This is a genomic window from Roseibium aggregatum (assembly GCF_014692675.1).
In the GTDB taxonomy this organism is placed as follows: domain Bacteria; phylum Pseudomonadota; class Alphaproteobacteria; order Rhizobiales; family Stappiaceae; genus Roseibium; species Roseibium aggregatum_C.
In genome coordinates this window covers 1-55,311 of the sequence record NZ_JABFCZ010000014.1, presented here as the reverse complement: position 1 = coordinate 55,311, position 55,311 = coordinate 1, and the positions used below count along the sequence as shown (strand labels likewise).

57 protein-coding genes and 1 other RNA gene (1 of these 58 only partly in view) are annotated in these 55,311 nt (G+C 62.2%); 29 read left to right on the top strand and 29 right to left on the bottom strand.

Annotated features, from left to right (window positions below; genetic code table 11):
- The 4 genes in view from ruvB to ruvC are tightly spaced (each overlapping or abutting the next) and all read right to left on the bottom strand, a layout consistent with a single transcriptional unit that may run on beyond the window.
- Nucleotides 1-505, bottom strand: partial view of a Holliday junction branch migration DNA helicase RuvB gene (ruvB, locus tag HK439_RS13695; RefSeq protein WP_190292076.1) — the 5' end (the start) only. 542 nt of this gene lie to the left of the window's left edge; only the first 505 of its 1,047 coding nucleotides appear in the window; it begins with the start codon at nt 503-505; its stop codon lies beyond the left edge, outside the window.
- A complete protein-coding gene (locus tag HK439_RS13690) occupies nt 498-740 on the bottom strand; it encodes an endonuclease (protein WP_190292075.1) in 243 nt (80 codons plus the stop codon). The genes ruvB and HK439_RS13690 overlap by 8 nt, the downstream gene beginning before the upstream one ends.
- On the bottom strand, nt 737-1,354 hold the full coding sequence (gene ruvA, locus HK439_RS13685; RefSeq protein WP_190292074.1) for a Holliday junction branch migration protein RuvA: 618 nt from the start codon (nt 1,352-1,354) through the stop codon (nt 737-739). The genes HK439_RS13690 and ruvA overlap by 4 nt, the downstream gene beginning before the upstream one ends.
- Nucleotides 1,351-1,866: a crossover junction endodeoxyribonuclease RuvC gene (ruvC, locus tag HK439_RS13680; protein WP_190292073.1), complete on the bottom strand. Its 516-nt coding sequence runs from the start codon at nt 1,864-1,866 to the stop codon at nt 1,351-1,353. Before ruvC ends, ruvA begins: the two co-directional genes overlap by 4 nt.
- A gap of 103 nt (nt 1,867-1,969) precedes the next feature.
- Here ruvC and HK439_RS13675 point away from each other — a divergent pair, with 103 nt between their 5' ends.
- The gene (locus HK439_RS13675) at nt 1,970-2,731 is read left to right on the top strand and encodes a sulfite exporter TauE/SafE family protein (RefSeq protein ID WP_190292072.1); all 762 of its coding nucleotides are present in this window, start codon (nt 1,970-1,972) and stop codon (nt 2,729-2,731) included.
- A gap of 55 nt (nt 2,732-2,786) precedes the next feature.
- Here HK439_RS13675 and HK439_RS13670 read toward each other — a convergent pair whose 3' ends face one another.
- The 6 genes from HK439_RS13670 to HK439_RS13645 form a co-directional block, all read right to left on the bottom strand.
- A complete protein-coding gene (locus HK439_RS13670) occupies nt 2,787-3,530 on the bottom strand; it encodes a YebC/PmpR family DNA-binding transcriptional regulator (RefSeq protein WP_190292071.1) in 744 nt (247 codons plus the stop codon).
- A gap of 110 nt (nt 3,531-3,640) precedes the next feature.
- Nucleotides 3,641-4,465, bottom strand: coding sequence for a TIGR00282 family metallophosphoesterase (locus HK439_RS13665; RefSeq protein ID WP_190292070.1), 825 nt, complete (start codon nt 4,463-4,465; stop codon nt 3,641-3,643).
- A 19-nt stretch (nt 4,466-4,484) separates the two neighbouring features.
- Nucleotides 4,485-5,078: a 5-formyltetrahydrofolate cyclo-ligase gene (locus tag HK439_RS13660; RefSeq protein ID WP_190292069.1), complete on the bottom strand. Its 594-nt coding sequence runs from the start codon at nt 5,076-5,078 to the stop codon at nt 4,485-4,487.
- A 39-nt stretch (nt 5,079-5,117) separates the two neighbouring features.
- A non-coding RNA gene (gene ssrS, locus HK439_RS13655) (6S RNA) lies at nt 5,118-5,275 on the bottom strand.
- Between the two features lie 96 nt (nt 5,276-5,371).
- Nucleotides 5,372-5,743 carry a cell division protein ZapA gene (locus HK439_RS13650; protein WP_190292068.1) on the bottom strand — a complete coding sequence of 124 codons (372 nt, stop codon included), beginning with the start codon at nt 5,741-5,743 and terminating at the stop codon, nt 5,372-5,374.
- Between the two features lie 6 nt (nt 5,744-5,749).
- Nucleotides 5,750-6,046 (bottom strand): DUF4164 domain-containing protein, encoded by a 297-nt coding sequence (locus HK439_RS13645; RefSeq protein ID WP_190292067.1) that lies wholly within the window; start codon nt 6,044-6,046, stop codon nt 5,750-5,752.
- Nucleotides 6,047-6,502: 456 nt separating this feature from the next.
- On the opposite strand from HK439_RS13645, the gene tkt reads away from it, so the two are divergent.
- The 11 genes from tkt (at nt 6,503) to HK439_RS13590 (ending at nt 18,538) form a co-directional block, all read left to right on the top strand.
- Entirely contained in the window at nt 6,503-8,494 is a 1,992-nt protein-coding gene (gene tkt / locus HK439_RS13640) for a transketolase (protein ID WP_190292066.1), read from the top strand.
- Nucleotides 8,495-8,641: 147 nt separating this feature from the next.
- A complete protein-coding gene (gene gap / locus HK439_RS13635; RefSeq protein ID WP_190292065.1) occupies nt 8,642-9,652 on the top strand; it encodes a type I glyceraldehyde-3-phosphate dehydrogenase in 1,011 nt (336 codons plus the stop codon).
- 264 nt (nt 9,653-9,916) lie between these two features.
- The gene (locus tag HK439_RS13630; protein ID WP_190292064.1) at nt 9,917-11,110 is read left to right on the top strand and encodes a phosphoglycerate kinase; all 1,194 of its coding nucleotides are present in this window, start codon (nt 9,917-9,919) and stop codon (nt 11,108-11,110) included.
- A gap of 256 nt (nt 11,111-11,366) precedes the next feature.
- Nucleotides 11,367-12,434 (top strand): class II fructose-bisphosphate aldolase, encoded by a 1,068-nt coding sequence (fba, locus tag HK439_RS13625; protein ID WP_190292063.1) that lies wholly within the window; start codon nt 11,367-11,369, stop codon nt 12,432-12,434.
- A gap of 141 nt (nt 12,435-12,575) precedes the next feature.
- Entirely contained in the window at nt 12,576-13,217 is a 642-nt protein-coding gene (locus tag HK439_RS13620) for a thiamine phosphate synthase (RefSeq protein WP_209011802.1), read from the top strand.
- A gap of 17 nt (nt 13,218-13,234) precedes the next feature.
- Nucleotides 13,235-14,392 (top strand): tetratricopeptide repeat protein, encoded by a 1,158-nt coding sequence (locus HK439_RS13615; protein ID WP_209011801.1) that lies wholly within the window; start codon nt 13,235-13,237, stop codon nt 14,390-14,392.
- Nucleotides 14,393-14,535: 143 nt separating this feature from the next.
- Nucleotides 14,536-15,099, top strand: coding sequence for an elongation factor P (gene efp / locus HK439_RS13610; RefSeq protein ID WP_190292061.1), 564 nt, complete (start codon nt 14,536-14,538; stop codon nt 15,097-15,099).
- A 69-nt stretch (nt 15,100-15,168) separates the two neighbouring features.
- Complete coding sequence (locus HK439_RS13605) at nt 15,169-15,960, top strand: inositol monophosphatase family protein (protein ID WP_190292060.1); 792 nt, start codon at nt 15,169-15,171, stop codon at nt 15,958-15,960.
- A gap of 232 nt (nt 15,961-16,192) precedes the next feature.
- Nucleotides 16,193-17,182 (top strand): flagellar motor protein MotA, encoded by a 990-nt coding sequence (locus tag HK439_RS13600; RefSeq protein ID WP_190292059.1) that lies wholly within the window; start codon nt 16,193-16,195, stop codon nt 17,180-17,182.
- Between the two features lie 3 nt (nt 17,183-17,185).
- Entirely contained in the window at nt 17,186-18,217 is a 1,032-nt protein-coding gene (locus tag HK439_RS13595) for a peptidoglycan -binding protein (protein ID WP_190292058.1), read from the top strand.
- Nucleotides 18,218-18,289: 72 nt separating this feature from the next.
- Nucleotides 18,290-18,538 (top strand): DUF1272 domain-containing protein, encoded by a 249-nt coding sequence (locus tag HK439_RS13590; protein WP_190292057.1) that lies wholly within the window; start codon nt 18,290-18,292, stop codon nt 18,536-18,538.
- A 78-nt stretch (nt 18,539-18,616) separates the two neighbouring features.
- Here the strand turns inward: HK439_RS13590 and HK439_RS13585 are convergent, their stop codons facing one another.
- On the bottom strand, nt 18,617-19,393 hold the full coding sequence (locus HK439_RS13585) for a DUF1013 domain-containing protein (RefSeq protein WP_209011799.1): 777 nt from the start codon (nt 19,391-19,393) through the stop codon (nt 18,617-18,619).
- A gap of 257 nt (nt 19,394-19,650) precedes the next feature.
- On the opposite strand from HK439_RS13585, the gene HK439_RS13580 reads away from it, so the two are divergent.
- Complete coding sequence (locus HK439_RS13580; protein WP_190292056.1) at nt 19,651-20,397, top strand: SDR family NAD(P)-dependent oxidoreductase; 747 nt, start codon at nt 19,651-19,653, stop codon at nt 20,395-20,397.
- A gap of 15 nt (nt 20,398-20,412) precedes the next feature.
- Here HK439_RS13580 and HK439_RS13575 read toward each other — a convergent pair whose 3' ends face one another.
- Entirely contained in the window at nt 20,413-21,414 is a 1,002-nt protein-coding gene (locus HK439_RS13575) for an NAD(P)H-quinone oxidoreductase (protein WP_190292055.1), read from the bottom strand.
- Nucleotides 21,415-21,552: 138 nt separating this feature from the next.
- Here HK439_RS13575 and HK439_RS13570 point away from each other — a divergent pair, with 138 nt between their 5' ends.
- Together HK439_RS13570 and HK439_RS13565 are read left to right on the top strand one after the other, a co-directional pair.
- Nucleotides 21,553-21,759, top strand: a complete 207-nt coding sequence (locus HK439_RS13570) for a DUF1192 domain-containing protein (protein WP_190292054.1) — start codon at nt 21,553-21,555, stop codon at nt 21,757-21,759.
- 412 nt (nt 21,760-22,171) lie between these two features.
- Entirely contained in the window at nt 22,172-22,711 is a 540-nt protein-coding gene (locus tag HK439_RS13565; RefSeq protein ID WP_190292053.1) for a DUF1465 family protein, read from the top strand.
- 209 nt (nt 22,712-22,920) lie between these two features.
- Here the strand turns inward: HK439_RS13565 and rpmE are convergent, their stop codons facing one another.
- Nucleotides 22,921-23,145, bottom strand: coding sequence for a 50S ribosomal protein L31 (rpmE, locus tag HK439_RS13560; protein ID WP_190292052.1), 225 nt, complete (start codon nt 23,143-23,145; stop codon nt 22,921-22,923).
- Nucleotides 23,146-23,396: 251 nt separating this feature from the next.
- Here rpmE and HK439_RS13555 point away from each other — a divergent pair, with 251 nt between their 5' ends.
- Complete coding sequence (locus HK439_RS13555; RefSeq protein ID WP_328804161.1) at nt 23,397-25,211, top strand: ABC transporter transmembrane domain-containing protein; 1,815 nt, start codon at nt 23,397-23,399, stop codon at nt 25,209-25,211.
- Between the two features lie 303 nt (nt 25,212-25,514).
- Here HK439_RS13555 and HK439_RS13550 read toward each other — a convergent pair whose 3' ends face one another.
- On the bottom strand, nt 25,515-26,306 hold the full coding sequence (locus HK439_RS13550; protein ID WP_190292051.1) for an SDR family NAD(P)-dependent oxidoreductase: 792 nt from the start codon (nt 26,304-26,306) through the stop codon (nt 25,515-25,517).
- A 120-nt stretch (nt 26,307-26,426) separates the two neighbouring features.
- The gene (locus HK439_RS13545; RefSeq protein ID WP_190292050.1) at nt 26,427-28,340 is read right to left on the bottom strand and encodes a propionyl-CoA synthetase; all 1,914 of its coding nucleotides are present in this window, start codon (nt 28,338-28,340) and stop codon (nt 26,427-26,429) included.
- A gap of 202 nt (nt 28,341-28,542) precedes the next feature.
- Here HK439_RS13545 and HK439_RS13540 point away from each other — a divergent pair, with 202 nt between their 5' ends.
- The 3 genes from HK439_RS13540 to HK439_RS13530 all read left to right on the top strand — a co-directional run bounded on the left by HK439_RS13540 (nt 28,543) and on the right by HK439_RS13530 (nt 31,817).
- On the top strand, nt 28,543-29,307 hold the full coding sequence (locus tag HK439_RS13540) for a sulfite exporter TauE/SafE family protein (RefSeq protein ID WP_190292049.1): 765 nt from the start codon (nt 28,543-28,545) through the stop codon (nt 29,305-29,307).
- 114 nt (nt 29,308-29,421) lie between these two features.
- Entirely contained in the window at nt 29,422-31,056 is a 1,635-nt protein-coding gene (locus tag HK439_RS13535) for an acyl-CoA synthetase (RefSeq protein ID WP_190292048.1), read from the top strand.
- Between the two features lie 146 nt (nt 31,057-31,202).
- Nucleotides 31,203-31,817, top strand: a complete 615-nt coding sequence (locus HK439_RS13530) for a hypothetical protein (RefSeq protein WP_190292047.1) — start codon at nt 31,203-31,205, stop codon at nt 31,815-31,817.
- A 45-nt stretch (nt 31,818-31,862) separates the two neighbouring features.
- Here HK439_RS13530 and HK439_RS13525 read toward each other — a convergent pair whose 3' ends face one another.
- Nucleotides 31,863-32,042 (bottom strand): YdcH family protein, encoded by a 180-nt coding sequence (locus HK439_RS13525; RefSeq protein ID WP_190292046.1) that lies wholly within the window; start codon nt 32,040-32,042, stop codon nt 31,863-31,865.
- A gap of 329 nt (nt 32,043-32,371) precedes the next feature.
- Here HK439_RS13525 and HK439_RS13520 point away from each other — a divergent pair, with 329 nt between their 5' ends.
- The 3 genes from HK439_RS13520 (at nt 32,372) to HK439_RS13510 (ending at nt 34,281) form a co-directional block, all read left to right on the top strand.
- A complete protein-coding gene (locus HK439_RS13520; protein ID WP_190292045.1) occupies nt 32,372-32,578 on the top strand; it encodes a YdcH family protein in 207 nt (68 codons plus the stop codon).
- Nucleotides 32,579-32,684: 106 nt separating this feature from the next.
- Nucleotides 32,685-33,173 carry a 5-(carboxyamino)imidazole ribonucleotide mutase gene (gene purE, locus HK439_RS13515; protein WP_190292044.1) on the top strand — a complete coding sequence of 163 codons (489 nt, stop codon included), beginning with the start codon at nt 32,685-32,687 and terminating at the stop codon, nt 33,171-33,173.
- Between the two features lie 10 nt (nt 33,174-33,183).
- A complete protein-coding gene (locus HK439_RS13510; RefSeq protein WP_190292043.1) occupies nt 33,184-34,281 on the top strand; it encodes a 5-(carboxyamino)imidazole ribonucleotide synthase in 1,098 nt (365 codons plus the stop codon).
- A 12-nt stretch (nt 34,282-34,293) separates the two neighbouring features.
- On the opposite strand, the gene HK439_RS13505 is transcribed toward HK439_RS13510, so the two are convergent.
- Nucleotides 34,294-35,688, bottom strand: a complete 1,395-nt coding sequence (locus HK439_RS13505) for an MATE family efflux transporter (protein ID WP_190292042.1) — start codon at nt 35,686-35,688, stop codon at nt 34,294-34,296.
- 374 nt (nt 35,689-36,062) lie between these two features.
- Between HK439_RS13505 and rpsU the strand changes: the two genes are divergently transcribed.
- The 3 genes from rpsU (at nt 36,063) to HK439_RS13490 (ending at nt 38,021) form a co-directional block, all read left to right on the top strand.
- Entirely contained in the window at nt 36,063-36,290 is a 228-nt protein-coding gene (rpsU, locus tag HK439_RS13500; protein WP_190292160.1) for a 30S ribosomal protein S21, read from the top strand.
- Between the two features lie 183 nt (nt 36,291-36,473).
- Nucleotides 36,474-37,316, top strand: coding sequence for a tetratricopeptide repeat protein (locus HK439_RS13495; RefSeq protein ID WP_190292041.1), 843 nt, complete (start codon nt 36,474-36,476; stop codon nt 37,314-37,316).
- 111 nt (nt 37,317-37,427) lie between these two features.
- Complete coding sequence (locus tag HK439_RS13490) at nt 37,428-38,021, top strand: NAD(P)H-dependent oxidoreductase (RefSeq protein WP_190292040.1); 594 nt, start codon at nt 37,428-37,430, stop codon at nt 38,019-38,021.
- A gap of 6 nt (nt 38,022-38,027) precedes the next feature.
- On the opposite strand, the gene rluA is transcribed toward HK439_RS13490, so the two are convergent.
- The 8 genes from rluA to HK439_RS13450 all read right to left on the bottom strand — a co-directional run bounded on the left by rluA (nt 38,028) and on the right by HK439_RS13450 (nt 46,534).
- Nucleotides 38,028-38,693 (bottom strand): bifunctional tRNA pseudouridine(32) synthase/23S rRNA pseudouridine(746) synthase RluA, encoded by a 666-nt coding sequence (gene rluA, locus HK439_RS13485; RefSeq protein WP_190292039.1) that lies wholly within the window; start codon nt 38,691-38,693, stop codon nt 38,028-38,030.
- A 100-nt stretch (nt 38,694-38,793) separates the two neighbouring features.
- Nucleotides 38,794-40,188: an NAD(P)(+) transhydrogenase (Re/Si-specific) subunit beta gene (locus HK439_RS13480; protein ID WP_190292038.1), complete on the bottom strand. Its 1,395-nt coding sequence runs from the start codon at nt 40,186-40,188 to the stop codon at nt 38,794-38,796.
- A gap of 12 nt (nt 40,189-40,200) precedes the next feature.
- On the bottom strand, nt 40,201-40,674 hold the full coding sequence (locus HK439_RS13475; protein WP_190292037.1) for a proton-translocating transhydrogenase family protein: 474 nt from the start codon (nt 40,672-40,674) through the stop codon (nt 40,201-40,203).
- 11 nt (nt 40,675-40,685) lie between these two features.
- Nucleotides 40,686-41,825, bottom strand: coding sequence for a Re/Si-specific NAD(P)(+) transhydrogenase subunit alpha (locus HK439_RS13470; protein ID WP_190292036.1), 1,140 nt, complete (start codon nt 41,823-41,825; stop codon nt 40,686-40,688).
- A gap of 65 nt (nt 41,826-41,890) precedes the next feature.
- Complete coding sequence (locus tag HK439_RS13465; RefSeq protein ID WP_190292035.1) at nt 41,891-42,172, bottom strand: aa3-type cytochrome c oxidase subunit IV; 282 nt, start codon at nt 42,170-42,172, stop codon at nt 41,891-41,893.
- 120 nt (nt 42,173-42,292) lie between these two features.
- Nucleotides 42,293-43,672: an ABC1 kinase family protein gene (locus HK439_RS13460; protein ID WP_190292034.1), complete on the bottom strand. Its 1,380-nt coding sequence runs from the start codon at nt 43,670-43,672 to the stop codon at nt 42,293-42,295.
- A 97-nt stretch (nt 43,673-43,769) separates the two neighbouring features.
- On the bottom strand, nt 43,770-44,678 hold the full coding sequence (locus tag HK439_RS13455; RefSeq protein ID WP_190292033.1) for a heme-dependent oxidative N-demethylase family protein: 909 nt from the start codon (nt 44,676-44,678) through the stop codon (nt 43,770-43,772).
- Between the two features lie 29 nt (nt 44,679-44,707).
- On the bottom strand, nt 44,708-46,534 hold the full coding sequence (locus HK439_RS13450) for a M3 family oligoendopeptidase (protein WP_190292032.1): 1,827 nt from the start codon (nt 46,532-46,534) through the stop codon (nt 44,708-44,710).
- A gap of 204 nt (nt 46,535-46,738) precedes the next feature.
- Here HK439_RS13450 and HK439_RS13445 point away from each other — a divergent pair, with 204 nt between their 5' ends.
- A complete protein-coding gene (locus HK439_RS13445; protein WP_190292031.1) occupies nt 46,739-48,295 on the top strand; it encodes a sigma-54-dependent transcriptional regulator in 1,557 nt (518 codons plus the stop codon).
- A gap of 302 nt (nt 48,296-48,597) precedes the next feature.
- Nucleotides 48,598-50,337 carry a DUF882 domain-containing protein gene (locus HK439_RS13440; protein WP_419247589.1) on the top strand — a complete coding sequence of 580 codons (1,740 nt, stop codon included), beginning with the start codon at nt 48,598-48,600 and terminating at the stop codon, nt 50,335-50,337.
- Between the two features lie 90 nt (nt 50,338-50,427).
- Here the strand turns inward: HK439_RS13440 and HK439_RS13435 are convergent, their stop codons facing one another.
- The 3 genes from HK439_RS13435 to HK439_RS13425 all read right to left on the bottom strand — a co-directional run bounded on the left by HK439_RS13435 (nt 50,428) and on the right by HK439_RS13425 (nt 51,978).
- Nucleotides 50,428-50,688 (bottom strand): DUF2312 domain-containing protein, encoded by a 261-nt coding sequence (locus HK439_RS13435; protein WP_190292029.1) that lies wholly within the window; start codon nt 50,686-50,688, stop codon nt 50,428-50,430.
- Nucleotides 50,689-50,838: 150 nt separating this feature from the next.
- On the bottom strand, nt 50,839-51,135 hold the full coding sequence (locus HK439_RS13430; protein ID WP_190292028.1) for a DUF1244 domain-containing protein: 297 nt from the start codon (nt 51,133-51,135) through the stop codon (nt 50,839-50,841).
- A gap of 24 nt (nt 51,136-51,159) precedes the next feature.
- Nucleotides 51,160-51,978: an N-formylglutamate amidohydrolase gene (locus tag HK439_RS13425; protein ID WP_190292027.1), complete on the bottom strand. Its 819-nt coding sequence runs from the start codon at nt 51,976-51,978 to the stop codon at nt 51,160-51,162.
- Nucleotides 51,979-52,545: 567 nt separating this feature from the next.
- Between HK439_RS13425 and HK439_RS13420 the strand changes: the two genes are divergently transcribed.
- Together HK439_RS13420 and pyk are read left to right on the top strand one after the other, a co-directional pair.
- A complete protein-coding gene (locus HK439_RS13420; protein WP_190292159.1) occupies nt 52,546-52,947 on the top strand; it encodes a DUF1036 domain-containing protein in 402 nt (133 codons plus the stop codon).
- Complete coding sequence (gene pyk / locus HK439_RS13415; protein ID WP_190292026.1) at nt 52,944-54,380, top strand: pyruvate kinase; 1,437 nt, start codon at nt 52,944-52,946, stop codon at nt 54,378-54,380. The genes HK439_RS13420 and pyk overlap by 4 nt, the downstream gene beginning before the upstream one ends.
- A gap of 87 nt (nt 54,381-54,467) precedes the next feature.
- On the opposite strand, the gene HK439_RS13410 is transcribed toward pyk, so the two are convergent.
- Nucleotides 54,468-55,127 carry a tetratricopeptide repeat protein gene (locus HK439_RS13410; RefSeq protein WP_190292025.1) on the bottom strand — a complete coding sequence of 220 codons (660 nt, stop codon included), beginning with the start codon at nt 55,125-55,127 and terminating at the stop codon, nt 54,468-54,470.
- Between the last annotated feature and the right edge of the window lie 184 nt (nt 55,128-55,311).

Here is a 55,311-nt window from a genome sequence, read left to right as displayed (position 1 = left end):
GCGGGGTCGTCAAAAGCCCCAGCCGCGTGGTCGCGGCCACAAGGGTAAATTTCGCCAGATCGATCTTGACCGACCGGGCCGCCGGCCCCTCGCCGATGATCAGGTCGAGCTGGTAATCCTCCATCGCCGGATAGAGCACTTCCTCGACCGCCGGGTTGAGCCGGTGGATTTCATCGATGAAGAGCACATCGCGCTCTTCCAGATTGGTCAGCAGTGCGGCCAGGTCGCCGGCCTTGGCGATCACAGGACCGGACGTGGCGCGGAAATTGACACCGAGTTCACGCGCCATGATCTGCGCCAGAGTGGTCTTGCCGAGCCCGGGAGGACCGACGAAAAGCACGTGGTCCAGCGCCTCGCTGCGCGCCTTTGCGGCTCCGATGAAGACCTTCAGGTTCGCCCGCGCCTGGGCCTGGCCGACGAAATCGTCGAGCACCTGCGGACGCATGGTGGCGTCGATTTCATCACCGCGGATCTCCGGCGTGACGATGCGGCTGTCCTCAGACATTGGCGGTCACCAGGATCAGCAGCGCCAACAGGAAGACCGAATAGGCGACCCTGAGGGCAAAGAATTTCCGGAACTGCCTGCGCACATAAGGGTCATCGGACTTAAGCTTCCGACCCTCGATCGCGTAGTCCCGGCCATCGACCGAAAGCGCAAACTTGTGATCGATGTACATCATCCCGCCAAGGCCGAGAATAAAGAACACAACGGCTATGACCGCGAAGATGGCAACGTTCATCCGGCAAGCTCCTTCAGTCCGAGACGGATCAGCGTCTCGGTGGTGGCATCCTCGCCGGCGGACTTCATCGCCCGGGCGACCGCGGCACTCGCCTGCGGCTGGCCATAGCCGAGATTGGTCAGGGCGGAAACGGCTTCCGCCACCGGCCGCGCGGCGACGTTTTCGGCAACCGTCTGCGACACCGCGATTGTATCCGCGTCCACGCTGGCAAAGCCCGGCGCCTTGTCCTTGAGTTCGGCCAGGATCCGCTCCGCCACCCGCTTGCCGACGCCGGGCGCGCGCGAAATGGTCGCCTTGTCGCCAAGCGCGATCGCATTGGCGATCTCACCGGCCTTCAATATCCCGAGAATGGCGAGCGCAACCTTGGCGCCCACGCCTTGCACCGTCATCAGCAGGCGGAACCACTCGCGCTCCCCGTCCTGGGAAAAGCCGTAAAGACGGATCATGTCCTCACGCACCAGGGTTTCGATGGCAAGGACGGCCGCTTCTCCGGGCCGCGGCAGGGTCTGCAGGATCCGCGAGGGACAGTGTACCTGGTAACCGACCCCGTGAACGTCGAGAATGACATAGTCCTCGCCGTAGCTGTCGATCATGCCCTTCAGCTTTCCGATCATGCCGCCCCCATCTGCGCCAGCCGCGCCGCCGGTGCGCCCCTGTGATGCGCATGGCAAATCGCAATCGCCAGGGCATCGGCCGCATCGTCCGTATCGAAGACAGCCCTGGGCATCAGCACCTTGACCATCGCCCGGATCTGTTCCTTTTCCGCGTGCCCCGTTCCGACCACGGTCTTCTTCACCAGGTTCGGCGCATATTCGGCGACACTGATGCCTGCAAGGGCCGGCACCAGCAGGGCGATCCCGCGCGCCTGGCCAAGCTTCAGCGTCGCCCCCGCATCCTTGTTGACGAACGTGTGTTCCACGGCCGCCTCGGCAGGGTTCTGCAGTTCCACGATCCGGGCGAGCCCGTCATGAAGCTGCACCAGCCGCTCTGCGAGGCCCTTTTTGTTGTCGGAGGTCACCGTGCCGGAAGCAACGAAGGTCAGCCGGTTGCCGAGCGCCTCGATCACGCCCCAGCCGGTTCGCCGCAAACCCGGGTCGATGCCGAGAACTCGAATCGGATGTGTCATGGAACAAAGCGGTAACAAAACTTCTGCGTTGACGCCAGTCAAAGCGGTCTTTAGGCAATGAACTCCGCTCGCTTTTCAACTTCCTTCGACCATCTGGGCAATCATGCAGGACATTTTGGGATCGTTCACGCCGGGGCTGCTGGCCTTCCTCGCCTGCGTGCTTTTCATCGCCGGCGCGGTCCGCGGCTTTTCCGGCTTCGGTGCCGCGATGATCTTCATGCCCGTCGCCACCAGCGTGGTCTATCCGCCGACCGCCGCCGCCAGCTTTCTCTTTCTGGACTTCTTCATCGGGCTGCCGCTGGTCTTCCGTGCGCTTCGCTTGTGCGACTGGCACACGGTCCTGCCAGCGGTCATCGCCTCCGTCATTTTCGTGCATGTCGGCGCCTGGTTCCTCGCCAACACCGACGTCCTCCTGCTGCGCTGGCTGATCTTCGCCATCGTCACCGGGGTTCTCGTGTTGCTGATCTCCGGCTGGCGCTATCACGGCAGGCCAAGCCTGCCGGTCTCCTTCGGAATCGGCGCAACGTCGGGCATTCTCGGCGGCGTCAGCCAGGTCTCGGGCCCGCCGGTCGTCGCCTTCTGGCTGTCGAGCGCCAAGGAACCGGCAATCGTCAGGGCCAACCTGATCGTGTATTTCACGCTCGCCAGCATCGGCACGATTTTCGCCTTTGCCCTGAACGGTTTCTTCACTGCGGAAGTCGGGCGTCTGATCATCGCCGGCATCCCGACCTATGCTCTCGGAATCTTCCTGGGGTCGCGCGGCTTCGGCAAGGCCGACCCGAAATATTACCGGGTCACCGCCTATGCCCTGATCGCCCTGGCGGCGATCACCAGCATGCCGTTGCTCGACGGCTTCCTGCGCTGAAAATGAAAAAGCAGGGCCGAAGCCCTGCTTTCAAATCCATCTGCCTTGATCCGGCTCAGGCCAGAGCGGCCATCGTCTCGTCGTCGATGTCGAAGTTCGAATAGACGTTCTGTACATCGTCGTCGTCTTCGAGCATGTCGATCAGCTTCATCAGCGTCTGGGCCTTGTCCGCGTCGACCGGCGTCAGGTTCTGCGGCTTCCAGATGATCTTGACCGAATCGGCCTCACCGAGGCTGCCTTCCAGCGCCGCAGACACATCGTTCAGATCTTCGAAGGCGGTGTAGATCGTGTGGCCTGTCTCGTCGGACTGGACGTCTTCCGCACCCGCATCGATCGCGGCTTCCAGAACCGCGTCCGCCTCGCCGGCTTCCGGCTTGTAGACGATCTCGCCGACCCGGTCGAACATGAAGGAGACCGAACCGGTTTCACCCAGCGACCCGCCGCATTTGGTGAAATAGGAGCGGATGTTGGATGCGGACCGGTTGCGGTTGTCGGTCAGCGCCTCGACCACGACGGCAACGCCCGCCGGGCCGTAGCCTTCGTAGCGGATCTCTTCATAGTTCTCGCTGTCGCCGGCCTGGGACTTGTTGATCGCCCGCTGGATATTGTCCTTGGGCATGGACTGGGCTTTGGCGTTCTGGACCGCCAGACGCAGGCGCGGGTTCGCATCCGGATCGGGATCGCCCATCTTTGCTGCGACGGTGATTTCCTTGGACAGCTTGGAAAACATCTTGGAGCGCACCGCATCCTGGCGGCCCTTGCGATGCATGATGTTCTTGAATTTTGAATGTCCTGCCATGGCTCTTCTCGGCTTCGTGCGGGTATCTTTTCGGAAAAATCTGGCACGCTTATAGGCAAAGCCGCCGGCAAAATCCAGCGAACGCATCATACAGGCCGGTTCAGACCAGTTCAGCCTTGCCAGAACGGCGGCAAAACCGGCTCCAGACGACCGCCCATCCGAACCGGTGCGACGGCCGTTGCCAGTCCGGTGGCATCGTCTGTTTCGACCGCGACGCCGCAGATCGTCGTCTCACCCGACGCAGGGGTGAACCGGCCACCGGGGATCTTGCGCAGGAACCGGTTGACCGGTTCTTCCTTGTCCATGCCGAGCACGCTGTCATAGGCGCCGCACATGCCCGCATCGGAAAGATAGGCGGTGCCGCCCTCCAGGATCTGGTGATCCGCGGTTGGCACGTGGGTATGGGTGCCGACGACGAGGCTGACCCGACCGTCGAGAAAATGGCCCATGGCCTGTTTCTCGCTGGTCGCTTCGGCGTGGACATCGACAATGATCGCATCCGCGACGTCGCCGAGGGGACAATCGTTCACCACCCGGTCGATCGCGTTGAACGGATCGTCCAGCGCATCCATGTAAATCCGGCCCATGACGTTTGCGACCATCACCCGGGCGCCGTTGCGCGCGGTATAAAGATGTGCGCCGCGCCCGGGCGTGCCGGACGGATAATTCACCGGCCTGAGCAGCCGGTCCTGCCGCTCGATATAAACAAGCGTATCGCGCTGGTCCCAGACATGATTTCCGGTCGTCACCACGTCGGCGCCGGCATCCAGGACATCCTGGAGGATCGCCTCGGTAATCCCGAAGCCGGACGCGGAGTTCTCGCCGTTGACCACGACGAAATCGAGACGGTGGTCCTCGACCATGCCGGGAAGCTGCTCGATTACGGCGGTTCGCCCGGTTCGGCCGACAAGATCGCCGAGAAATAAAAGCCTCATTCTGCCTCGCTGAGGGGTTTCAGGACCTGGGACAAGAAAAAGGCCGATAGCCGTTCTCGGTCAGGATGCCATCCAGGGGTTTGTCATGGGGTTCGGCCGGGACATGGTCGACTTCCTGCGTCTGAAACGCAAGTCCGATGCAGGTCACCGGTCCGTTCTTTTCCAGCGCGGCGATCGCTGTGTCGTAGTGCCCCTTGCCGTAGCCGATCCGGTTTCCGGCCTTGTCGAAGGCCGCAAGCGGCATCAGGAGGACATCGGGACGAAGTTCCGGCGAGGCGGCATCCGGCACCGTGGTTCCGAACCCGGCCGGCACCAGAACCGTCTCCCAGGTCAACTCGCGGAAGATCAGATGCGGCTTGGTGACCACGGGCAGACACAGGCGATGGCCCCTGGCCCGCAGCCGGTCGAGCAGCGGCCGCGGATCGATCTCGTCCCGGATCGGCCAGAAGCCGGAGACGACCGCACCCTCGGGGATCGGCAGGCTTTCCAAAGCGTCGACCAGGGCAAGCGACAGCTCGATCCGGCGCACCGGCTCCATTGCCGCACGCCGGGCAAGCGCTTGCCTGCGCAGGACGTCTTTCGCGGCGGCCAGGGAGGTGTCGGTCTGCGTCATGAAACTTGCACGGAAGATTGCAGGCTGCGGTGAAATAAGGGCGTAGCCGCGCGATCGTTGGAATATGCAATCCCGGAGAACCTACAGAGTAGGTGGGCGCCGTGATGCCACAGTCCACGGACCGAAGCAGTGACAGCTCCCGAAGGAATGCGTAAGGCCCCGGGGATAGTGTTTCCTGACGGATCGTGCAGCCACGCCTTCTCCATATAGCGGCGGCAACCGGACAATACCAGTCCGGTGAAGGATCGGATTTCAAATTGGATAGAAAAGGATCGCGCCGGTATGGGGCTCGCCTAATCGGCCTTCAGGCTCTTGGTCAGGCTCTCGGCCAGAACCTCGATCTTTTCCGCAGCCGTTGCGATCGCGGAAGCGGTTTCGCTTTCGCGCCGGTTGAGGGCATCGCGCGCAGCGCTGCCTGCGTCCTTTGCGGTGGCCAGTTCGGCCTCGAGGGCGGCCACCTTCTTTTCAAGTTCCACGAGTTGGTCCGTGGCCATGATCCCGGCCATGACGGTCAGGCGCTGATCGCCGATTTCGCCGAAGGCGCCGCGCAATTCGTTGATCCAGCCGTCGAACCGTTCCGCAAGACCGAGGAGCCGCTCCTCCTCGCCGTCGTCGCAGGCCATGCGGAACGAGCGGCCGTTGATGGTCACATTGATTTGCGCCATCCCCGGTCAGCCTCCATGTGCATCGAGCACGGTCCGGATCGATTCCATGGCCGAGACGAGACGACGCGAGACGTCCCGGTTTGCGTCTTCCAGGCGTGCGGCCCGGGCTTCCGCCTTGTCCAAACCGGCAGCGAGATGGGAACGATCCTCCCCCAGTCTTTGCAGATCTTCCTGCAGGGCATTGAGCGACCGGTCCGCGTCGATCCGGCGCTGAATGGAGACTTCAAGCCCGCCCAGCGCCTTTTCAAGACGCTTCAGGGCGGAATCGATCGTTCCACCAGCCTGTGATCCCGTGTCCGGCATTTCAATCTCTCTCACATGCGCCCGCAATTCACCGGCGCGGCATCATGCATCCACAATGAAAGAGTTATGGTCGAAATTAAGGCCGCATCCATAACACTCAATGGTTCAAGTTTCTTGCGAGCAAGCACGCACAATACTCTGAGACCATTGGAAACGGTCTCGTCACGCCCGATCCCGGTCAGAAGATTAGGCACCCGGCAACAACCCAGTCAATGCCGCCGGTGTCAGAATCCTCAATTCCCTTTGCAAACCGCTCCGCGGCAATCTGCCGTTTATTCGCGCCCGCCGTTTATTGACTCGTGCAGGGTTCCTGATATTTGTCGGGCGCCTTTCGATCCGGCGGCCCGAAAAACCCTGCAGCGCCCCGCCAGCAGGACCTGTTGCGGCGCCCGGAGCGAATCCGAAAAGGACCCTAGAATTCATCCGGCACGCGCCGTTGCAAGCTACGGAAACAAAATGACCGACCTTGAAAAACATCAGCGAATGGCAAACGCGATCCGCTTTCTTGCCATTGACGCCGTTGAAAAGGCGAAATCCGGCCACCCGGGCCTGCCGATGGGCGCAGCGGATATCGCGACCGTCCTTTTCACCGAGTTTTTGAAGTTCGATCCGACCGCTCCGAAATGGGCGGATCGTGACCGCTTCGTGCTGTCGGCCGGCCACGGCTCGATGCTGCTTTACAGCCTGCTTTACCTGCTCGGCTATGAAGACTTCACCCTGGACGAGTTGAAGAACTTCCGCCAGCTGGGCGCCCTGACGGCCGGTCATCCGGAATACGGTCACGGCGCAGGCATCGAGACGACCACCGGTCCGCTGGGCCAGGGCGTCGGCAATGCGGTCGGCATGGCCATCGCCGAACGGCTTCAGCAGGCCCGTTACGGTGACGACGTCGTCGATCATTACACCTACGTTCTCGCCGGCGACGGCTGTCTCATGGAAGGCATCAGCCAGGAAGCCCTCTCGCTTGCCGGCCACCTGAAGCTGAACAAGCTGATCCTGATCTGGGACAACAACGGCATCTCCATCGACGGCAGCGTTTCCCTGACCGACAGCACCGACCAGCTGGCGCGCTTTGCCGCTTCCGGCTGGAACACGCTGAGCGTCGACGGTCATGATCCGGCGGCCATTTCCGCGGTCCTGCGCCAGGCGCAGGCGAGCGACCGGCCGACGCTGATTGCCGCCAAGACCACGATCGGCTTCGGCGCTCCCAACAAGAGCGGCACCTCCGGCGTTCACGGATCTCCGCTCGGCGCCGACGAAATCGCGGCGACCCGCGAGGCGCTGAACTGGCCCTATGAGCCGTTCGAAGTCCCCAGCGACATTCTCGACGCCTGGCGGATTGCCGGGCTGCGCTCCCGCCAGGCGCACAAGGACTGGGAAAAGCGCTTTGCTGCACTGGATGCCGACACCCGCGCCGAGTTCGAACGGCGCAACCGCGGCGACCTGCCCGCCGCCTATGCCGCGGCCGTTCAGGACTACAAGAAGCAGATCGCCGAAGACCAGCCGACCATGGCGACCCGCAAGGCGTCCGAGGCCGTGCTTACCGTGCTGAACGAAGTCATTCCGGAAACCATCGGCGGATCCGCCGACCTGACCGGTTCCAACAACACCAAGACGCCGCAGACGGTGCCGATCACCCCGGACGACTTTACCGGCCGCTACATCCACTGGGGCGTGCGCGAACACGGCATGGCTGCGGCGATGAACGGTATGGCGCTGCACGGCGGACTGATTCCCTACTCCGGCGGTTTCCTGGTCTTTTCCGATTATTGCCGTCCTTCCTTGCGCCTGGCTGCCCTGATGAAGCAGCGCGTCATCCACGTCATGACCCATGATTCCATCGGGCTTGGCGAAGACGGGCCGACCCACCAGCCGGTGGAACACTATGCAGCCCTGCGCGCCATTCCGAACCTCTACTTCTTCCGCCCGGCGGACGTCACCGAGACGCTGGAATGCTGGCAGCTGGCGCTTGAAACCAGGGATGCTCCGTCGATCCTGGCCCTGACCCGCCAGAACCTTCCCGCACAGCGCAAGACCTACGAGGAAGCCAACCGCTGCGCCCGCGGCGCCTACGTGCTGATCGAGAGCGAGGAAGACGCCGCGGTCACGATTTTCGCTTCCGGTTCGGAAGTGGAAATCGCCACGGCCGCGCACGCGGCCCTGGCCGCAGAAGGCATCGCGGCCCGCGTCGTCTCGGTGCCGTGCTTCGAACTGTTCGAAGCCCAGTCGGACGACTACAAGGCGAACATCATCGGCACCAGCCCGGTCAAGATTGCCGTCGAAGCCGGCATCCGCATGGGATGGGACCGCTTCATCGGCATCGACGGCGACTTCATCGGCATGTCGAGCTTCGGCGCGAGCGCGCCCTACCAGGTTCTCTACGAGCACTTCGGCATCACCAGCGATGCCGTGGTGGCTGCGGCGAAAGGTAAACTCGCCGGGGCGTAAAGGAACACGCTAAAAGAAGGCTGCATGCCCTTCCCGCATGCAGCCGTTTGAGGCCCCGACCCCCAGGGCCTGGAATCAGGGAATGCCGCTGAAGGCGTTCAATCAGTCTGTGCAGAGGGGATGCACGACATTATCTGGGAGTGAAGTATGGTCACCAAGGTAGCAATCAACGGATTTGGCCGCATCGGCCGGAATGTTCTGCGGGGCATCGTGGAATCGGGCCGCACCGATATCGAAGTCGTCGGCATCAACGACCTGGGTCCGGTCGAAACCAACGCCCACCTGCTGCGCTACGATTCCGTGCATGGCCGTTTCCCCGCCGAAGTGACCGTTGACGGTGACACCATTTCGGTCGGCGGCGGCAATCCGATCAAGGTCACCGCGATCCGCGACCCGAAGGACCTGCCCTGGGGCGAGCTTGGTGTCGACGTCGCCATGGAATGCACCGGCATCTTCACCGCCCGCGACCAGGCCGCCATGCACCTCGACGCCGGCGCCAAGCGCGTTCTGGTGTCCGCACCGGCCTCCGGCGCCGACAAGACCATCGTCTTCGGCGTCAACCACGACACGCTGACCAAGGACGATCTCGTCGTCTCCAATGCGTCGTGCACCACCAACTGCCTGTCCCCGGTCGCCAAGGTCCTGCATGAGGCCATCGGCATCGAAAAGGGCATGATGACGACGATCCACTCCTACACCGGTGACCAGCCGACGCTGGACACCATGCACAAGGATCTCTACCGCGCCCGCGCTGCCGCCATGTCGATGATCCCGACCTCGACCGGCGCCGCAAAGGCCGTCGGCCTGGTCCTGCCGGAACTGAACGGCAAGCTCGACGGTTTCGCCATGCGCGTGCCGACGCCGAATGTCTCCGTCGTCGACCTGAAGTTCATCGCCAAGCGCGCAACCTCCGTCGATGAAATCAACGCCGCCATCAAGGCGGCCGCTGACGGCCCGCTGAAGGGCGTGCTCGGCTACACCGACGACAAGAACGTATCGATCGACTTCAACCACGATCCGCACTCGTCGATCTTCCACACCGACCAGACCAAGGTCATGGACGGCACCCTCGTTTCGGTGCTGTCCTGGTACGACAACGAATGGGGCTTCTCCAACCGCATGGCCGACACGGCCGTCGCAATGGCGAAGCTCATCTGATGCAGCGGACCGGATTGACATCCGATCTGTGAAAATCGAAGCGGATGCAGCCCGGCTGCATCCGCTTTTTCATGTTCCCGTGCTTGAACGTGTCGCAGTTATTTTGCGCTCCGCCTCCGCTATGATTTCCGCGGGAGCAGGCTTCCCGGCCGCATCACGATCACGCTATCCGGTATGGGGCCGGTATCGGGCCGGTATCGGGCCGGTATCGGGATTGCCCTGACGACACATTCTTCACGTCCTTGATTGGGGGGTTCAAGACATATGGCATTCAAGACACTCGATGATCTGACAGACATTTCCGGCAAGCGCGTCCTTATCCGCGTCGACCTCAACGTGCCCATGAAAGACGGCATGGTGACCGACACCACCCGGATCGAGCGTATCCTGCCGACCATCCGGGCGATCACCGCAAAGGGCGGCAAGGCGATCCTGCTGGCCCATTTCGGCCGTCCGAAGGGCGAACGGGTCGCCGACATGTCCCTGAAACCGGTCGCACGTCCGCTCGCCGAACTCCTCGGCCAGGCGGTCGACTTTGCCGACGACTGCATCGGCGCACCGGCTTCAGAAGCCGTCGGCAAGATGGTCGAGGGCGGTATCCTGCTTCTGGAAAACACCCGCTATCACAAGGGCGAGGAAAAGAACGATCCGGACTTCGCAAAGGCGCTGGCCGCCAATGGCGACATCTATGTCAACGACGCGTTTTCCGCCGCCCACCGGGCCCACGCCTCCACCGAAGGCCTTGCCCGCCTGTTGCCTGCCTATGCAGGCCTGACCATGCAGGCGGAGCTGGATGCGCTCGGCTCCGCGCTCGGCGACCCCAAGCGTCCGGTCCTTGCGGTAGTCGGCGGCGCCAAGGTGTCGTCCAAGATCGACCTTCTGGAAAACCTCGTTTCCAAAGTCGACATGCTGGTGATCGGCGGCGGCATGGCCAATACGTTCCTTGCGGCAAAGGGCATCGATGTCGGCAAGTCGCTGTGCGAACACGATCTGGCGGACACGGCCCGCACGATCATGGCCACCGCCGAAAAGGCCGGCTGCGAGATCGTCCTGCCCGTAGACGCGGTCGTCGCGAAGGAGTTCAAGGCCGGCGCCGACAACGACACCGTCACCCTCGACGCGATTCCCGCCGACGGCATGATCCTCGACGTGGGGCCTGCCTCGATCGCCAAGGTCAACGAAAAGATCGATCAGGCCTCCACTCTTGTCTGGAACGGTCCGCTCGGCGCCTTTGAAATCGCGCCCTTCGACAAGGCGACGGTGGCTGCCGCACAGCATGCCGCCGAACGCACCAAACAGGGCAAGCTCAATTCCGTCGCAGGCGGCGGCGATACGGTGGCAGCCCTGAACCATGCCAAGGTCGGGTCCGACTTCTCCTATGTTTCCACGGCAGGCGGCGCCTTCCTGGAATGGCTGGAAGGCAAGGAGCTTCCCGGTGTGAAGGCGCTCGAAGCCTGATCATCGGCTTTACAGTAAAAACGCGCGGCGGGAAGGCTGCGCGTTTTCTTCTTTCAAGATTTATTTCGGATACTAAATTAAAGCTGTCCCAAAGTTCTGGCCTTTGCTGACAATTTAAACGATTTAATCGTCTTTCGGCGACTTCCAAAACCGGCAGTTTTTGCTAGAACCGCGTCAACTTGATGCATCGCGCCAACAAATGGCCGCGACCATATCGGATAATTACGATTTAAACGCCGGATTACGGGAGACTTTCATGGCTCGCATTACCCTTCGCCAACTGCTGGATCACGCTGCTGAGCATGATTACGGGGTTCCTGCGTTCAACATCAACAACATGGAACAGGCGCTCGCCATCATGGCGGCGGCCGACAAGACGTCCGCTCCCGTCATCATCCAGGCGTCCCGCGGTGCCCGCGCCTATGCCAACGACGTCATGCTGAAGTACATGATGGACGCCGTCTGCGAAATCTACCCGCACATTCCGGTGTGCGTGCACCTCGACCACGGCAACGAGCCGGGAACCTGCATGACCGCGATCCAGGCAGGCTTCACCTCCGTCATGATGGACGGTTCTCTGGAAGCCGACGGCAAGACCCCGGCCGACTGGGACTACAACGTCGGTGTCACCGGCAAGGTGACCGACATGGCCCATCTCGGCGGCATCTCCGTGGAAGGCGAACTCGGCGTCCTCGGTTCCCTTGAAACCGGCATGGGCGACAAGGAAGACGGTCATGGCGCCGAAGGAAAGCTCTCCCACGACCAGCTCCTGACCGATCCGGAAGAAGCGGTGAAATTCGTGCAGGCGACCAAGGTCGATGCCCTTGCCATCGCCATGGGCACCTCCCACGGCGCCTACAAGTTCACCCGCAAGCCGGACGGCGACATCCTCGCCATGCATGTGATCGAGGAAATTCACCGCCGCCTGCCGGACACCCACCTGGTGATGCACGGCTCGTCCTCCGTGCCGCAGGACCTTCAGGACATCATCAACCAGTTTGGCGGCGAGATGCCCCAGACCTGGGGCGTGCCGGTCGAGGAAATCCAGCGCGGCATCAAGAACGGCGTGCGCAAGATCAACATCGACACGGACAACCGCATGGCCATGACCGGCCAGATCCGCAAGGTGCTGGCCGAAAACCCGGGCGAATTCGATCCGCGCAAGTATCTGAAGCCGGCCCGCGACGCGATGGAAAAGCTCTGCATCGCCCGCCTGGAGGCCTTCAACACCGCCGGTCAGGCCCCCAAGATCGGCCGCATCGCAACGCTTGCCGAAATGGCCGCCCGCTACAAGGACGGCAGCCTGGATCCGAAGATCGGCTGACGGAAACGCTTTTTCCGGCTTAAATTGAAGACACATTTCTTGAAAGAGGGGCCTTGCGTCCCTCTTTCGCCGTCTTTAGGGACAAGAAACCGGACAGGCGCATGATGCGCCGTCGTTTGATTTGCAAGAATGGATTTCATCTTGAATCGCCCCCGCCTTTTTCTTGTCACGCCACCGGCGTTCGATCCCGCCAGGCTCGCCAAAGACCTTGCGGACGCCTTCAAGGGCGGCGACATCGCCTGCGTCCTGATCTACATGCCCGATGCTGACGGCAAGGCGCTTCAGGAAGCAGCACAGGTTTTGGTTCCCGTCGTCCAGGCAGGCGGCGCGGCAGCGCTTGTCTACCGCGACACCCAGGTTGCCGGGCGCAGCGGCGCGGACGGCGTTCATATCGATACGTCGCTGGAAGACGTCAAACTCGCGGTCGAAAGCCTCCAGCCTGCGAAGATCGTCGGCGCAGGCGGCACCAAACTGAAACACGAAGACATGGAATGGGCCGAGACCGGGATCGACTACCTGTTCTTCGGCCGCCTGGATCTGGAGGAAAAGCCGGAACCCCATGCCAAGACGCTGGCCAAGGCGGAATGGTGGTCGGAACTGTTCGAAACGCCCTGCGTCGCTCTCGGCGGCAACACCATCGCCTCGGTCGAGGCGGCGGCGGCGACCGGCGCGGATTTCGTCGCATTGAAGGACGCGGTCTGGCAGAATCCGGGCGGACCGGCTGCCGCCGTGGCCGGGGCCAATGCCATCCTGGAAAGCCACCCCTTTGAGGACACCGACTGAGGAACGAGGTCGACCCCATGGAAGTGATCCGCAAAAACCTGCGCAAGTGGCTGGCCGGGGCACTCTCCTCCCTCATTCCGGCCACCCTCATTCTGGCCGGAGCCTGCCAGATCGGTATGGTTTCCCGGTCCCTTGCCCAGACCAAGCCGCAATCCGCACCCGTTCCCGCGCCGCCCGCCGCCCCCCTGCCCCAGGCTGTGCCCGAGGGGGCCGGGACGGTTGACCAGACGCTCGAGACGGAGAAACCGGCAGCACTTGTCAGCACCATTGACGTGCAACCTCCCCTGCCGGCGGAAGGAACCAGTATCACGCAGGACTATGTCTACAGCCTGTTCCAGCGCGGCTGGTATCTGTCGACGCTCGCCGCGGCGACACCCTTGGCCGAAGAGGGCAACACGGCGGCTCAGACCCTGATCGGCGTTCTGTTCGAAACCGGGCTCGGCATCCCCCAGGACAAGGAGAAGGCAGCCCAGTGGTACGAACTGGCCGCCGCCAAGAACGACCCGCACGCGGCCTACAGGCTTGCGCAGCTCTATCTGCTCGGCACCGGCGTCAGCCAAGACAAGAAGCGGGCGGCCGATCTGTTCGAGATCGCCGCCAAGGCCGGCAACCCGGAAGCCAAGTACAATCTCGCCCTGATCTACCAGGAAGGAGAGGGACGGCCGCACGACGAGGACAAGGCGCGCGCGCTCCTCAAGGAAGCGGCCGAGCTCAATGACCCGCAGGCCCAATACGTGCTCGGCCTGTCCTATCTGGAAGGGACCGGCGGCCTCAGCGATCCGCGCCAGGGCGCCTTCTGGCTTGGCCGGGCGGCACGGCGCGGCAACACCTCGGCCCAAGTCTACTACGGCATCCTGCGGTTTCAGGGCAAAGGCGTCGAGCCGGACGAAAAGGAAGCCGCCGACTGGTTCGAGCGCGCAGCGAAGGCCGGCAACCCGGTCGCCATGAACAGGCTGGCCCGCGTCTATGCCTATGGCAGGGGCCGGCAACAGGACCCGGTCGCCGCCGCCGCATGGCACTATGCTGCGCGCGCGCTCGGGGTCTCGGACCTGAAGCTGGACGGCTTTGTCGCCACCTTGAACAGCGACCTTTTGGCGGAGGCGAAGAAACGGGCCGAGCAGTATACGGCGACCGTTTTTGCCCCTTCCGAGGACCCGTCGCGCACATCGCCCTGAGTGCGGTAACACTTTTCGGCTTTTTTCCTTGAATCTGCGCCGCATTTGTGGTCGACAGGCGCCACATCGGGTTCGCGCATGGGGAAAGTCTTCCCGTCCCTGCACCCGCTTTGTCTCAAACAGTCAATTCAATCGGTCGTTCCATGAAAATCAACGGTAACGAAATCAAGCCTGGCAACGTTCTCCAGCATCAGGACACGCTCTGGGCGGTCGTGAAGGTCGATCACGTCAAGCCGGGCAAGGGCGGCGCCTTTGCCCAGGTCGAGATGAAAAACCTTATCGACGGACGCAAGCTCAACGAACGCTTCCGCTCCGAAGACAAGGTCGAGCGTGTTCGCCTGGAGCAGAAGGACTTCCAGTACCTGTACACCCAGGAAGACATGCTGATCTTCATGGACACCGAAACCTACGAGCAGCTTGAACTCCAGGCGGATTTCGTCGGCGACCGCGCAGCCTTCCTCCAGGACGGCATGATGGTGACCGTGGAAATGCACGAGGAACGCCCGATCGGCATCACCCTGCCCCAGCATGTCACCCTCGAGATCGCCGAGGCCGACGCCGTGGTCAAGGGACAGACCCAGTCCTCGTCCTACAAGCCGGCCATCATGGAAAACGGCGTCCGCGTCATGGTTCCCCCGTTCATCACGGCGGGTGAAAAGATCATCGTCGACACCGGCACGCTGGAATACGTCCGCCGCGCCGACTAAACTTCCCCAATCAGCACTCCGGCGCGCCTGTCATCCGGGCGCGCCTCATAACAAGCGACAAAAAAGAAAATGGCTCGCACCGCCCTCCTCAACGTAATGGTTCAGGCCGCCATGAAGGCAGGCCGCGGCCTTGTTCGCGATTTCGGCGAAGTGGAAAATCTCCAGGTGTCCCGGAAAGGTCCGGGAGATTTCGTCTCCGCTGCCGACCGCCGGGCGGAAGAGATCATCCGCTCCGAACTCACGAAAGCCCGCCCGGCCTTCGGTCTGGTGATGGAGGAAAGCGGCGAGGTCGAGGGCACCGACGGCCAGCACCGCTGGCATGTGGATCCCCTGGACGGCACCACGAACTTTCTCCACGGGATTCCGATTTTCGCCACTTCGATTGCGCTGGAACGCCAGGGCCAGATCGTCGCCGGCGTGATCTACAATCCGGTCATGGACGAGCTCTACACCGCCGAACGCGGCCGGGGCGCCTTCCTGAACGACCGCCGCCTGCGGGTCGCCGGCCGCATGGAGCTGCCCGACATGGTGTTCGCCACCGGCCTGCCCTTCATCGGCAAGGGCGACCATGGCCGCACCCTGAAGGAACTGCGCTACATCATGCCGGAAGTCGCCGGCATCCGCCGCTGCGGCGCCGCCGCTCTCGACCTGGCCTGGACGGCGTCCGGCCGTTTCGACGGCTATTGGGAACGCAATCTCAATTCCTGGGACATTGCCGCCGGCATTCTCATGGTGAAGGAAGCGGGCGGTTACGTCTCCGACCTGTCCGGCAAGGACAAGATGCTGGACACCGGCGATGTGGTCGCGGGCAACGAATATGCCCAGAAACATCTTCTGCGGCTGTTGAAGAACGTCGACTGACCGGGCTTTCGCCCGCATCTCAGGCTTTTAAAGTACCGAAACTTCCCCGTTCCCCTGCGGCGGTGGAGCGTTTTGCCGTGGCGCAAACGACCTGTGGCAGACGTTGCCTCAGAAGGGGCACAATCAGGCGTGAATGGTAATAAGCGTTGCCCGCGAACGATTAACGGTTTTCAATCCCCGGGAAATCACGTTATCAATCGTTTACCAATAACAGGCGGCTATTCAGCGACCGATGGCAAGAGACTTCGATCCCTACAGTCTGTCCAGTCCCCGGGCATACCTGTCATTCATGATCATCTTCCTGGTGATCGTTGCGTTCATAGGTTTCATTCTCCACCGGCAAATCACGGTTGCATTCATGAGCAACCCCGGCCTGAACGGCCTGATTGTCCTGGTGGGCCTGTTCGGCATCCTGCTCCTGTTCGGCAGGGTGATCCGGCTGTTTCCCGAAATTTCCTGGGTGAACAGCTTCCGCGTCGGCGATCCCGGCCTAGATACCAGGGCGCCCGTCCTGCTGGCGCCCATGGCGACGCTTCTGGGCAACAAGGTCGGCGAAATGGCGCTGACCCCGATGACCGCCCGCTCGATCCTGGATTCCATCGGCATGCGCCTGGAGGAATCGCGCGAGATTTCCCGCTACCTGACCGGCCTGCTGGTCTTCCTCGGCCTGCTCGGCACCTTCTGGGGCCTGTTGCAGACCGTCAGCGCGGTGGGCGCGACCATCCAGTCGCTCGATGTCGGCTCCGGCGATGCCAATGTGATCTTCGAGGATCTGAAGGCCGGGCTTGAAGCGCCGCTTTCAGGCATGGGCACGGCCTTTTCCTCATCCCTTTTCGGCCTGACCGGGTCTCTGGTTCTGGGCTTTCTCGATCTGCAGGCAGGACAGGCGCAGAACCGGTTCTACAACGAGCTGGAAGACTGGCTGTCGACCGTGACCGACATCGAACCGGAAGATTCCTCGATCCTCGTCGCCCCCAGCGACAACACCGAGCGCATCCAGGCCTCCATCGCCCAGTTGCAGAAGACGGTCGAGGAAGGGGGCAGCAAGAAAGCTTCCCAGGCCATGGCCAACCTCGCCGAGGGCATCCAGGGCCTGGTCAAGCACGTGCGCTCCGAGCAGCAGATGATGCGCGACTGGGCGGAGAACCAGGGCGAGCAGCAAAAGCGGATCGAAGCGCTTCTGTCCTCGATTTCGGCGGCCTTCGACCGCGCGAAGGACTAAGCCATGGCAAGCCTGCGTGCCAGACGCCGCGCCTCGGGGACAGATTACTGGCCCGGCTTCGTCGATGCGATGGCAACGCTCCTGCTCGTCATCATCTTCCTCTTGTCGATCTTCATGCTGGCGCAGTTTTTCCTGAGCCAGCAGCTGTCCGGACGCGACACGGTGCTGAACCGGCTGAACGCGCAGATCAGCGAACTGACCGAACTGCTTGCCCTTGAACGGGCAAACAGCAGCGAACTGAACGATACGATTACCGGCCTGCGCGCCAACCTCGGCGACGCGAATGCGGAAAAGGACCGGCTGCTCGGCCTGCTGAACAGCTCGTCCGGCGAGGCGGAAGCCGCCGGCGGCCGCGCGGCACACCTTGAGACCATGCTCGACGAGGAAAAGCAGGTCAGCCAGCGGGCGCTGGCCCAGGTCGAGCTCCTCAACCAGCAGATTTCCGCCCTGCGCCGACAGATCGCGGCTGCGAACGCCGCCCTCGATGCGGCGGAAGCCAAGGAAAGCGAAAGCCAGGCGAAGATCGCAAGCCTCGGCCGGCGCCTGAACGCCGCCCTGGTCCAGAGGGTCCAGGAACTGTCCCGCTACCGCTCCGACTTCTTCGGCCGCCTGCGCGAGATCCTGTCGCAACGCTCCGATATCCGGGTCGTCGGCGACCGCTTCGTCTTCCAGTCGGAAGTCCTGTTTTCCTCCGGGTCGGATGAGATCAATCCGGACGGCAAGGGCGAACTCGACAAGCTCGCCGAGGCGATCCAGGAACTCAGCCTGCAGATCCCAGACGAGATCAACTGGGTGCTGCGGGTCGACGGCCATACCGATTCCCGCCCGCTCTCGGGAACGGGGCGGTTCCGCAACAACTGGGAACTGTCGGCCGCCCGCGCGATTTCCGTGGTCCGCTACCTGATCGAACGCGGCGTCGATCCCAAGCGCCTGGTGGCGGCCGGTTTTGGCGAATACCAGCCGCTGGAGGAAGGCGACAGCCCGGAAACGCTCGCCCGCAACCGGCGCATCGAACTCAAGCTGACCGAACGCTGAGCCGGTACGCCCGTTTGCGTCTTCTCTTCACCGGGTTACAATTTCTCAGATGATCAACCGGGAGAGCCAGCCATGCTAGACCTGCGCCCGAATTGCGAATGCTGTGACAGGGACCTGCCGCCGGAGGCCCCGGACGCCATGATCTGTACGTTCGAATGCACCTTCTGCCGGACTTGCGCGGAACAGGTACTGAAGGGCCGGTGCCCGAACTGCGGCGGCAACCTGGTTGCCCGGCCAATCCGGCCGGCCGAAAAACTGCTGCGCTATCCGGCCTCCACAAAACGGGTTCTGAAACCGGAAGGCTGCGCGGCGGCGGGCTGACGGGCAAATAAAAAAGGCCGCCGCAGGAAGCGGCAGCCCGTTTTCGTCACGACAAGCGGAAAGACAAGAGCCAGCTGATCAGGCCTTGCCGTCGTCCTCATCATCGTCTTCATTGCCGGTGTCGTCGTTGCCCGCGTCGCCTTTGCCCGCGTCGTCGCCCTTGAGCGAATTCAGCTTCGCAAAGACGGCATCCGCATCGAATTCCTCTTCCTCTTCGCGTTCAACCGGCTTGCGGGTATCCATGGAGAAGGCAGCTGCGAGCGCTTCTTCGCTGGTGGATTCTTCCACCGGCATCAGCGTCTCGACAACTTCGCCTTCCGGACGCGGCGGCGCGTTCTTGGCGGCCTTTTCCACTTCCATGTCGAGTTCAAGCTGGCTGCACAGGCCAAGGGTGACCGGATCGGAGGGAACCAGGTTGGCCGAGTTCCAGTGTGTCCGGTCGCGGATGGCCGCGATCGTCGGCTTGGTGGTGCCGACCAGGCGCATGATCTGGGCGTCCTTGAGTTCGGGATGATTGCGCACCAGCCACAGGATCGCGTTCGGGCGGTCCTGGCGGCGGGACACCGGCGTGTAGCGCGGTCCCTTGCGCTTGGCTTCCGGCACGACGACCTTCGAGCCCTGCAGCTTCAGCTGATGGTTCGGATCGTTCTGTGCCTTTTCCACTTCTTCCCGGGTCAGCTGCCCGGTCAGGATCGGGTCGAGACCCTTGATGCCCTGTGCGGCCTCGCCGTCGGCAATGGCCTTCACCTCGAGCGGGTGCAGTTTGCAGAAATTCGCAATCTGGGTGAAGCTCAAGGATGTGTTGTCGACGAGCCAGACGGCGGTTGCCTTCGGCATCAGCGGCGTGTTCGCCATCGGTAAATTCCTCCTGTCGGCTCCCTCGCCCGGCGGGGCGAAAAAGCAGTGGTCCATTTGAATTGAATGGGAATTGGCCGTGAATATAAGGCGACCGGAGGTTAAAAGCAAATCCGTCATGAGCCGGATGAAAGATCCATAAAAAGCAGGACGTTATTGCGGATTTTCGACCTTGAATGCCGATACGGCGGCCGTACGATGGCCGCAGGAATAACGGGTTGCGGCCATCGCACGGCAACCGGATCGGGAGGATCACAATGAAAACAGCGCTTGTTACGGGCGCCGCGCGCGGTATCGGACTGGCCACGACACAGCTCCTTATGGACAAGGGCTGGCAGGTCGTCATGGTGGACATCGACGGCGAGGAACTGATGAAGGCCGCCGCGCCGCTTGAAAACGTCCAGGCCATCGTGATGGACGTCTCCGATCCGGAACAGGTCGAGCGCTGTTTTAGCGACGTGACGAAAACCTACGGCCGGCTCGAAGGACTGGTAAACAACGCCGGCGTCGCCGACTTCGGCCCGATCAGGGAGACCACCTTCGACCGCTGGCGCACGGTCATGAAGACCAACCTAGACGGCGTGTTCCTGATGACCCAGGCGGCAACGGACCTGCTGATTGCCGGCAAGGGCGCAATCGTGAACATCGCCTCGATCTCGGGCCTGCGCGCCAGCACCCTGCGCGTCGCCTATGGCACCTCGAAGGCCGCGGTCATACAGCTCACCCTGCAGCAGGCCGCGGAACTCGGCGAATTCGGCATTCGCGCCAACGTCGTGGCGCCCGGACCGGTGAACACCAAGCTGGCGCTTGCCGTGCACACCCAGGAAATCCGGGAAGCCTATCACGACGCCATTCCCCTCAACCGCTACGGCACGGAGAAGGAAATCGGCAACGCCATCGTGTTCCTCCTGTCGGAGGAGGCGAGCTACATCACCGGCCAGTTGCTGTGCGCGGACGGCGGCTTCGAGGCCACCGGTATCGGCCTGCCCGCGCTCAGACGATGACTGCCCGCGGCTGGATCATTTCACCTCGAGCATGATCTTGCCGATATGGCCGGAGCTTTCCATCCGCCGGTGGGCTTCGGCCGCCTCAAGCAGCGGGAAGGTGGAATCCATCACCGGACCGATCTTTCCGGCCTCGATCAGCGGCCAGACTTTCTCTTTCAGGTTCTGCGCGATCGCGGCCTTGAAGGCATTGTCGCGCGGACGCAGGGTCGAGCCGGTGTGGACGAGCCGCTTCATCATCAGCCGGCCGAAATTCACGTTCTCGGAAATCCCGCCCAAAGTGGCGATCTGGCAGATACGGCCTTCCACGGCGGCCACGATCCAGTTTTTCTCCACATAGTCGCCGCCGACCATGTCCAGGATGACATGGACGCCGTCGCCTCCGGTCAGGTCCTTGATGACCTCGACGAAATCTTCGGCTTTGTAGTTGATGACGTGATCGGCGCCGAGCGCCCGGACGGCTTCCGCCTTTGTCTCAGAGCCGACGGTGGTGAACACTTCCGATCCGAACGCCTTGGCAAGCTGAATGGCCGTCGTGCCGATCCCCGACGTGCCGCCGTGAACCAGAAACCGCTCGCCGGGTTTCAGGCCGACCCGGTCGAACACGTTGCTCCAGACCGTGAAATAGGTCTCCGGCAGAGCGGCCGCTTGCAGCATCGACAATCCGTTCGGTACGGGAAGGGCATGGGCTTCGGGCACCTTGCAGAATTGTGCGTAACCGCCGCCGGGCGCGAGCGCCGTCACCTTGTCACCGATCTCGTGCATCGCGGCGCCCTCGCCCCGCGCCACGACCGTCCCGGCCACTTCCAGGCCCGGAAGGTCCGATGCCCCCTTGGGCGGCGGATAGGCGCCCTTGCGCTGCTGCACGTCGGGACGGTTCACACCCGCCGCTTCCACCTTGATCAGGATTTCCCCTTCAGCCGGTTCCGGCAGCGGACGTTCTTCGGGCACCAGAACGTCCGGACCGCCCGGTTCGGAAATCGCCATGGCGGTCATTTTTACCGGTAGATCGGTCATGCTCAATCTCCTTGGATCACGGTCTCATAAACGTCCTTTGGGGTTTATCCCGCCCGGCCAAAGCTGACAATGTCGGTTTTGGAAGATAAAATTCTTCTCTTCCAACGATGGCCGCAGCCGGCGGAAAGGAGCAGCAGCATGAGCCTTTTTGACGACGACACCCCGAAGAAACCGCAGGGAACCCAGATCATTGTGGGGCAGGACCTCAGCACTTTATCGGAATCGGAGCTGGCCGAGCGGATTAGCGAACTGGAACAGGAAATAATTCGGACAAAAGAGACTTTGTCCAACCGTAGTAATATTCGCAATGAGGCGGAGTCTTTATTCGGAAAACCAAGTACGTAATTATTATGAGAATTTTCTCTTTAATACAAAACAGTCCTACTTTGGGTCACTTGAATAGGTAAAAATTTAGTCGTTTACTCCTTATTAATCTTTCCAAAGTATAAACAGTGTTATCCAGTCATCTGGATCTTGAGTGGCTCCTGTCCACTCTGTTTGACGCCTCCCTGTTAAAGACTCAGAGCCGCTCTGCTGCGGCTCTTTTTTTTGGTCAAGCCACAGGCTATCATCGTCGTTAACTGCTGCCTGCAGGTTTGGGGGGGCCGTTTGGCATGGGTGTTGCAACGATTTCCGGCAGAAGCCCGAATCGTCTCGAAGTGAAACAGTTCCGCTTTGAGACGCTTCTTTCCGGAAAGTCGTTTCCCGAAAGGGCACACGGGCAGGCGAAGTAGAAGTAACAAAGGCGTACCGATCGATGACGGATGAGACCCCCACCCGCAACACCGCGCCCGAAATGGTGCATATTGCCAACCGGCTCGCATCTTCCGACAATTTCCAAAGCCTGTTTGAAGAAGGCATGTCCCTGGTCGAGGAAACCGCGCTCTACCTGGATGGCGACGGCCGCGCCGAGGCAAAGCTGCTGCCGCGCCCCGCATCGCTCGCCTATGCAACCGAATCCATGCGGCTGACCACGCGCCTGATGCAGCTGGCATCGTGGCTGCTCCTGCAGCGCGCCGTCAACGAGGGCGAAATGTCCCGCGAGCAGGCCGGCAGCGACAAGAACCGGGTTCGCCTGGAAAAGCTCAGCAGCCCGGTCGACAGCCCGTCATGGGCCGACATGCCGGAAACCCTGAGGGATCTCGTCAGCCGCTCCGTCCGGCTCCAGGAACGCATCGTCCATCTCGATCAGATGCTGTACCGCAAAAGCGATCAGAACGACGCGGACGAAACCCCGTCCAACCCGGTCGAGGCCCATTTGAACAAGCTGCACGCCGCCTTCGGAAAAATGGGCTGAGGGCGCGCAACCGGCCAGGGGCCATATCACATCCAGTGGCCCCCAATGGCCTGTCGGCTTTGACAGCTTCAAAAACTTTTCAGCCGCCTGCCAAGATCGTTTTGGGGGCGGCTTTTTTTTGCGCGGGAGCAGCGAGCACCGACAGCAAACAAACAAAAAACCCGGCGCAAGGCCGGGTTTTCGAAAAAGTCCGCGATGATGTTCCGGGATTACGAACCCAGGAAGCCTGCGTACTTGTTCTTGAAGCGGGACACGCGGCCGCCGCGGTCCATCAACTGACGGTCGCCACCGGTCCAGGCCGGATGGGACTGCGGGTCGATGTCGAGCTGCAGGGTGTCGCCTTCCGCACCGTAGGTGGAGCGGGTGGTGAATTCGGTACCATCGGTCATGACGACCTTGATGGTGTGGTAATCGGGATGGATATCCGCTTTCATGACCGGTCCTTTCAAGCACCCGGAACCGGCATTTCTCATCCAACGCCATACCCGGATACAAACGAAACAAAAAGGCCGCCGATCCCCAACGGATGCAGCCTTCCATAAACATGAGGCGGGGATATAACCCATGCTGCCGCCCGAAACAAGAGGGTTACGGGTAATCCTGAGTCAATTTAAGCCTTGGCTTTTGAGATGCGATCCCCCAAGTCTACGAGCAAACGGATCAGCCGGCCAGCGAGGGAAAAGCCGTGAGCAGTGACAATAACGAAAAGACCGCCCGCAGCCGCAGATCCCTCCGCCCGCTTGCCCGCCTCCTGCCCTATCTCAAACGGCACCGCCGGATGACGGTTGCGGCCCTTGTCGCCCTTGTCTCCGCCGCCGCCATTACCCTTGTTCTCCCCACGGCGATCCGGCGCGTGATCGACTTCGGCTTCGGCGGCGACAATCCCTCCCTGATCAACGCCTATTTCTTCGTGCTGTTCGGCGTCGTGGCGGCCCTCGCGGTCGCCAGCGGGGTGCGCTACTTCCTCGTCATGTGGATCGGCGAGCGGATCGTCGCCGAAGTCCGCGCCGATGTCTTCGAACACATGACCGTCCTCAGTCCCGGCTTCTACGACCAGGCCAAATCGGGCGAGATCCTGTCGCGCCTGACCGCAGACACCACCCAGATCAAGTCCGCCTTCGGCGCAAGCGCCTCTCTTGCCATGCGCAACACGCTGATGTTCATCGGCGCGTCGATCATGATGGTGGTCACCAGTCCGCGTCTGTCCGTCATCGTTCTGGTTGCCATCCCCGTTATCCTGATTCCGCTGTTGGGTTTCGGCCGCTCGATCCGCAAACGCTCCCGCTCCGCGCAGGACATGCTCGCCGCCGCCTCCGCCTATGCCGCCGAAATGCTGGGCGCGGTCCGCACCCTGCAGGCCTTCACCCACGAAACCTACGCGGCTGCGAAGTTTCGCAATGCCGCTGAGAACGCTTTCCGCGCCGCTCGCCTGGCAACCGGCGCCCGAGCGGTCCTGACCGGCTTTGCGATCTTCGTGATCGGCGCCAGCGTGGTCGCGGTCCTGTGGATCGGCGCCAGCGATGTGCTCGCGGGCCGCATGACCGGCGGCACATTGAGCCAGTTCCTGCTCTATTCCATCCTGGCCGCCGGGTCGCTGGCAAGCCTGTCGGAAGTCTGGGGCGAACTGTCCCAGGCGGCAGGGGCCGCGGAACGGCTCAGTGAGCTTCTCGACATCGAACCGGAAATCGCAGCGCCCGACAATCCCGTTGCCCTGCCCGCCAGGCCGAAAGGCGCGCTCGCCTTCAACGGTGTCTCCTTTGCCTACGACGGGGCAAAGGACATGCCGGTCCTCAACGGCGTGGACCTGACGATCGAACCGGGCGAAACCCTCGCCGTCGTCGGACCGTCGGGCGCGGGCAAGTCGACGCTGTTTCATCTGCTGATGCGGTTTTACGATCCGAAATCGGGGCAGATTACCCTCGACGGGCTCGATCTGCGTTCGCTCGATCCGAAGGATCTGAGACGCGCCATCGCCTTGGTCCCCCAGGACACCGCGGTTTTCGGCACCAGCATTGCCGAAAACATCGCCTACGGTCGGCCCGACGCCTCCAGAAACGAGATCGTCGCGGCCGCCGCGGCGGCCCATGCCGACACCTTTATCACCAATCTGCCCGACGGCTATGAAACCGCCGTGGGCGAACGCGGCATCACTCTCTCCGGCGGACAGCGCCAGCGGATCGCCATTGCGCGCGCCATCCTGAAGGACGCGCCGGTCCTCCTGCTCGACGAGGCGACCAGCGCGCTGGATGCGGAAAGCGAGAAGCTGGTTCAGGATGCCCTGGACGGCCTGATGCAGGGCCGCACCACACTGGTGATCGCCCATCGTCTGGCGACGGTGCTGAAGGCCGACCGGATTATCGTCATGGAGGCGGGCCGGATCGTGGAAACCGGCACCCATGCCGAACTCTCCGCTCAAGGCGGGCTCTACGCCAAGCTGGCGCGTCTGCAGTTCAACACGGACACCCCGGAAACGACCGCGCCCGCGTCTCAGGCGGGCTAGAGCATCGGGCGATAACTTTGAAGCATTTGATCTCTGAAAGCAGTTCACTCGGCCAGGCGCGTCGCGAAGCGCGATGCGGTGCATCGTGCAAGCGGCGCAACACAGCCGATGGGCTGCTTTCAGACACCCGAAGGGCCGGGCTCTTTTGCCCGCTGACTGCGTTGGCTCGCGCTTGTGGTGGGAAACACCACGGCACGCGACCCGCCTTGTCAGCAGACAAAAGCGCACCGGTCAAATGGTTCAAAGTTATCGTCCGATGCTCTAAACGCGGGCACGGCAATATCTTTTACGTTATAGCGGATCTCAATCCTCGTCGGGCACCGCAACCGTGTAGTTGAGCGGCAGGCGCCCGCCGTCGGCATAGATCGTCTGGCCGGTGACGTAGCTTGCATCCGAAGACGCCAGGAACGCCGCGACGCTCGCGATCTCCGACGGATCGCCGATGCGCAGCATCGGCGTGCGCGACAGGATCCGGTTCCGTGCGGCCGGGTCGTCATTCACCGATGCCAGCATGTCCGTCATGATCGAGCCCGGACCGATCGCGTTGACCCGGATGCCATGGGGGGCAAGCGCCAGCGACGTTGCCTTGGTCAGCTGGTTGATGCCGCCCTTGGAGACGCAATAGGGGATCTGGTTGGGGATCGCGACGACGGAATTGATCGACGACATGTTGATGATCGCCCCCGGTGCGCCGCCGCTCTGGACCTTTTCCACCATGTGCCGGGCCACCGCCTGGGAACACAGGAAGGCGCCCTTCAGGTTGATCGACAGCACCCGGTCGAAGTCGTCTTCCTCAAGATCCAGGAAGTCCGATCCGACGACGATGCCGGCATTGTTCACCAGAACATCGATGTCGCCGAACGCATTGAGCGTCTCGGCCACCAGATTACGCACATCCAGGCGTTCGGCCACATTGCAATGCAGGTAGATCACATCGCCGAAGCCCGACAGGTCCTCGACCGCGCTCTGTCCGGCCTCATCGTCGACATCCGCGATGACGACCTTCGCTCCATCCATGACGAAACGCTTGGCGACGGCATAGCCAATCCCGCGGGCTGCGCCCGTGACGATGGCAACCTTGTTCTCAAGGGACACTGAAAACCTCTTGGCATTTATTGAACGGGCCGTCGAAACGGCGACCCGAACATAAGAGTCTCATGTCCGCATGTCGATGGCTTCTTTGCCTCCGTTTTGCCACGGCCCGGTTTGCGCGCGTCAGCTGGAGCCGGCGAGACCGCGCTCCTTCATCGCCCCGAAGATTTCATCGAGGATAGCCGGATCGTCGATGGTCGCCGGCATCTTGTAGCTCTCGCCGTCGGCGATCTGGCGCATGGTTCCGCGCAGGATCTTGCCGGAGCGCGTCTTCGGGAGACGCTCGACAGTGATCGCCAGCTTGAACGCCGCGACCGGGCCGATCTGGTTGCGGACCAGCTTGACCAATTCGGCCTCGATCTCCTCATGCGGCCGATTGACGCCCGCCTTCAGGACGACGAAGCCGCAGGGCAGTTGCCCCTTCAACTGGTCGGCAATACCGATCACCGCGCATTCGGCGACCGCCGGATGGGTGGCGAGCACCTCTTCCATGGCGCCGGTGGACAGCCTGTGGCCCGCCACGTTGATGATGTCGTCCGTGCGCGACATGATCGACAGATAGCCGTCGTCGTCGATGACACCGGCATCTGAGGTTTTGTAGTAGCCGGGGAATTCCGCAAGATAGGCGTCGTGGAACCGCTTTTCCGCGTTCCACAGCGTCGGCAGGCATCCCGGAGGCAGCGGCAGCTTGATCACGATGTTGCCGAGCGTGTTCGCCGGCAGCGGATGGCCCGCATCGTCCAGGATCTGCACATCGTAGCCCGGCATGGGAACGGTCGGCGATCCGGGCTTGACCGGCAACTGGCCGAGACCGAGCGGATTGCCGACGATGCACCAGCCGGTTTCCGTCTGCCACCAGTGGTCGATGATCGGCACCTGAAGCTGGTCCGCCGCCCAGTTCACCGTATCCGGATCGGCGCGCTCGCCGGCCAGGAACAGGGCGCGGAAATTCGACAGGTCGTATTGCGCCATCAGCTTGCCGTCGGGGTCTTCCTTGCGGATCGCCCGGAACGCGGTCGGCGCGGTGAAGAGCGACGCCACGTTGTGTTCGGAAATAACCCGCCAGAAGACGCCCGCGTCGGGCGTGCCGACCGGCTTGCCTTCGAACACGATTGTCGTGCAGCCGTGCAGCAGCGGGGCGTAGACAATGTAGGAATGACCCACCACCCAGCCAACATCGGACGCAGCCCAGAAGACCTCGCCCGGCTTGATGTCGTAGAGATTGCTCATCGACCACTTCAGCGCGACCATGTGACCGCCGTTGTCGCGCACCACACCCTTGGGCTGGCCGGTCGTGCCGGAGGTGTAGAGGATATAGAGCGGATCGGTCGCCTTCACCGTGGCGCAATCGACGGTCCGGCCTGCCGAAAAGGCCGCTTCCATCAGCAGCCCGAGATCGTGATCCCGCCCTTCGACAAGGTCTGCCACCTGCTGCGGCCGCTGCACGACAAAACAGGCGTCCGGCTTGTGGGAGGACTGGTCGATCGCCGCATCGATCAGCGGCTTGTAGGCAATGACCCGTCCGGGTTCGATACCGCAGGAGGCGGCAATGATCGCCTTGGGAGCGGCATCATCGATCCGGGTGGCAAGCTCATGGGCGGCGAAACCGCCGAAGACGACGGAATGGATCGCGCCGAGCCGCGCGCAGGCGAGCATCGCCATCGCCGCTTCGGGGATCATCGGCATGTAGATGATGACCCGGTCGCCCCGTCCGATGCCGTTATCGGCAAGGACGGCCGCCATGGCCTGAACCCGGTCCAGCAGGTCCTTGTAGCTGTAGGTCGCGGCCGTGCCGGTGATCGGGCTGTCGTAGATCAGGGCCGGCTGATCCGCACGGCCGCCTTCCACATGGCGATCAAGGCAGTTGTAGCAGGTGTTGCATTCCCAGTCGGGAAACCAGCGGCCGTACTGGCCGGAACTGCCGTCGAACGCCTCGTCCCCGCTCTTGACCCAGTCGATCTCTTCGGCCGCCTCTTTCCAGAACCTGTGAGGCGCGTTCTTCCAGGACTGATAGGTTTCAGCATACCGGCTTGCCATTTTTCCCGTTCCTCCCAAGAAACATCCGTCCCCGACACGCGGCATCGATATCCGGCGCGGAGACTTTTGAGAACAGTGCGCGACAGCATCCATACTTGCAAGGCTCCGGCCAATACGACATTAGAAGGGATCGGGGCTTTACGTAGATACTCTCTGCGTGCTTCTCTCGCTCACCTCTCTTAGACCCGATCCGACACCTTCGATGCATCCCATTTCCGACCCGCTGTTTTATGCCGCTGCCATTCCCGCTGTCTTTCTGGTCGGCATGTCGAAGGGCGGCTTCGGAGGAACGCTCGCCATGCTCGGCGTTCCGCTGATGGCGCTGGTGATTTCGCCGATCCAGGGAGCCGGCATCATGCTGCCCATCCTGATCGTCATGGATGCGGTGGCGCTTTTCGCCTACCGGGGAACGTTCGATCGCCAGAGCCTGATCATCCTCATGCCCGCCGGCATTCTCGGGATCGGCATCGGCTGGGCCACCGCCGCTTATGTCCACGAGGATTTCATCACCCTGATGGTCGGCGTGATCGCCCTGCTTTTCGTGGCCAATTACCTGTACAAGGGGAAGCAGGCGCATGTCCCGGCACAGCACAACAGGCTGAAGGGCTATTTCTGGGGAACCGTTTCCGGCTTCACCAGCTTCGTCAGCCATACCGGCGGCCCGCCCTACCAGCTCTACATGGTGCCGCTCAGACTGGTTCCCACGCTTTTTACCGGAACCGGAGCGATCTATTTCGCCACCCTGAACTTCCTGAAGCTGATCCCCTATTTCATGCTCGGACAGTTCGACACGACCAATCTGGAGACCTCGGCCGTCCTGCTGCCGATCGCGCCGATCGCCACGCTGACCGGGGTCTGGCTGGTCCGGGTCGTCGACCCCGGCTTCTTCTACCGGATCATCTACATTCTGATGGGCGTCATCGGCGTGAAGCTGGTTTATGACGGGCTCAGCATGTACCTCTCCTGAGCGATTGGATTTTGCACCGCACAACTAGTCGGATTGCTAGTCTTCAGAACCGTTGCAAAAACCGGGCGATAGAGATTTGATGGCTCCAAGAACGATCTTCGGGAGGATCCGGCCATGGACGCCACAACCAGCCCTTTCTCGACTGGGCTCGACAAGAATGCCGCCAATTACGCACCGCTGAGCCCGCTGAGCTTTCTGAACCGGGCCGCGGATGTCTTTCCGGACCACATCGCTGTCGTCCATGGTTCCCAGCGCCTGGATTACAGGACCCTTTATAGCCGCTGCCGCCAACTCGGATCGGCGTTGAGCCGGCTTGGCATCGGCAAGGACGATACGGTCACCGTCATGCTGTCCAACGTGCCGCCGATGATCGAGGTGCACTACGGCGTGCCCATGACCAAGGCCGTGCTGCATTCGCTCAACACCCGTCTCGATGCCGCCATCATCGCGTTCCAGCTCGACCATGCGAACACGAAGGTCCTGATCACGGACCGGGAATATGCCCCGGTGATGAAGGAAGCATTGGCCCTTGCAAAAGTGAAGCCGGTGGTGATCGACTATTCCGACCCCGTTTTCCCCCAGGACGGCGAGCGGCTCGGCACGCTCGATTACGACGAATTCGTCGCAAGCGGAGATCCGGACTACGCCTGGTCCCTGCCCGATGACGAATGGGACGCCATTTCCCTGAATTACACCTCCGGCACGACCGGCAATCCGAAGGGCGTCGTCTACCATCACCGCGGCGCCTATCTGCTGGCCCAGGCCAACGTCCTCACCGCCTCCATGGCCAAGCACCCGGTCTATCTCTGGACCCTGCCGATGTTTCACTGCAACGGCTGGTGTTTCCCGTGGTCGCTTTCGGTCGTCGCCGGCACCCATGTCTGCCTGCGCTGGGTCCGGCCCAAGGCCATGTGGGACCTGATCGCCGACGAGGGCGTGACCCATCTCTGCGGTGCGCCGATCATCATGTCGACGCTTCTGAACGCTTCCTCCGCCGACAAGCGCGAGGTTGACCGGGTAATCGAATTCTTCACCGCCGCCGCCCCGCCGCCGGAAAGCGTGCTTGCGGCCATGAAGGACGCCGGCTTCAACGTCACCCACCTCTACGGCCTGACGGAAGTCTACGGACCCGCCGTCGTCAACGAGTGGAAGGGCGAATGGGATGCCCTGCCCGCCGCCGAGCAGGCGTCCAGGAAGGCGCGCCAGGGCGTCCGCTACGTCGCGCTTGAAGGCCTGACCGTCCTCGATCCGAACACCATGGAACCGGTGCCGGCCGACGGCCGGACGATCGGCGAGGTCATGTTCAGGGGCAATGTGGTCATGAAAGGGTATCTGAAGAACCCGGAAGCAACCGAAGAAGCCTTCGCCGGCGGCTGGTTCCATTCCGGCGACCTCGGCGTGCTGCACCCGGATGGCTATATCCAGCTCAAGGACCGCTCCAAGGACATCATCATTTCCGGCGGGGAGAACATCTCCTCCATCGAGGTGGAGGACGTGCTTTACAAGCACCCGGCGATCCAGGCCGCGGCGGTGGTTGCCCGACCCGACGAGAAATGGGGCGAAACCCCTTGCGCCTTCGTCGAACTGCGCGAAGGCGCGACCGTCACCGAAGAGGATATCATCGCCTTTGCCCGCGAACATCTCGCCGGCTTCAAGGCGCCCAGGACCATCGTTTTCTGCGAACTGCCCAAGACCTCGACCGGCAAGATCCAGAAATTCGCCCTGCGGGAGCAGGCGAAGGCGCTGTAAACCGTTAACCTCCCGGAAACCACAATTTCAATCGCATGGCTGAATCCCTGTCAGATGTGACAGGGATCACGCCGCGCGCAAGCCAGGGAAACTATCGAAACACGCAATTCGATCTAACATTCGGGAACGGTTGAAGGTCCGCCGCAATGAACCGCTTGCGTGTTTTGACATTTTTTCTGGCGCTGCTTGCCGCGACGCCCTCTTCGACAGGGGGCGCGCTGGCCTTCACCGGCCTGAAACCGCTCGTGATCCTGATGCCCGGTGCCGGTGGCCCCGTTGCCAGCGATTTCGTCATGCGAAACCGGGAACAGTTCCGGCAGGCGGGGTTCGATACAAAGGTGATTACGGTTCCGCGCGCAGTAGCGAACGCGGCAAATGTCCATAGCGACAGGCGCAAGGTCTTCCTCGTCGGCGTGGACCGCGGCGCAAGCCATGTTGCCGCGGCCGTGGCACTGGGCGCACAGGTCGATGCGGCGGTGATGGTTTCCGGCAACTACAAGGAGGCCATGCAGACCCTGATTTCGCCCGTGGTCCTGCCTGAAGTCCTCATCGTCCATCACCGCGGCGACCGGTGCAGCCAGTCCCCACCGGCCCACGCCCCCGCGTTTGTGAACTGGTCGCGCGGCAAGGCCAGCATTGCCTGGATGTCCATGCCGGGAAAGCCGGACCGCAATCCCTGCGGTCCGTTCGGGGCGCACGGGTTCTACTTCAACGACGCCGAACCGGTGTCCGAGATCATCCGTTTTCTGAAGACCCAATGAAAAACGCCGCGGAATTCCACGGCGTTTTCGAAACCGACAGCTTCGTCAGTGAAGCGTTTCGTCCTTGCGTATTCGCTCGATCTCGTCCTTGATCTTGAGCTTTTGTCGTTTCATATCGGTCAATTCCAGCGAGTCCGTACTCGGATGAAGGAGAGCACTTTCGATCTTGCGTTCCAGCGCTGCGTGACGGCGCTCAAGTTCTGCTAGATGCGACTGCATGGACATGGAATTGCCTCCTGTCTGTTGGCCTCAAACCAGAATATGGTGCCACGGCTTCCGGGCCTTGTCGATTGCAGTTTACGTTCCGGCAGAAAGATTTGCCGTCGAACGTGTAAATCCTGGGTACAAGGCTAGGAAAACCTTAATCCTGAGGCCGATTTGAAGCTTCCTATTGCGACAATTCGCATCAGCTGATTCTGCAATCTGCTATGAATAGGAGGCGCAGAATGTGGCGTCACACTGCCTTATTTTCACCTGGAGCGGAACGAGACGCTTGTCGAAACGGGATTTTATGCAATAGGAAACACCGGCGTACCGTTTGTCGGGGGAGTGCAATGTCGGAAGCGGATGAAAAGGCACTGAGAATTGAGCTGGCGCAGCTTCGCCAGGAACACCGCGACCTCGACGTGGCCGTGGAAGCGCTGGCCGCCACCGCCAACTGCGATGCGCTCCAGCTTCAGCGGCTGAAAAAGAAGAAACTGATGATCAAGGACCGGATCAGCTCTCTCGAGGATCAGCTCTTCCCCGACATCATCGCCTAGGCCTCTTGTCGCCTGTCCCGGGTTTCCTTCAAAACAGCCTTGCATCGGCAAAGCCGCTGCCTATACTCCGCGCCTTTCCAGGCACCATCAAGTCAGGACACACGCTATGGCCGCTGCCGACGTTGCAATTATCATGGGAAGCCAGTCCGATTGGCCGACCATGAAACATGCGGCCGAGACCCTTGATCAGCTTGGGATATCCTACGACGCGCGCATCGTGTCCGCCCATCGCACACCGGACCGGATGTACGACTTCGCGAAAGGCGCGAAGGCCGAGGGCTTCAAGGTGATCATCGCGGGCGCCGGCGGGGCCGCCCATCTGCCGGGAATGACCGCGGCTCTCACCCCCCTGCCCGTGTTCGGCGTTCCGGTTGAAAGCAAGAGCCTGTCCGGCGAGGACAGCCTTCTGTCCATCGTGCAGATGCCGGGCGGTATTCCCGTCGGCACCCTGGCGATCGGCAAGGCCGGAGCGACCAATGCGGCCCTCCTCACCGCCGCCGTTCTCGCCCTGAGCAATCCGGACATCGAAAAAGCCCTGGAGGCCTACCGGGCCCAACGCACCGCGGACGTCGCCGAACGGCCGTCCGACGACTGAGATTTAAGCCATGAACGAGAACACCCGTCTTTCTCCCGGCGATACGATCGGCATTCTGGGCGGCGGCCAGCTCGGCCGCATGCTCGCGCTGTCGGCGGCAAGCCTTGGACTGAAGGCCCACATCTTCTGCCCCGATCCGGAAAGTCCGGCCTTCGACGTCTGTTCCGCCTACACGATCGCGCCCTATGAGGATATCGGGGCGCTGGACGCCTTCGCGTCCGCCTGTTCGGCGGTCACCTATGAATTCGAGAACGTGCCCGCCCTGACGGCAGCCCATCTTGCATCGCTGGTGCCCGTGCGTCCGGGGGTCAGGGCCCTGGAAGTCTCCCAGGACCGCTTGAGCGAAAAGGATTTCCTCTCCGGCTCCGGCGTGGCGCTCGCAGGCTATGCACGCGTTGACAGCGATGAGGATCTTCAGGCCGCGCTCGAGCGCTTCGGCGGCACCGGCGTCCTGAAGACCCGCCGCTTCGGTTATGACGGCAAGGGGCAGGTCATGATCCGCAAGCCGGAAGACGTGAAAGGCGCCTTCGACAGGATCGGCCGCGCACCGGCGGTCCTGGAAGAACTGATCGGTTTCGAACGTGAGGTCTCGGTGATCGTCGCCCGCGATCTCGACGGCAAATGCGATGCCTACGACGTTTCGGAAAACCATCACGAGAACCACATCCTGAAGACCTCGACCGTGCCGGCGAATGTCGGCGCCGGGACCGTGGCCGCGGCCCGTGACATGGCGATCCGGATCGCGTCCTCACTCGATTACGTCGGGGTCATGGGCGTTGAAATGTTCCTGTCGCGCGGGCCCGACGGCGAAACCCTGCTGGTCAACGAAATCGCACCGCGCGTGCACAATTCCGGTCACTGGACCGAGGATGCCTGCCTGACCTCACAGTTCGAGCAGCACATGCGCGCGGTTGCAGGCTGGCAGCTCGGCGCCTGCGCCCGCCACTCTAACGTGGTGATGGAAAACCTGATCGGCGACGAATGCGAAGCCTGGCCGCAAATCCTCGCCGACCCGAACGCCCGGCTGCATCTCTACGGCAAGCGCGAGGCGCGGCCCGGCCGGAAGATGGGCCACGTCAACCGCATCAGCCCCCTGACCGCCGCATAATTTTCTGAAATTTCAGGACAGCAGTCCCAGAGCCTCGCGGCGGTAAAAGCGGCGATTGGCCAGAAGGGCAACGGTCAGCAGCCCGCCGGCGAGACCGCACCATATGCCGACCCCGCCCAGGCCAAGACCGAAGCCGAGCCCGAGCGACAGGCTGATCCCGATCACCCAGTAACCGCCGAACGCATAAATCAGCGGCACCTTGGTATCCCCCAGGCCACGCAAATTGTTGACGCCGATGATCTGGGCGCCGTCGGCGATCTGGAAAAAGGCGGCGACCGCGAGAAACGAGGCGCCGAAGGCCAGCACCGACTGGGATTGCGGGTTGCTGAAATCCAGGTAAAGCGAAACCAGGGATTCGGGGATCGACCAGAACAACACGGCGAAGCAGGTCATGGCGCTCATGGTGATCACCAGCGCCGTCCAGCCGGCGCGCCCGACCCCGGCCATATCCCGGCGTCCCGACGCCAGTCCGACGCGCGTCATGGCGGCCTGGCTGAGCCCCACCGGCACCATGAAGGTGAGCGATGCGATCTGCAGCGCAATCCCGTGGCCGGCCAGCTGCAGGGTCCCGAGCCAGCCCATCATGATCGCAGATCCCGAAAACAGCGCCGCTTCCAGAATGATCGTCACGCCGATGGGCAGGCCCAGCCGCAGGATCTGGAAGAAGGCCGGCCAGTCGGAGCGCCAGATCCGGCCGAAGATGTAATATCGCTTCAACCGGGGATGCAGCGCCGCATAGGCAAACAGCAGCACCATGGTCACGGCCGAACTGATGACCGACGCGATCCCCGCGCCGACAAGCTCGAGACGGGGAAAGCCGAAGTGTCCGAAGATCAGCAGATAATCGAGAACGGCATTGGCCAGCGCCCCGGCAATCGTTGCCCAAAGCACCACCTGGGCCCGTTCCATGATCGTCAGGAAACCGCGCACCGCCATGATGCTCAAAGCCGGAAACATCGTCCACTTCAGGACGCCCATATAGCCGGCCGCCGTTGCCGCAATCCGGGGGTCCTGTCCGAGGAACAGCCAGATTTCTTCGGCATAAACCATCAGCCCCCACACCGGCAGGCAATAAAAGGCGACGACCCAGAACCCCATGCGCACCGACCGCCGCAAGTCGCGCATGGCCCGCTGCCCGCGGGCCTTCGCCGCCAGCGGGATCACCGCCTGGATCACACCCATGCCGAAGAACCAGAGCAACATGTACATGTTGAACGCCAGCACCGACGCCGCCAGTTCTGGCGCGCCGAGACGGCCGATCATCAAGACGTCGGTCGTATTGATCGCCATCTGGGCCAGTTGGGCCCCGACCAGCGGCAAGCCGAGCGCAAGCGTCGGGCGGATGTCGCTCTTCCAAAGCGCCAGAAAACCGCCGTTGCCCGGACGGATACCGTCCCAGCCAGCCATTTGAGCCTCCAGGAAATCGCATAGCGCCTCGACAGAGTGTCCGCGACAATGCGTACTTTCCTCTAACCCGCGAAAGCGGCCCTGTCCAGAACGGCAATTTCAGCAGACCGAAACCGCTGCCGACGGTGCCGAAATCTTTTTGAAAGCCGGTAGACAATTCACAGGCCTTCTGATATGACCGCGCGCATTGTGAGCGGCGCGTCAGCGGCGACGTGTTTCTGCACGCATGTGCCAGGCCCGGGTCCATGGACCCTGGAGAGCCCGTGCTCAACAGAAACGATCGCCACAGCAGACGGCAACAAAGCTCACCGCAATTCAGGTTACAATCACGGTCGCGAAAGGCTCGCGGCACGTCTCAGAACGGGAAAAAACGCGTGCAGGTTCTGGTTCGCGACAACAACGTCGATCAGGCGCTCAAGGCGCTGAAAAAAAAGTTGCAGCGTGAAGGTGTCTTCCGCGAAATGAAACTCCGTGGCCATTTCGAAAAGCCCTCGGAAAAGAAGGCGCGCGAAAAGGCTGAAGCCGTCCGCCGCGCCCGCAAGCTGGCCCGCAAGCGGGCTCAGCGCGAAGGCCTGCTCCCGGGCCGCGCCCCCCGCCACTAAGAGTGCGGATCAGATTACATACCTGAAATCAGGCCAAGTTACGGGCCGGCCGAACAATCGGCCGGCTTTTACTGTTTATTCTGGTCTCAAAACGTATTTTCGACACGATCACGCTCCAAGCAGACATTAAAGCTTTCAAAGCACAGGCAGCCGGACTGGATGATTCAGCACCCAACACATGCAATGCGCTCCGCCCTCAATCCGAAACATGCGCTCGGCCTTTTGCTCGCCGTCGGGATTGCGGCAGGCTTGGGCGCATGCCAGTCCAGCGGTGTCTATGACGACGTGCCGATCGACCGGGCGGTCGGATCCTCCGCCAATATCGATTCGCTGACCGCCGTGATCGAGGCCAATCCGCAGGACGCAAGCGCCTACAATACGCGCGGCATCGCCTACGGACAGGCCGGCAAGCTCGACAAGGCGATCGCCGATTTCAATGTCGCGCTGCAGCTCAATCCCCGCTCCTACCAGACCTATACAAACCGGGCCCTCGTCTTTCGCCGCATGGGCGAAACCCAGCAGGCGATCGGCGACTATACCCGGGCCATCAACATCAAGCCGGACTACGATGCGGCCTATGTGGGCCGGGGCAACGCCTACCGGACCCAGGGCAATTACGGCGCCGCTCTGGCCGACTTCAACTCGGTCATCGCCCGGAACAGCGGTGATGCCCGCGCCTATTACAATCGCGGCCTGATCTATCAGGCCCAGGGCCAGCACAGCCGCGCCATCGAGGATTTCGCAACCGCCATCGGCCTGAGCCCGAATGTCAGCGAGATCTACACCGCCCGCGGCATTTCCTATCTCGCCGTCAACGACCCGAATGCGGCCTTCACCGATCTGTCCATGGCGGTGAACCTGGACAAGCAGTCGTCCGTTGCCTGGGCGAACCGCGGCGTCGCCCTGGAACTCCTGGGCAAACCGAAAGACGCCCGCAGGAACTACAACAAGGCCCTGAACCTGGATAACTCCAACGCTCTGGCCCGCGACGGCCTGACCAGGGTCAACAAGTCCATTCAGTCCTAGCCGGGTGCCTTGCGCGGGCAGGCCCCGAGCGTGCCCGTGACCTCGATCATTTTCCGCACCGCCGATACCCGTTAAGCTGCCTTTATCGCACTTCACGAGGGAGCATCGGTCATGGCCAGCGGACGCAAAATACTTGTCATCGACGGTCACCCCGATCCGGACGCCGACCATTTCTGCCATGCCCTTGCCCAAAGCTATCGCCAGGGCGCGGAAGCAGGCGGACACATTGTCGATGTGGTCCGGGTCGCAGATCTCGACTTTCCCATCCTGCGATCGGCGAAAGACTACGACACCGCACCGGTCCCGGCGGCCCTGGAGCAGATCACGCAGGAGATGCTTGCCGCGGACCATGTGGTCCTGATCTATCCGCTATGGCTTGGAACCCTGCCCGCCCTGACGAAAGCCTTCCTGGAGCAGGTGTTTCACCGCGATACCGCCTTCGAACCCGCCGAGGAAGGCAAATGGCCCAAGGGCCGGCTGACGGGCAAATCCGCCCGGGTCATCGTGACCATGGGCATGCCCGCCCTGATCTACCGCTTCTGGTACGGCGGGCACAGCCTCAAGAGCCTGGAGCGCAATATCCTGAAGTTCATCGGCTTCAAACCTGTCCGCGACACGGTTTTCGGCATGGTGGAGGCGGTCGGCGACGAGAAACGCAAGAGATGGCTGAAGCAGGTCGAGGACCTGGGGCGGCAGGCCGTCTGAAACCTCTCAGAACGGACACTTCGCGCGGAAGGTGACCAGTCTGCCATCGGCTGGATGATGCAGGGTCAGTTCCTCGGCATGCAGCGCGAGCCGATCAGAAGCGTCAAGCGCTTCCGCCTCGGCATAAAAACGATCGCCGAGGATCGGATGGCCGAGGGCCAGCATGTGCACCCTGAGCTGATGCGAGCGGCCGGTGAACGGATCGAGCCTCACCCGCGTCGAAACCTCATCCCGGTCCGCGACCCTCCAGCGCGTCAGCGCCGGCTTGCCGCGTTCGTGACACACCATTTGCTTGGGCCGGTTGGGCCAGTCGCAGATGAGCGGCAGATCGACCTCGCCCTCGTCCGCGGCCACTTGCCCCCAGACCCTGGCAACATAGGTCTTCTTCGTTTTGCGGCGCTCAAACTGAAGCCCCAGATGCCGGTGCGCGGCAGCGTTCATGGCAAGCACCAATATGCCGGAGGTATCCATATCGAGCCGATGGACGATCCTTGCTTCCGGACAGGCTTCACGGGCACGCGCCTCGACGCAATCGGCGTGTTCGGCGGCCTTTCCCGGCACGCTCAACAGGCCGCTCGGCTTGTTGACCACCAACAAATCCTCATCCCGGTGGAGGATTTCCAGCCAGGGCTCCACAGGCGGATTGTAGACAAAGGCAGCGGGCGCGGTCATGGGGCGCTTATACCCCATGCCGGGCAAAAGAACATGAGCTCCAAAAGAAAAGGCGCGAGGATTGACCCCGCGCCCTTCCAAAATCGGATGGTTCGACCGGTCAGATCGCCTTGACGATTTCCTCGGTCATCTTCTTGGCATCGCCGAACAGCATCATCGTCTTGTCGAGGAAGAACAGCTCGTTCTGGATACCGGCATAACCGGAACCCATGCCGCGCTTGACGAAGAGAACCGTACCGGCCTTGTCGACGTCGAGGATCGGCATGCCGTAGATCGGCGACTGCGGATCGTCACGGGCCGACGGGTTGGTGACATCGTTCGCCCCGATCACATAGGCCACATCGGCCTGCGCGAATTCGGAGTTGATGTCTTCCAGCTCGAACACCTCGTCGTAAGGAACGTTGGCTTCCGCCAGGAGCACGTTCATGTGCCCGGGCATGCGGCCGGCAACCGGGTGAATGGCGTATTTCACCTCGACGCCTTCTTCCTTCAAGAGGTCGCACAATTCACGCAGGGCATGCTGGGCCTGGGCAACGGCCATGCCGTAACCGGGCACGATGATGACCTTGGACGCGTTCTTCATGATGAAGGCGGCATCTTCGGCAGACCCCTGCTTGACCGGACGATCGTCCTCGCCACCGCCGGCAGGACCGGCGGTCTCGCCGCCGAAGCCGCCGAGGATCACCGAGATGAACGAGCGGTTCATGCCCTTGCACATGATGTAGGACAGGATCGCACCCGACGAACCGACGAGCGCGCCGGTGATGATCAGGGCCATGTTGCCGAGAGTGAAGCCGATACCGGCTGCCGCCCAACCCGAATAGGAGTTGAGCATGGAGACCACCACCGGCATGTCCGCGCCCCCGATCGGGATAATGATCAGGATACCGAACAGGAAGGCCGCCAACACCAGGCCCCAGAAGATGAGCGCGCTTTCGGTGTTGACCAGACCGACCACCAAGGCGACCAGGCCAATGGCCAGGGCGAGGTTGATCAGGTGACGGCCCGGCAGCATGATCGGCTTGCCCGACATGCGTCCGTCAAGCTTCAGGAAGGCGATGACGGAACCGGTGAAGGTGATCGCACCGATCGCGGCACCGATCGCGGCTTCAACCAGCGCCTGGGCGTGGATGCTTCCCGGTTCGCCGATGCCGAAGGCTTCCGGCGCATAAATCGCGCTCGCAGCCACGAAAACCGCCGCCAGGCCCACCAGGGAGTGGAACGCGGCAACCAGCTGCGGCATGGCGGTCATGGGGATGCGCCGGGCGATAACCGCGCCGATGCCCCCGCCGATAGCCACACCGGCCAGGATCAGGATCCCGGAGCCCATGGTGACGCCGGAGGCAAGCAGGGTCGTGACCACGGCAATGGTCATGCCGAGCATGCCGTAGTAGTTGCCCTTGCGCGAGCTTTCCGGGCTGGACAGGCCGCGAAGCGCCATGATGAAGAGAACGGCGGAAACGAGGTAGAGGAGCGCCGTGATATTTGCAGACATCAGATCGGCCTCCTATCGCTGCTTTTTCTTGTACATGGCAAGCATGCGGCTGGTCACGAGGAAGCCGCCGAAGATATTCACGCTTGCCAGCACCAAGGCCAGGAACCCGAAGATCCGCGCCATCAGCGCCCCGTCGCCTGCCGTCAGGTCGACGCCGACGGCCAGAAGCGCGCCGACGACGATCACGGACGAGATGGCGTTCGTCACCGCCATCAGCGGTGTGTGCAGGGCCGGGGTCACCGACCAGACGACGTAGTAGCCGACGAAGATCGCCAGCACGAACACCGAGAACAGGAACACGAACGGTTCGACCACGCTTCCCGATGCCGCCACATGCATGGCGGTATCGCCGGCACCGGCCGTCAGCTGGTCCACATAGCCCTGCGCGGCCACGGCCGCGTCATGTGCCGTTGTCGCGGCTTCACGTGCGGCATCCGCCGCAGCATTCGCCCGCTCCAGAATTTCGCTTTGAGACAATTCGCTCATAACTTCCCTCCTTAGGCCTCTGCCGGTGCAAAGGCGGGATGAACCACCTTTCCATCGCGGGTCAGGACGGTTGCGGTCACCAGCTGGTCTTCCCAATCGGGCTTCAGCGACTTGGTTTCCTTGTCGATCATGGTTTCCAGGAACGCGAACAGGTTCTTGGCGTAAAGAGCGGAGGCGGAAGCTCCGATCCGGCCGGCCATGTTGAGATGGCCAACGATCTTGACGTTGGAAACGGTCGCCACCTTGCCCGGCTTGGCACCTTCCACGTTCCCGCCCCGCTCGACCGCGAGGTCGACGATGACGGAACCGGGCTTCATGCTGGCGAGCATGTCCTTGGAGACCAGCTTCGGCGCCGGCCGTCCGGGAATAAGCGCGGTCGTGATGACGATGTCCTGCTTGGCAATGTGGGAAGCGACCAGTTCGGCCTGCTTCTTCTGGTATTCCTCGGACATCTGCTTGGCATAGCCGCCGGCGGTTTCGGCCTGCTTGAACTCTTCGTCCTCGACGGCGATGAATTTCGCACCGAGCGATTCGACCTGTTCCTTTGCAGCCGGACGGACGTCCGTGGCGCTCACCACGGCGCCGAGACGGCGCGCGGTCGCAATCGCCTGGAGGCCGGCAACGCCGGCGCCCATGACGAAGACACGGGCTGCGGGAACGGTGCCGGCGGCAGTCATCATCATCGGCATGGCGCGGTCATATTCGTAGGCGCCCTCGATCACGGCCTGATAGCCGGCAAGGTTCGCCTGCGAGGACAGGACGTCCATGACCTGGGCGCGGGTGATGCGCGGCATGAATTCCATGGCGAAGGCGGCGACACCGGCTTCGGCCATTGCCTTGACCTCATCCTCATGGCCGTAAGGGTCCATGGTGGCAATGACGAGCGCACCGCTCTTCATTGCCTTGAGTTCATCGGCGTTCGGCCGGCGGACCTTCAGAACAACGTCCGCGTCCTTGAGCGTGGCTGCGGCACTTGCGGAAATCGTGGCGCCCGCATCCTTGAAATCGGCGTCGAGTATGCGCGAGGCCACACCGGCCCCTTTTTCGACGGACACCGTGGCTCCCAGACCGATCAGCTTCTTGACCGTATCGGGCGTTGCGGCCACGCGTGTTTCATCCGCGTCGCTTTCACGCGGCACAGCAATTTTCATGGGTAACCTCCCAAGAGAAAAAAAGCATCCCGGGCGCGCACCAAGGATGCCTTTTCATGGATCGATTAGACGGTCAGGATCGCCAGAAGGGCAGTCAGCACGAAGACGGCCATGGACGGGACCCAACCCTTCGCACCGAGTGCGAGACCGATTGCGGCAGCAACCATCGTCGCGATCAGCATGAGCCATCCGAAAACGACGGCGGCGGTGCCGCCGAACGAGAACAGGATCAGGCACAGGACGATATTGAGAACGGCGACGGTGCCGACCTTTGAGATATTAATAAATCCCTCGTAGGTGGCCTCGTGTGCCTCGTAGTCCATTGCGGGCGCGGAATTATCAGACATGTAGTCCCCCGATTGAAAAGCTGTCGTCGGCAAACTTCTTACATGAAAGCCGACGGAGTGGGCAACGTTTTGCGTAAACAAACGTACATTCGTCAACCTGCAATAACGTGCCGGAGCGGATCAGGCAGCAGATTTTTCAAAAGGAAAGCCCACCGAGGCAAGCACTTTCCGCTGCCGTTCCGCCACTGTTTTTGCTGAAAAATCTTCGATTTGTTCGTTGAAAAGACGGAAAAAATTCAATTCGGCGCGCAAGTGAAGAAAAACGCCGCCGAGACCTATCGCCGCGCGGTCCATGAAGACGAATTCCTGCGGCACAGTGACCCGCCCGAGTTCTTTCAAGGCGCTGTGGACACGAAACGCCTCCTTGCGCCCGTATTCTGCGGGACTCACCCCGTCCGCGATGGAGCGCACACGGTCGGTGAGAAGCGGCCCGTAGATGAACCGCGCCCAGATATTGAGGACGTCGATCATCTCGCGCTTGAGATCCTTGAAGCCCCAGCGCTCATAGGCCGACACAACCCGGGCCTCGTCCTCCTCCAGCAGTCCCAGATAAAGATCGACGACCCCTTCGACGAAGCTTTCCGGGAAGATGCGGATGCACCCGTAGTCGAGCAGGTTGATGCCGGCGGGTTTGCCGTCTTCCTGAAACACCGTGTAATTGCCCAGATGCGGATCGCCGTGGATAAGTCCGTAGTGGCTGAAAGGGTGCCACCAGGCCTGGAACATGGTGGTGGCCAGGAGGTTGCGTTCCTCCAGGCTGTGCTCCTTGAACTCAAGCAGCGGCGCGCCTTCGAGCCAGTTCATGGTCAGGAGGCGCCCGGTCGACAGCTCGTCGACCACTTCGGGAACCCGGATCCGGTCATTGTCCGCAAGCATGGCCCGGTAGACGGCCATGTGGGCCGCTTCGCGCACATAGTCGAGTTCCTCGCGCACCCGGGCGCTGATTTCCTTGGAGATCTCCCTTGTGTCGATTGCCGCCTGCATGCGCCGGTGGATCGAAAACAGCATCTGCAGCTGTTTCAGGTCGGCTTCGACCGCGGACGCCATGTCGGGATATTGCAACTTGCAGGCAAGCTCGCGGCCATCGTGCGCGACCGCCCGGTGAACCTGGCCGAGCGAGGCGGCCGCCGCAGGCTCCTTGCCGAAGTCCTTGAACCTGGATTGCCAGTCGGCGCCAAGTTCCGACCGCATCCGCCGCTTGACGAAGGCCCAGCCCATGGGCGGCGCATTGGCCTGAAGCTTCGCCAGTTCGGTGGTGTATTCCGGCGGCAGGACGTCGGGAATGGTCGACAGCAATTGCGCGACCTTCATCAGCGGACCCTTGAGCCCGCCAAGTGCTGCGGCGATTTCGGCCGCGTTCTTTTCGCTGTCGAGGTCGATGCCGAACAGGCGCGCACCGGCGAGCTTGGCGGCGATGCCGCCGACACTGGTCCCGACCTTTGCATAGCGCCCGACCCGGCCCGTCAGCCGGTTTGCCTCGCGATCCTTTTCCCCTGCCATGACGTCTGCAAGTCTCCGGTTATGCCGTCAATAATTTAGGTACGCAGTTCGGCGCGGCCAGATCATCGCCGGAACAAAGGGAATGCGCGAACGCTACCTACACCGCCTCCGGCGCGGACGGCGCAAGGTTTTCCAGTTCCTCCGCAATCGCCGCCCGGTAGCGGGTGAGCCCCTTGTAGGCGACCTGCCGGTCGTCGAGATCGCGCAGCTGGGCCGCCAGACCGGCCGCCAGGTCCGCTCCCCGCTCATGGGCCTTCAACAGCGAGACCGGATCGTGATGGATCTTGATGGTGAACAGGATATCGCCCGACACAGGCAGCCGGCGCAGGGTCTGCCGTTCGACGCGAACGAAAAGATGGGCAAGCGCGCCGGCCCCTTCTTCCACGATCTGCGGCGCAAGCCGCTTGGCCTGCGGATGATGCAGGTCCGGATCGTCGTAGATCGACCAGTTGTAGCGGCCGACAAGCTGTTCGCTGGTCAGGTTGTCGAAGATCCGCGCGACCACCTGCCCCATCCGGCCATCGTTGAAGCCGGGCACATTGTCATGGATGGAATGCATCGACTGGCCGAACTTTTCTGCAAGCGACCAGGATGAGGGAAAGCACAGCGACGCGGCGGCGAGCCTGTAACCGTCCTGCCCTTTTAGCATCAGGACCAGGTCTTCCTGCACCAGCCGGGACGCGGCCTCAAGCGGCGCATAATCGGCAAGGCGAACGGTCGGACCGCCGTCCAGAACCTCCACCGCATCGGACGAAACCGAATGGGTCGACGTGTGATGGGCGGCGAGATCGCCAAGGATCAGGTCCAGCACTTCGGCCTGGGCCTCTTCGGTTCCGGATTCGGCCCGGAACACTTGGGTATGCGCCGTTTCCAGAAGCTCAATCTTGCGCTTCAGATGCGCAACCAGATATCCGTCCGGATCCAGCCAGCGGGAGAAATCGACCGGTTCGAGCCCGACAGTGAAGGGACGCTTCGACCCGTCATAGGGCGTGTGCCGAAAAGCCATCCGCGTTGCTCCTCTGGAGAACGACCACGCTAGCCGTCCAGTTCTTCCAACTCGTCAATGATCCGCTCGATCACCGACAGACCCTTTTTCCAGAAATCCGGATCGCTTGCGCTGAGACCGAACGGCGCAAGCAGTTCCGAGTGATGCTTGGTGCCCCCGGCCTTCAGAAGATCGAAGTACTTCTCCTGGAAGCCGGCCTCCGCCTCCTCGTAGACCGCATAAAGCGAGTTCACCAGACAGTCGCCGAAGGCATAGGCGTAAACGTAGAACGGCGAGTGGATGAAATGCGGGATATAGGTCCAGAAGCATTCATAGCCCGGCTGCATCTTGATCGCGGGTCCGAGACTTTCGCCCTGTACCGACATCCACAGCTCGCCGATCTTGTCAGCGGTCAGTTCGCCGTTGCGCCGTTCCGTGTGCAGCTTGCGCTCAAAAGTGTAGAAGGCGATCTGGCGCACGACCGTGTTGATCATGTCCTCCGCCTTTGAGGCGAGCATGATCTTCCGCTCTTCCTTCGTCTGCGCCTTTTCCAGAAGCGACTTGAACGTCAGCATCTCGCCGAACACGCTGGCGGTTTCGGCAAGGGTGAGCGGCGTCGGCGCCATCAGCGCGCCGTTGGGGGCCGCCAGAACCTGATGCACGCCGTGGCCGAGCTCGTGGGCCAGCGTCATCACGTCGCGGGTCTTGCCCTGGTAATTCACCAGCACGTAAGGATGCGCGCTCGGCACGGTCGGATGGGCAAACGCCCCCGGCGCCTTGCCGGACCGGGCGGGCGCATCGATCCAGTTCTTGTCAAAGAACCGGCCGGCGATATCGGCCATGTCCGGCGAAAACGCGCCATAGGCCGACAGCACCGTCTCCTTCGCTTCCGACCAGGAGATCACCTTCGTATCGGCCTTCGGCAGCGGCGCGTTGCGGTCCCAGTGATTGAGCTGGTCCATGCCGAGCCACTTGGCCTTCAGCACGTAATAACGGTGGGACAGGCGCGGATAGGCGTCGCGTACCGCCGACACCATCGCGTCAACCACCTCGCGTTCCACCCGGTTGGCCAGGTGACGGCTGTCGGCGATATCCGTGAAATGCCGCCAGCGGTCGGAGATTTCCTTGTCCTTGGCAAGGGTGTTGGTGATCAGCGTGAAGATGCGCAGGTTTTCCGAAAAAGTCTTCGCAAGGGCTTCCGCCGCCGCCTTGCGCTTTTCCGGAGACGGATGCTGCAGGAAATTCAGGGTCGGCTCGATCGCCAGTTCCTTGCCATCCACCTCGAATGTGAGAGAGGCGATGGTTTCATCGAACAGCCGGTTCCATGCACCCCGGCCGGTGACGGATTTTTCATGGAAGAGCTGCTCGACCCGGTCTTCCAGCTGGTACGGCCGGTCCTTGCGCAGATCCTCGATCCACGGCCGGTAATGCTCCAGGCCCGGCGTCTTGAAGGCCGCCTCGATGACGTCGTCCTCGATGCGGTTGAATTCCAGGGTGAAGAACAGCAGATGCGAGCCGGCCGTGGTGATCTGCTCCTGCACGTCGCCGTAGAACTTCTGCCGTGCCGGATCGGTGGTGTTGCCCGAATAGACCAGCCCCGCATAGGAAATCAGCCGCCCGAGGTGGTCTTCAAGCTCCTCGTAGGCCCGGATCGCGGTCACAAGGGCGGGCACATTGTTGGCTGCAAGATCGGCAAGCCGGCCCTTGTAGGACGCCTCGAAGGTCTTCGCCCGGTCGAGCCCGGCAGCCAGGTCGCCGGCGACCTCCGGCGCATCGATGGCGCTGTAGAGATCGGTCAGGTCCCATTCCGGTAGGTCCCCGAGATCTGTATCTGGCGAGGCAGGCGAGGCCGAAAACACGGCAGGGTCAAGGCGCATAGGAACGTCTCCGGACGGCACGAAGGAATGAAACGGCCGATTCGAAACCGAATCCGGCGCTTTTTGAATTTGTAGGCCCGATAACCGGCCCATCGCAATTCCACAGGGCAGTTATTTTTGCATCGGCTTGGAGGATTTGTTTACCCATCTGCGACCAGACTGGCCCGAATTGAGACAATTTGCATCCAACAGCAACGGTGAACCATGACAGCCACCAGCGGCAAGATTTTGATAGTCGATGACGATCCGATCCAGCGCCGCCTTCTGCAGGAGGCGGTGCAGAAATTCGGTTATCGCTTCAAGACCGCCGAAAACGGGGCCGAAGCCGTCCGCATCATGACGGGACCGGAAGGGACCGACATCGATCTGGTGATTCTCGACATGGTCATGCCGGAACTCGACGGGATCGGTGTCCTCACCCGTCTGCGCGCGGACAAGATCGCCACGCCGGTCATCGTGCAGACCGCCCACGGCGGCATCGACACCGTGGTCAACGTCATGAACGCCGGCGCGCAGGATTTCGTGGTCAAGCCGGTGGCGCCGGAACGCCTCGATGTCTCGATCCGCAACCTGCTTAAGACCTCCGCACTCGAAGACGAGATCACCCGGTTCCGCAAGCAGGCCTCCGGCACGCTGACCTTCGACGATATCATCACCCATTCCCCCGCCATGGAGCGGGTGATCAACTTAGGCAAACGGGCAGCCTCCTCCAACATCCCGATCCTGATCGAGGGCGAAAGCGGCGTCGGCAAGGAGCTGATCGCCAGCGCGATCCAGGGCTCCGGCGACCGGAAATCGAAACCGCTCGTCACCGTGAACTGCGGCGCGATCCCCGACAATCTGGTGGAATCCATCCTGTTCGGCCACGAGAAGGGCGCCTTTACAGGTGCGGTGGAAAAGCATGTCGGCAAGTTTCAGGAGGCCCATGGCGGCACCCTGTTCCTGGACGAAGTCGGCGAACTGCCGGCCGAGGTCCAGGTCAAGCTCCTGCGCGCGCTCCAGGAAAACGAGATCGACCCGATCGGCGCCAAGCGCCCGGTCAAGGTTGATTTCCGGCTGATCTCCGCGACCAACCGGCGCCTGATCGACCTGGTCAAGGAAGGCACGTTCCGCGAAGACCTCTATTACCGGCTGAACGTGTTTCCGATCTGGATCCCGCCGCTGCGCGACCGGCTGGAGGACATCCCGGCCCTCACCCGCCATTTCCTTGCCCGCTTCGCGGCGGAGGAAGGCAAGCCTCAGGTGACCGGCATTGCGCCGGAGGCCATGGCGATGCTGCAGCGCTATCACTGGCCCGGCAACATCCGGCAACTGGAAAACACGGTGTTCCGAGCCGTGGTCCTGTGCGACGGCGCCCGGCTGACGATCGACGACTTTCCGCAGGTGGCAGCCGCCATCGATCACCCGGTCCAGCCCTCCGCGCCCGCCCCGGCGGGCGGAGCGCAGGCCGAGGCCGATGCGGCTCCGGCCGTGCACCAGCCGCCAGCCCTTCCGCGCGATCCGGTGCCGCCGTCAAGCTACAGCGCCTTCGAGCACGCCGCCCCGTTCGGCTTCATGCGCAACCTCGACAATGAGGGCCACGTCCGCAAACTGGCCGATGTCGAGGAGGAACTGATCCGCACGGCCATCAACCACTACTCCGGCCGCATGACCGAAGTCGCCAAACGGCTCGGAATCGGCAGATCGACCCTCTACCGGAAACTGAAGGAATACGGTCTGGAGGAAGAAGACGAATCAGCCGGCAACGACGCCGCCGCGTAACCACCTGCTCGTTCCCGGTGAACGGCCCCGAATCGAAAAAATCGCGACGCAAAAGTCCGCAATTTGCCAGTTGCGGGCTTGTTTTTCGTGGGCATTTTAGCGAGAAAGAGTTTTATCGTTGCATTTCTGCCACGTTTTAAGATCAAACGAAAACAGGGTAAAATCTTTTTAACCTGCCCGAGGCTACCTTGCCGTCACCTGCTGGGGAGCAAGGGAATGGCTGAGGCCATCACAAACGGCGAGACGGATTATTGCGTAAACGGTTTGTTGGATACGACGCCGTCATTGGACTGAAGCGCGCCCTGGCATTCACGTGCCTGCTTTTCGCGCTGTCGGTTTCCCAATTCGCCGTTGCCGATGCGGAAGCCGAAACCCGGACGCTGCACCTCTATAATCTGCATACCAAGGAACGGGTATCGATCACCTTCAAGAAGAACGGCCGGTACATTCCGTCCGCCTTGCGCGAAGCGAACCGTTTCCTGCGCGACTGGCGCCGCAACGAAATGACCAAGATCGACCCGGAACTGCTCGACCTGGTCTGGGAAGTCTATCAGAAGGTCGGGGCGACACAGCCGATCAACGTGGTGTCCAGCTACCGCTCGCCGGCGACCAACAACATGCTGCGGAGCCGCTCCAAGGGCGTTGCTAAGCACAGCCAGCACATGCTCGGCAAGGCGATGGATTTCTTCATCCCCGGCGTCGATCTCTACAAGCTGCGGGTGACCGGCCTGCGCAAACAGGTCGGCGGCGTCGGCTACTATCCCACCTCCGGCTCCCCCTTCGTTCACATGGATACCGGCAGCGTCCGCCACTGGCCGCGCATGACCCGCAGCCAGTTGGCCAAGGTGTTCCCGGACGGGAAGACGCTGCATATTCCAAGCGACGGCAAGCCGCTTTCGGGCTACAAGCTGGCGCTGGCCGAGGCCCGGTCCGGCAAGAGCCGGCCCACCCGTCCGACCCTGGTTGCCAGAGCGGAACCCGAACCGAACAAGACCACAGGCCAGAGCCTGACCAATGCGGACGACAACGGGCCGCGTCCGCCCGCAAATCTGCTGGCAAGCCTGTTCAGGTCGAACGACAATTCGGACACCGCGCAACGCTCGCGGGTGGCATCGGTCCGGCCCGACAACGGCCCCAGCCTGCCCGAAGGCGTCCTGCCCGGCGTCAGGAGTTCGCAGAATTCCACGCCGGCCGGTGTGCCGGCGCCTGCACCAACGGCCCCGCCGGTCCCGCTTGACACCAATCAGATCGTCCTGGCCGACATTGGCACCGTACCGACCCCGAAGCCGGTTCACGCGGTGGAGACCCGAGTCCAGCTCGCCTCGGCTGCCCCTGTCGGCAGACCCGCGGCCCCCAATACACTGGAGGCACAACGGGTCGCGCTTGAACAGGGCCAGACCTCGCCGTCGGCATCCGCGCCGATCGGTGGCCGTTTCAATGTCGCCAGCAACCTGCCGGACAAGGACGCCCGCGAGAAGCTGATCAAGGCAACCCAACAGGCTGCGCTTGCCGAAGCGTCCGTATCGGGCCGCGTTCCGGTTCCGGCAAAGCAGCCGGCACTTGACCCCGTTTCGGCGATTGCCGCTGCGACGGGCACCGGTACGCCGGCCACAAAACCGGCGGCGCCGACGACCCTTGCCTATGCCTCTGCGACCGCGACCGCAGTCCCTGCCGGGACAAACGGTCAGACGCGAAGCGGCCAGGGGCTTTCTGCTGCCGGCAACCTGCCGGCCAAGCGCCCCGCCCCCTCCAGCCAGTCTGTTTCGGGCAGGATCCCGCGTGAGGAAATCAAGGATCCGCTGGCCGGATTTGCCAGCCTGCCGGACAAGTCGGAGCCGAAGCTGATTTCCGGCCGGAGCACGACGCGCAACCGGCTGTTCGCCTCCCTGCGCCATCCCTTCCAGCGCTCCATGAACAATCTGCTGGATCCTGGAAACCGGTTCGTTCGCGGCGGGTTCGAGAAATTCCCCTACGGATCGCTGCGCACCGACCGTTTCGACGGTCCGGCGGTCGTCGTCCTGCCGGTGACGTTCGCCCGATAGCCCGGACCATTTATAAGCCAATAAAAAAGAGCGGCCTTTGAAGCCGCTCTTTTTGTCTGTGCCGATCCCGCTGTTGCGGGTCAGGAAAACCTAGCCCTCTGCCGGCCCCGCCATGCCGAGCGCATGCAGATAGAGATCGAGGACGGCTTCTTCCTCTTCCCGCTCGTGCGGCTGCTTCTTGCGCAGGGAGACGACCTTGCGCAGGATCTTCACATCGAAGCCGTTGCCCTTGGCTTCCGCATAAACATCCTTGATGTCGTCGGAGATGACCTTTTTTTCTTCTTCCAGCCGCTCGACGCGCTCAACGAATGCCCGCAATTGATCGGCTGCAACACCACCCGGTTCTGCCATGGATGAAAGTCTCCTTCGTGGATTCTTGTCTGTAGATTCTTGTTGTCATTCAGCCGGCCGGTCGAAGCGCCGGGCCAACGGATTCTCAATGTGGGCTAGTGCGGTGCCAGAGTTGGGTCCCAAGGTCAAGCACGCGCGCTCGTTTACCGCTCAATGCTGCGGTTTGTTCACCTCGAAAGCGGCTTTCTGGGCATCGCTCGCCTCGGTCTGGTATTTTTCCTTCCATTCCGAATAGGGCATCCCGTAGACGATCTCGCGCGCGTCTTCCTTGCCCAGATCAAGGCCCTTTTCCGCGGCCGCCTCCTGGTACCAGTTGGACAGGCAATTGCGGCAGAAGCCGGCCAGGTTCATCATGTCGATATTCTGCACGTCCGTCCGGCCGCGCAGATGGGAAACGAGACGACGGAACGCGGCCGCCTCCAGTTCGGTCTTTGTCTTTTCGTCCATGGACTTCCTCTCTATCCGGGTGCGTCAGCGGGCCACGGGCCCGTCACTGCGCGACGGAAAATGTTCGATGGCCCGAAGATCGGGCCTTTTTGCCAGATCTTCAAGGATCGGCTGCAGCCGGTCGGCCCAGCTCATGACACCGGCCTCGTCCGCAATCAGGTCCTGCCGCACCTCAAGCAGCGCATGAGCAAGGCCCCGTCTGGTCGCGTGCCGGTACATGGTGTCGTTCTTCAAGGCCCCGTCATAAGGCTCGTTGTCGCCGACGACCAGGTCCGGGTCCGCACCGAGCTGATCCAGGAACGGCCGCACGGCGCGGTGGTCCGAATCCCACAGGATCCCGGCATGCCAGGGACGGGGAACACCCCGCCAGACCGGCGTGTAGCTGTGAATGGAGATGATAACGGGCGGGGCGGCCGCCTCCAGCATCCGGTCCAGGGTCCGGTCGATCAGGTCGTGATAGGGCCGGTGAAATCGTTCGATCCGCCGTTGCCGTTCGGAAGCATCGATCCGGGCATTTCCCGGAACCACCGCTCCGTCGGACAGGCGCATGACGATCGTCGGATCGTCCTCGCCGCGATTCGGATCGATCAGGAGCCTGGAAAAGGTCGTCATCAGGGCCGGCGCATTCAGCCGGCGCGCCAGTTCCATCGTCAGCGGACGGACACCGATGTCATAGCCGATGTGCCGTTCGAACTGCTCCTTCGGCAGTCCCAGGTCCCCATAATCCGGCGGCACCCGGTTGCTGGCATGGTCGCACAGCAGAAGCAGTCCGCCAGCAAGGTTCCCCGGAACAGTCTCGGTGGGTACGAAGCCGGCGCCGGCATGGGTCGAATGCAGTGTCATGAACGGTGTCTTAGAGCGGGTTGCGGGGAGCGGGTTGCGGGGCGTGCCGAAAGTCCGGGATGTTTTAGGACAAGGCGATCTTCGTTCCAAGTTTTTCGTTGATTGTCCCCCGACCGGACAAATCTCCCATCGTTCTCTTTCCGCAAGACCGCCACACGGCACATATCCTGTGCAAGTTTGTCCCTGTTCGGATGGCAACCGGATAAACAGCAGCAATTTGTCAATCATTTGGCGCGACAAGCAAAGGAACAACCGTGAACCAACGAAACAATCCGAAATGAAAAAGGTTTGGCCTTGATCCCGCCTCATTTCTGGAGACAAAGCGTACTATCAAATCAGAAGCCGATCTGCCCGCTCCTTGAAGGAAGCGGGGGTCAAACTCTATGAATGTCAATAACTTTGGTCCATCATCGTTGACAATACGGATGCGTCCACGCAAAAAGCTTATTGTCTATAACGCCGCGAGACGACAAACAGCGCATGACTAGGGACAGGAAACGACGCCGGGCCGGAAAGCAGGCTGGGTTGGGCTTCGTCGGAAAAGCGACAAGCGCCGCCTTTCTGTCCATGCTGTCTTTTGCCGCATTCAGCGGCACGGCCAAGGCGGATCTGCGCCTGTGCAACAAGACCGAAAGTCAGGTCGGCGTGGCGATCGGTTACAAGGACAAGAACGACTGGGTCACCGAAGGCTGGTGGAATCTGACCCCCAGTTCCTGTGAAACACTGGTTCCCGGTTCGCTGGTGTCACGATACTATTACATCTACGCAGTTGATTACGACCAGTTCGGCGAATGGGGCGGACGTGCCTTCATGTGCACCCGTGAAAAAGAATTCACCATCCGCGGAATTGAAGACTGCGTCGCCCGCGGGTATGAACGTACGGGCTTTTTTGAAATAGACACGGGCGAGCAGAGCAGCTGGACGGTCCAGCTCACGGAGCCGGTGCAACAGGGGACAGGTGGGCGATGAGGCGTAACCGACGAGTTAAAATTCTGGCAACTCTCGGTCCCTCTTCCTCAGAACAAGACATCATTGAAAAACTGTATCGCTCCGGTGCGGACGTATTCCGCATCAACATGAGCCATACGGATCATGATCGTCTGAAGATGCTGGTTGAACGCATTCGTTCGGTGGAAGAATCAGTCGGACGACCGATTGGCATTCTGGCGGACCTGCAGGGGCCGAAACTGCGCGTCGGTACGTTCGCCGACGGACCGGTCCAGCTTGAAAACGGCGCCAGGTTCATCCTGGACAACGATCCCACACCCGGCGACGTCAACAGGGTCTATCTGCCCCATCCGGAAATCTTCAAGGCGCTTGAGCCCGGCCACAGGCTGCTGCTCGACGACGGCAAGGTCCAGCTGAAAGTCATCGAGGCCTCGGGCACCCGCGCCGTCACGGAAGTGGTGGTCGGCGGCAAGCTGTCCGACCGCAAGGGCGTCAGCGTTCCCGATTCGGAAATCGCCACAAGCGCTCTGACCGAAAAGGACCACAAGGATCTGGTTGCGGCTCTCGACCAGAAGGTCGACTGGATCGCATTGTCCTTCGTCCAGCGCCCCGACGACATCGCCGAAGTGCGCAAGATCACCCGCGGCCGGGCCGGCGTTCTGGCCAAGATCGAAAAGCCGCAGGCGATCGGCCGCCTGGCCGAGATCATCGAACTGTCCGATGCCATCATGGTTGCCCGCGGCGACCTCGGCGTCGAGTTGCCGCTGGAACAGGTTCCGGGCCTGCAGAAGCAGATCACCCGCGCGGCGCGGCGCGCCGGCAAGCCGGTGGTCATTGCCACCCAGATGCTGGAATCCATGATCTCCGCCCCGGTCCCGACCCGGGCCGAGGTGTCCGACGTCGCTACCGCCGTGTTCGAAGGCGCCGATGCGGTGATGCTGTCTGCGGAATCCGCGGCGGGCTCCTATCCGGTCGAAGCCGTCGAAACGATGGACAAGATCGCTCACGAAGTCGAACGCGACCCCAATTTCCTTGCCATCATCCACGCCCAGCGCGCGGAGCCGGAGGCAACCGGCGCGGATGCGATTTCCGCTGCCGCCCGGCAGATTGCCGAAACGCTCAAACTGGCCGCGGTGGTCTGCTACACGACGTCCGGCGCGACCGGGCTCAGGGCGTCGCGCGAACGTCCCGCCTCGCCCGTGATCGTGCTGTCTCCGGTGACCACCACCGCCCGGCGCCTGTCGCTTGCCTGGGGCTTGCACTGCGTGGTCAGCGAGGATGCCACGAACGAGGACGACATGGTCGACCGCGCCTGCCGGATTTCCTACTCGGAAGGGTTTGCCAGACCCGGCCAGCGGATCATCGTGACCGCCGGCGTTCCCTTCGGCACACCGGGATCGACCAACATGCTGCGGATCGCCTTTGTCGGCAGCGACGGTCAGGGCGGCATTTGACCGTTTAATCGATTTATAGAGCACAACGAAAAACGGCGGCCTCGGGCCGCCGTTTTTTTCATATCATCGGTAACAACCCCGGACCTGTCAGATCGCCTCGCCCTCGGCCGCCTTTTCCAGGTCCTCGACCGCTTCCTTGGCGTTCTTGAGGCCCGGATTGATTTCCAGCGCACGGCGGAAGGTTGCAAGCGCCTTGTCGTCCTCGCCAAGCCTCCGCTGGATGATGCCCAGCCCCGAAAGCGCCCCCCAATGACGCGGCTCCAGGGCGAGCGTCCGCTCGATGTCCACCAGCGACCGGCCGAAGTCCTGTTCCATGTAGTAGACCGTCGCCCGCCGGTTCCAGCCTTCCGCGAAATCCGGCTTCAGCGTCACCACCACGTCGAGCAGATCGAGCGCCAGGCCGTATTTGTTGCCCCGAAGGGCGGCCGCAGCGCGGGTCATCAGTACATTGACCGTATCGCTTCCCGAATCCAGCCACTTTGCCTGGATCTGCTGGCCGATGGCGAGGGCCTGCTCCGGCGTTTCCGCAGCGGCGAGCTTCTTGAACAGCTCGTCAATGGCCTTCTGGTCCTCATCCCTGCCGTCGGCGACGACCTTGCCGCCCGTTTCGTCCTGATCGCTTTCGGGAAGCGAATGCAGGTCGTCGAGAGAAGGCGCATCGACATCCGGCCCCAGCTCGGGGGCCTTCTGCGCAAAGCTTGCCGGGGCGGCAAGCGACAGGAAGAGGACAAACAAAAAAAGCCGCATGCCGACAAGTATGCCTTGCCGGCTGCAGCGGTCAATCCGTTAAACGGACAATGAAGAAACGTATGGCCCGCCCCGTCTGCAAGGGGTAATTTGAAGATTGCTCTGTTCAGTCTGCGTCAACGTATCCGGTCTCGGGGTCGAGCCCCGGCCAAGATGGAGATCCGCGCAGTCTGGTCCTCATAAT

What these genes read in the sequence shown, in the direction of transcription:
- HK439_RS13690 (WP_190292075.1), bottom strand. Translation starts at nt 740, where the DNA reads ATGAACGTTGCCATCTTCGCGGTCATAGCCGTTGTGTTCTTTATTCTC.
- ruvA (WP_190292074.1), bottom strand. Translation starts at nt 1,354, where the DNA reads ATGATCGGAAAGCTGAAGGGCATGATCGACAGCTACGGCGAGGACTAT.
- ruvC (WP_190292073.1), bottom strand. Translation starts at nt 1,866, where the DNA reads ATGACACATCCGATTCGAGTTCTCGGCATCGACCCGGGTTTGCGGCGA.
- HK439_RS13675 (WP_190292072.1), top strand. Translation starts at nt 1,970, where the DNA reads ATGCAGGACATTTTGGGATCGTTCACGCCGGGGCTGCTGGCCTTCCTC.
- HK439_RS13670 (WP_190292071.1), bottom strand. Translation starts at nt 3,530, where the DNA reads ATGGCAGGACATTCAAAATTCAAGAACATCATGCATCGCAAGGGCCGC.
- HK439_RS13665 (WP_190292070.1), bottom strand. Translation starts at nt 4,465, where the DNA reads ATGAGGCTTTTATTTCTCGGCGATCTTGTCGGCCGAACCGGGCGAACC.
- HK439_RS13660 (WP_190292069.1), bottom strand. Translation starts at nt 5,078, where the DNA reads ATGACGCAGACCGACACCTCCCTGGCCGCCGCGAAAGACGTCCTGCGC.
- HK439_RS13650 (WP_190292068.1), bottom strand. Translation starts at nt 5,743, where the DNA reads ATGGCGCAAATCAATGTGACCATCAACGGCCGCTCGTTCCGCATGGCC.
- HK439_RS13645 (WP_190292067.1), bottom strand. Translation starts at nt 6,046, where the DNA reads ATGCCGGACACGGGATCACAGGCTGGTGGAACGATCGATTCCGCCCTG.
- tkt (WP_190292066.1), top strand. Translation starts at nt 6,503, where the DNA reads ATGACCGACCTTGAAAAACATCAGCGAATGGCAAACGCGATCCGCTTT.
- gap (WP_190292065.1), top strand. Translation starts at nt 8,642, where the DNA reads ATGGTCACCAAGGTAGCAATCAACGGATTTGGCCGCATCGGCCGGAAT.
- HK439_RS13630 (WP_190292064.1), top strand. Translation starts at nt 9,917, where the DNA reads ATGGCATTCAAGACACTCGATGATCTGACAGACATTTCCGGCAAGCGC.
- fba (WP_190292063.1), top strand. Translation starts at nt 11,367, where the DNA reads ATGGCTCGCATTACCCTTCGCCAACTGCTGGATCACGCTGCTGAGCAT.
- HK439_RS13615 (WP_209011801.1), top strand. Translation starts at nt 13,235, where the DNA reads ATGGAAGTGATCCGCAAAAACCTGCGCAAGTGGCTGGCCGGGGCACTC.
- efp (WP_190292061.1), top strand. Translation starts at nt 14,536, where the DNA reads ATGAAAATCAACGGTAACGAAATCAAGCCTGGCAACGTTCTCCAGCAT.
- HK439_RS13605 (WP_190292060.1), top strand. Translation starts at nt 15,169, where the DNA reads ATGGCTCGCACCGCCCTCCTCAACGTAATGGTTCAGGCCGCCATGAAG.
- HK439_RS13600 (WP_190292059.1), top strand. Translation starts at nt 16,193, where the DNA reads ATGGCAAGAGACTTCGATCCCTACAGTCTGTCCAGTCCCCGGGCATAC.
- HK439_RS13595 (WP_190292058.1), top strand. Translation starts at nt 17,186, where the DNA reads ATGGCAAGCCTGCGTGCCAGACGCCGCGCCTCGGGGACAGATTACTGG.
- HK439_RS13590 (WP_190292057.1), top strand. Translation starts at nt 18,290, where the DNA reads ATGCTAGACCTGCGCCCGAATTGCGAATGCTGTGACAGGGACCTGCCG.
- HK439_RS13585 (WP_209011799.1), bottom strand. Translation starts at nt 19,393, where the DNA reads ATGGCGAACACGCCGCTGATGCCGAAGGCAACCGCCGTCTGGCTCGTC.
- HK439_RS13580 (WP_190292056.1), top strand. Translation starts at nt 19,651, where the DNA reads ATGAAAACAGCGCTTGTTACGGGCGCCGCGCGCGGTATCGGACTGGCC.
- HK439_RS13575 (WP_190292055.1), bottom strand. Translation starts at nt 21,414, where the DNA reads ATGACCGATCTACCGGTAAAAATGACCGCCATGGCGATTTCCGAACCG.
- HK439_RS13570 (WP_190292054.1), top strand. Translation starts at nt 21,553, where the DNA reads ATGAGCCTTTTTGACGACGACACCCCGAAGAAACCGCAGGGAACCCAG.
- HK439_RS13565 (WP_190292053.1), top strand. Translation starts at nt 22,172, where the DNA reads ATGACGGATGAGACCCCCACCCGCAACACCGCGCCCGAAATGGTGCAT.
- rpmE (WP_190292052.1), bottom strand. Translation starts at nt 23,145, where the DNA reads ATGAAAGCGGATATCCATCCCGATTACCACACCATCAAGGTCGTCATG.
- HK439_RS13545 (WP_190292050.1), bottom strand. Translation starts at nt 28,340, where the DNA reads ATGGCAAGCCGGTATGCTGAAACCTATCAGTCCTGGAAGAACGCGCCT.
- HK439_RS13540 (WP_190292049.1), top strand. Translation starts at nt 28,543, where the DNA reads ATGCATCCCATTTCCGACCCGCTGTTTTATGCCGCTGCCATTCCCGCT.
- HK439_RS13535 (WP_190292048.1), top strand. Translation starts at nt 29,422, where the DNA reads ATGGACGCCACAACCAGCCCTTTCTCGACTGGGCTCGACAAGAATGCC.
- HK439_RS13530 (WP_190292047.1), top strand. Translation starts at nt 31,203, where the DNA reads ATGAACCGCTTGCGTGTTTTGACATTTTTTCTGGCGCTGCTTGCCGCG.
- HK439_RS13525 (WP_190292046.1), bottom strand. Translation starts at nt 32,042, where the DNA reads ATGTCCATGCAGTCGCATCTAGCAGAACTTGAGCGCCGTCACGCAGCG.
- HK439_RS13520 (WP_190292045.1), top strand. Translation starts at nt 32,372, where the DNA reads ATGTCGGAAGCGGATGAAAAGGCACTGAGAATTGAGCTGGCGCAGCTT.
- purE (WP_190292044.1), top strand. Translation starts at nt 32,685, where the DNA reads ATGGCCGCTGCCGACGTTGCAATTATCATGGGAAGCCAGTCCGATTGG.
- HK439_RS13510 (WP_190292043.1), top strand. Translation starts at nt 33,184, where the DNA reads ATGAACGAGAACACCCGTCTTTCTCCCGGCGATACGATCGGCATTCTG.
- HK439_RS13505 (WP_190292042.1), bottom strand. Translation starts at nt 35,688, where the DNA reads ATGGCTGGCTGGGACGGTATCCGTCCGGGCAACGGCGGTTTTCTGGCG.
- HK439_RS13495 (WP_190292041.1), top strand. Translation starts at nt 36,474, where the DNA reads ATGCGCTCCGCCCTCAATCCGAAACATGCGCTCGGCCTTTTGCTCGCC.
- HK439_RS13490 (WP_190292040.1), top strand. Translation starts at nt 37,428, where the DNA reads ATGGCCAGCGGACGCAAAATACTTGTCATCGACGGTCACCCCGATCCG.
- rluA (WP_190292039.1), bottom strand. Translation starts at nt 38,693, where the DNA reads ATGACCGCGCCCGCTGCCTTTGTCTACAATCCGCCTGTGGAGCCCTGG.
- HK439_RS13480 (WP_190292038.1), bottom strand. Translation starts at nt 40,188, where the DNA reads ATGTCTGCAAATATCACGGCGCTCCTCTACCTCGTTTCCGCCGTTCTC.
- HK439_RS13475 (WP_190292037.1), bottom strand. Translation starts at nt 40,674, where the DNA reads ATGAGCGAATTGTCTCAAAGCGAAATTCTGGAGCGGGCGAATGCTGCG.
- HK439_RS13470 (WP_190292036.1), bottom strand. Translation starts at nt 41,825, where the DNA reads ATGAAAATTGCTGTGCCGCGTGAAAGCGACGCGGATGAAACACGCGTG.
- HK439_RS13465 (WP_190292035.1), bottom strand. Translation starts at nt 42,172, where the DNA reads ATGTCTGATAATTCCGCGCCCGCAATGGACTACGAGGCACACGAGGCC.
- HK439_RS13460 (WP_190292034.1), bottom strand. Translation starts at nt 43,672, where the DNA reads ATGGCAGGGGAAAAGGATCGCGAGGCAAACCGGCTGACGGGCCGGGTC.
- HK439_RS13455 (WP_190292033.1), bottom strand. Translation starts at nt 44,678, where the DNA reads ATGGCTTTTCGGCACACGCCCTATGACGGGTCGAAGCGTCCCTTCACT.
- HK439_RS13450 (WP_190292032.1), bottom strand. Translation starts at nt 46,534, where the DNA reads ATGCGCCTTGACCCTGCCGTGTTTTCGGCCTCGCCTGCCTCGCCAGAT.
- HK439_RS13445 (WP_190292031.1), top strand. Translation starts at nt 46,739, where the DNA reads ATGACAGCCACCAGCGGCAAGATTTTGATAGTCGATGACGATCCGATC.
- HK439_RS13435 (WP_190292029.1), bottom strand. Translation starts at nt 50,688, where the DNA reads ATGGCAGAACCGGGTGGTGTTGCAGCCGATCAATTGCGGGCATTCGTT.
- HK439_RS13430 (WP_190292028.1), bottom strand. Translation starts at nt 51,135, where the DNA reads ATGGACGAAAAGACAAAGACCGAACTGGAGGCGGCCGCGTTCCGTCGT.
- HK439_RS13425 (WP_190292027.1), bottom strand. Translation starts at nt 51,978, where the DNA reads ATGACACTGCATTCGACCCATGCCGGCGCCGGCTTCGTACCCACCGAG.
- HK439_RS13420 (WP_190292159.1), top strand. Translation starts at nt 52,546, where the DNA reads ATGCTGTCTTTTGCCGCATTCAGCGGCACGGCCAAGGCGGATCTGCGC.
- pyk (WP_190292026.1), top strand. Translation starts at nt 52,944, where the DNA reads ATGAGGCGTAACCGACGAGTTAAAATTCTGGCAACTCTCGGTCCCTCT.
- HK439_RS13410 (WP_190292025.1), bottom strand. Translation starts at nt 55,127, where the DNA reads ATGCGGCTTTTTTTGTTTGTCCTCTTCCTGTCGCTTGCCGCCCCGGCA.